The following is a 55,520-nucleotide window of genomic DNA, read 5'->3' as shown; positions in this document are numbered from 1 at the left end:
CGCCGTCCGGCCGCAGCCGGTGCGCGTGGCGATCTCCGAGGCCCAGGGGCTGCTCTGCGCCGAGGAGGTGGTCGCCGAGCACGCGCTGCCCGGGTTCGACCAGGCCGCGATCGACGGGTACGCGGTGCGCAGCGTCGACGTCCGCGCCGCCGGGCAGGAGCCGGTGCAGCTGCCGGTCGTCGGGGAGATCGCGGCGGGGTCGCGCCAGCCGCGGCGGCTCCAGCCCGGCCAGGCCGTGCGGGTCGACACCGGCGCGCCGCTGCCGACGCTGGCCGACGCGGTCGTGCCGCTCGCCTACACCGACGGGCACCAGGCCAAGGTCACGGTGCACCGCTCGGTGCCGTCGGCGGGGTACGTGCGGCGGGCGGGCGAGGACGTCCAGATCGGGGACGTCGCGGTACGCCGCGGCGACACGATCGGCTCGGCGCAGGTCGGCCTGCTGGCCGCGGTCGGCCGGGCGAAGGTCCTCGTCTACCCGCGGCCGCGGGTGTCGATCGTGTCCGTCGGCGACGAGCTCGTCGACGTCGACCGGACGCCGTCGGTCGGGCAGGTCTACGACGTCAACTCCTACGCGCTGGCCGCCGCCGCCCGGGACGCGGGCGCCGAGGTCAGCCGGGTCGGCATCGTGCCGAGCGAGCCGAAACGGCTGCGAGAGGTCGTCGAGGGCCGGCTGCTGATGTCGGAGATCGTCGTGGTCGCGGGCGGCGCCGGGGGCGCCACCGGCGACGAGGTCCACGCCGCGCTGTCCGACCTCGGCCGGATCGACATGACGCGGGTGGCGATGCACCCCGGCTCGGTGCAGGGGTTCGGCAGGCTCGGCCCCGACTCGGTGCCGACGTTCCTCATCCCGGGCAACCCGATGAGCGCACTGGTGGTGTTCGAGGTGCTGGTGCGGCCGCTGATCCGGGCGGCGCGCGGGACCCGCAACCCGCACCGGCGGATCGTCGGCGCGCGGCTGCTGTCGCCGATCACCTCGACCGAGGGCAGGCGCGGCTTCCTCCGCGGCCAGCTGCTGCGTGACGAGGCCAACGGCGAGTACCTGGTCCATCCGCTCGGCCAGTCCGGGGCGCACCTGCTCGCGTCGCTGGCCGAAGCGAACTGCCTGATCAACGTGCCGGAAGAACTGACCGAGGTGGCCGCGGGCGAGCAGGTCCAGGTCACCTTCCTGGCGCAACGGGCCTGATGAACGCCGTGTCGGGCGTGTCCTATCCGGTCGAAAGCCGGCACCCGGGCTGGCCGGCTCGGCTCGGCCCGCTGCGGGTGCCCGCGGGCGAGATCGCGATCCGGCCGGTCCGGCTGCGCGACGCCGGCGAGTGGAGCCGGATCCGGCTCCGGGACCGCGCGCACCTCGAAATGTGGGAGCCCACCGGCGTCGGCCCGTGGCCGGAACGCAACGCCTTCTGGTCGTGGCCGTCGCAGTGGGCGGCGTTGCGGTCGCTCGCTCGGCGTGGTCAGTGTCTGCCGTTCACGATCACCCTGGACGGTCGCCTCGCGGGGCAGATCACTGTGGGTAACGTCATCCGCGCGTCGCTGCGGTCGGCCTGGATCGGCTACTGGGTGTCGTCCGAGGTGGTCCGCGGCGGGGTGGCGACGGCCGCCGTCGCGCTCGTCACCGACCACGCCTTCGGCCCGGCCGGGCTGCACCGGCTCGAGGCGACCGTGCGACCGGAAAATGCCGCCAGCCTGCGGGTTCTCGCCAAGGCGGGCTACCGGCGGGAGGGGTTGTTCGAGCGATACCTCGACGTCGCGGGCGCCTGGCGGGACCACTACTGCTACGCCGTCACGCGCGAGGAGACCGGGTCCGGCCTGGTCTCGCGCCTCGTCGCCGCGGGCCGCGCCCAGTACGCCTGAACGTGATTACCCACCCGGGTCAGTAGCTGCGTTACCACATGCTGTGAGTTTCACCTAATCCGGTGAGGCTTTTCCGTGATCGAACCCGGCGAGTCTCCGCCCGATCTGTTACTCCTGTGACTAACGTGATTTCTGGTGGAAGGATCGGGGGAGGTGACGGGAGATGCCCAGCTCCGTGATCATCGTCGCGCTCGCCGCGGCATGGCTCGTCGTACTCGTGCCCATGGTCGCGCGACGGCGGCAGCAGGTCGCGAGAACGGCCGACTCGGCGCTCGCGGCCAGGGTCGTGCGCAGTGGACGCAACGAGGACCGGGAGGAATTCGCCATGTCCGACGATCCCGGGAAGACCCGGCCTTCGGTGGAGGACGACCTCGCCGAGCTGGAGGCCGAGCTCGAACTCGACGACGAGGACGAACCGGAACCCGACCCGGAGCCGCTGCCCCAGCCGGCCCGCGACCGCCGGGCCGAACGCGACCGGCCCGGCTACCGGCCCGGCCGAGGCGGCTTCGACCCCGAAGCCGCCGAGATGGCGGCCCGCGCGAAGTACGGCTTCCGGCAGCGCGTCGTCGTCATCCTGCTCGTGATCGCGGTGATCACCGCCGGTGTCGCCGGCTTCGTCTTTCCGATGGCCTGGTGGGGTCACGGTGTGATCGACGTCGTGCTCGTCGGGTACCTCGTGTACCTGCGTCGCCAGGTGCGCATCGAGGAAGAGATCCGGCAGCGCCGGCTCGCCCGCTTCAACAGCACCCGTGCACCTCGCCGCCCGTCGGCCTCGCCTTCCGTTCCGGCTCCTCCTCCGGCTTCGATCGAGGACGAGGACCACGCGGAGGCCGAGGACGTCGACGTCGTCGAGACGGCCCGCCGCGAGGTGGTCGAGCGCCGCCCGTCCCCGACCTCCCGCGTCCGCCGCAGCGCGGTCGTCGTCGACCTCGACGACGAGGACCCGGCGTTCGAAGAGCTCGACGAGCCCGGGACTGGCCCCTACCGACGCGCGGTCGGGGAGTGACCCCCCTGCGCGAGGTGCTCGTAGGGCACTGCTAAGCTCTACGAGCACAACCAAGGGGCTGTAGCGCAGTTGGTAGCGCGTCTCGTTCGCATCGAGAAGGTCAGGGGTTCGATTCCCCTCAGCTCCACGCTTTGGTGGCCCGTGCCCGCGGAGGGCGCGGGCCTTTTTGCGTGGAGCTTCAGTGTCTTGTGGGGGTGCAACCCCCACGCCCCGCCCGGGGCGCGCCCCCGGACCCCCGTCTGGGTCGCTTTGGCGAGTGAGCATTCCGTTGGGTTGCAACAACGCTCCTTCGTCGCGGCGCAGCGGCGTCTGTTACTGGTTGGTAACTTATCCTTGGTGTATTGAAAAGTGCATACGTGGTGGTAACGCTGCTCTGTCTTGAATGGGGGCATGGCCCACAGCGAACCAGTACTGACAGGGGCCCGCCGCTTGAGTGTGGGGATCACCGTCTATGGGTGTGAGCAGGATGAGGCTCTTCTTTTTCGGGAGATGGCTCCTCGGTTTGGGGTAACGCCGATCATTGCGGACGCGGCGGTATCCGAGGGCAATGTTGAACTGGCGGTCGGCAACCGGTGCGTCAGTGTTGGCCACAAAACTCCGGTCGGCCGCTCCGCTCTTCTTGCGCTCAGCCGGGGTGGTGTAAGGTATGTCTCCACTCGGAGCGTCGGATACGACCACATCGATGTCGAATACGCGGAAAGTGTTGGCATTTCTGTTGGAAATGTCGCCTATTCGCCGGACAGTGTTGCCGACTACGCGCTGATGCTGATGTTGATGATGGTCCGAGATGCCCAGTCCGTCCTCCTTCGCGTGAGTGAGCACGACTATCGGCTGAACGATGTGCGCGGGAAAGAGCTGCGCGACCTGACCGTCGGTGTGATCGGTACGGGACGCATCGGCGCCGCCGTCGTCGGCAGGCTGCGCGGCTTCGGCTCTCGCGTGGTGGCCTACGACAGTCGTCCCCATGCTGATGTCGACTACGTCTCTCTTGACGAACTGCTTCAGGTGAGCGACATCGTCACGCTCCATACGCCGCTCGACGCGGGCACGCATCATCTCTTGGATGGTCGGCGGATCGAGCGGATGAAGCGCGGAGCCTTCGTCGTCAATACCGGACGCGGTCCCCTCCTCGACACCGATGCTCTCGTCTCCGCCTTGGAAAGCGGCAGGCTGGGCGGTGCCGCGCTCGACGTCCTCGAAGGCGAGGAAGGCATCTTCTACGCCGACTGCCGGGACAGGTCCGTCGAGAGCGAACTTTTGGTGCGGTTGCAGAAACTTCCGAATGTGCTCATCAGTCCGCACACCGCCTACTACACGGACCGCGCGCTGCGGGACACCGTCGAAAACTCCATCGTCAATTGCCTGAAATTCCAGAGCGGGGAGCGGTATGCCTAGGATCAAGATCGGGATCGTCTTCGGGGGATGTTCCGAAGAGCACCCCGTCTCCGTGAAATCCGCGCGAGAAATAGAAAACCACCTCGATGCCGGGAAGTACGAACCGTACTGGGTCGGGATCACGAGGAGCGGTGCCTGGAAGCTCTGTGACGGCCCCGACGGGAACTGGGAAACCGGCCGCCCGGTCGTTCTGTCGCCGGACAGGGGCATTCCCGGCTTGCTGGTCCTGGAGGACGGGAAGTACGAAACGATCGCCCTGGACCTGGTGCTGCCCGTGCTGCACGGCAAGCTCGGCGAAGACGGGGCGATGCAGGGCTTGCTGGAGCTCTCCGGCATCCCCTACGCAGGCTGTGACGTCCAAAGTTCTGCCCTGTGCATGGACAAATCCCTCGCTTACGTCGTCGCCGGGAGCGCGGGCATCGCCACGCCGGAGTTCTGGACCGTCAGGGCGAACGAGGATGTCGATCCCGACCGGTTCAGCTATCCCGTCTTCGTGAAACCGGCTCGCTCGGGTTCGTCCTTCGGGGTCAGCAAGGTGTCCCGCCGAGAAGAACTGCCGGCTGCCATCGAAACGGCTGCGCAGTACGACTCGAAGGTGCTGATCGAACAGGCCGTCGCCGGCAGTGAGGTCGGGTGCGCCGTCCTGGGGAACGATCCGGAGCTGTTCGCCGGCGAGGTGGACCGGATCGCTCTTTCGCACGGGTTCTTCCGGATCCACCAGGAAGACGAACCGGAAAGCGGTTCCGAGAACTCGACGCCGATCGTTCCCGCCGACATTTCGGCCGACTCACGCGGGCGCGTGCAGGAGACGGCGAAGGCCATCTACCGCGCCCTGGGGTGCCGGGGGCTGGCCCGGGTGGACATGTTCCTCAAGGAGGACGGAACAGTGGTCCTCAACGAGGTCAACACCTTGCCCGGACTGACCTCGTACAGCCGCTACCCGAGGATGATGGCCGCCGCCGGGGTGCCGCTCGGCGAACTGATCGACCGGATCGTTTCCTTGGCGCTGACCGGAAACGCCCGATGAACGACGACTTCGCCTTCGTGGACGAAGTGGTGCCGGGCATCCGCTGGGACGCCAAATACGCCACCTGGGACAACTTCACCGGCAAGCCGGTGGACGGGTACGTCGTCAACCGGATCGTCGGCACGAAGACCCTGTGCGCCGCCCTGGCGGAGGTCCAAGAGAAGGCCGCGGCCCTCGGGTTCGGCTTGCTCCTTTGGGACGGTTACCGCCCCCAGCGCGCCGTGGACTGCTTCCTGCGCTGGGTGGACCAGCCGGAGGACGGCCGGACGAAGTTGTGGCACTACCCGAACATCGACCGGGCCGCGATGTTCGCCAAGGGCTACGTCGCGGCCAACTCGGGCCACAGCCGGGGCAGCGCCGTCGACCTGACCCTCTACGACCTGGCCACCGGTGAACTCGCTTCGATGGGTGGCGGCCACGATCTGATGGATCCCATCTCGCACCACGGCGCACGGGGTATCTCGCCGGTCGATGCCGCGAACCGCCGCCACCTCCGGTCCGTCATGGAGGACTGCGGTTTCGACTCGTACGACCGCGAGTGGTGGCACTACAGCCTGACGGACGAGCCCTACCCGGACACCTACTTTGACTTCCCCATCGCGTAGCCGCGTGGTGGTCGCCGGTGGCCATTCGGCGGGGCACATCGAGCCCGCGATGAACCTCGCCGACGCGCTGCGCCGGCTGGACCCCACCGCCGAGATCACCGCCCTCGGCACCGTCCACGGCCTGGACACCACGCTCGTCCCGGCCCGCGGCTACCCGCTCGAACTCATCCCGCCGGTGCCGCTGCCGCGCAAGCCGGGTGGCGCTCTGCTGCGGACGCCGGGCAGGCTGCGCGAGTCGGTGCTGGCGGCCGGGGCCGTGCTCGACCGCGTGCGGGCCGAGGTCGTGGTGGGCTTCGGCGGGTACGTCGCCATGCCCGCGTACCTCGCCGCCCGCCGGCGGGGCCTGCCGATCGTCGTCCACGAGGCGAACGCCCGGCCCGGCGTGGCCAACCGCGTGGCGGCCCGGATGACGACCCGCGTGTTCACCGCCGCACCGGGTGTCCGGCTGGCGCACGCCACCGCCATCGGAATCCCGCTGCGGCCGGCCATCACCGGGCTCGACCGGGCCGCGCTGCGCGACGCCGCCCGGGAGCAGTTCGGCCTGCGCCCCGACGCGCCGGTCCTGATGGTCACCGGCGGTTCGCAGGGCGCCCGGACGATCAACGCCGCGGTGTCCGGCGCGGCCGCGGCGTTGCGGGCGGCCGGTGTGCAGGTGCTGCACATCACCGGGCCGCAGCACGCGGTCGAGGTCCCGGACGGCGACCTGCCCTACGTCGTCGTGCCCTACGTCGACGAGATGCAGTACGCCTACGCCGCGGCCGACTTCGCGATCTGCCGCTCGGGGGCGATGACGTGCGCCGAACTGGCCGCTGTCGGCCTGCCGGCCGCGTACGTGCCGCTGCCGCTGCGCGGCGGTGAGCAGCGGCTGAACGCCGAGCCGGTCGTCGCGGCCGGCGGGGCACTGCTCGTCGACGACGCCGGCCTCGACCCGGCCTGGGTCGGGACCGCCCTGCTCCCGGTGCTCACCGACCCCGGGCGGATCGCGGCGATGTCGGCTCGTGCGTCGGCGGCCGGCGCACCTGACGCGGACGTCGTCCTGGCCCGGCACGTGCTCAACGCGGTCGCCGAAGGACGGAGGTGGCGGGCAGCCGGACGGTGACGCGGAGGCCGCCGGCGGGCCGGGGCGTGAGGGTGAGGGTTCCGTCGTGGGCGTGGGTGATGCTTTTGACGATGGCCAGGCCGAGACCGACACCCGCGTGGTGGGTGCGGATGCGCTCGGTGCCGCGCTGAAACGGTTCGGCAAGCGTGGAAACCAAGGGCTGAGCGAGGATTTCGCCGGTGTTTTCGACGGTGAGCACCACGGTCCCGGGCTGAACGCCGGTCGTGACCCACACCGTGCCCCGATCGGCGAGGTTGTGGACGATCGCGTTGTGCACGAGGTTCGTCGTCAGCTGCAGCAGGAGCGCGGGGGAGCCGGTGGTGGGGGCGGCGTCGCCGGACGTCTCGAGGATCACACCCTGCTTCTCGGCGAGAGGCAGGAGCGCTTCGGCGGCTTCTTCCGCGATCAGGGACAGGTCGACGTGGTCCCGGCTGAAGGACCGTTGTTCGGCGCGGCTGAGCAGCAGCAGGGCTTCGGTGAGTTCGATCGCGCGGGCGTTGACGACGCGCAGGCGTTCGTCGAGTTCGCCGGTGGCGCGCTCCGGGTCGTTGCGGGCGACGTCGAGCAGGCTCTGCGTGATCGCGAGCGGCGTGCGCAGTTCGTGCGAGGCGTTGGCGGCGAACCTCCGCTGCTCGGCGACGTGCGCTTCGAGCCGCGCGAGCATGGTGTCGAACGCGTCGGCGAGTTCGCGGAACTCGTCGGTGCGGCCCGGCAGCCGGATGCGGTGGGAGAGCGAGCCGTTCGCGGCGATGCGGGTGGCGTCGGTGATGTGCGTCAGCGGGGCGAGCATCCGGCCGGCCAGCACCCAGCCGCCCAGGAGCCCGAAGACGACCAGGAAGACCAGCACGACGGCCATGAACGGAGCGAAGGCGCGGACCAGGACCCGGCGGTTGATCCAGAAGTTGCCGTCGGTGGTGAGCCAGCCGTTGGGCAGGAAGTACAGGTAGAAGGCCAGCACGGCCACCAGCAGCAAGGTGCCCGCGAGCGTGACGAAGCCGGCGTAGCTGAGGGTGAGTTTGAGGCGGGCGCTCAACCCGGGTTCCCTATCCACGGTCCTCGCCCCCGGTGTCGATGCGGTAGCCGACGCCGGGCACGGTCGCGATGATCCCGGGTTCGCCGAGGCGCTTGCGCAGCACCGAAACCGTGATGCGCACGGCGTTGGTGAACGGATCCGCGTTCTCGTCCCAGGCCCGCTCCAGCAGCTCTTCGGCGCTGATCACCCCGCCTTCGGCCGCGACGAGGACTTCGAGCACGGCGAACTGCTTCCTCGTCAGCGCCACGTACCGGCCGTCGCGGTAGACCTCGCGGCGGAACGGATCCAGCCGCAGGCCGGCGATCTCGTGCACGGGTGGCCGGTTGTGGGCGCGCCTGCGGTCCAGGGCCCGGAGCCGGAGCACGAGCTCCCGGAGTTCGAACGGCTTGGTGAGGTAGTCGTCGGCGCCGAGCCCGAACCCGGTGGCCTTGTCGTCGAGCCGGTCGGCCGCGGTGAGCATGAGGATCGGCATGCCGCTGCCGGAGGCGACGATGCGCCGGGCGATCTCGTCGCCGGACGGGCCGGGGATGTCGCGGTCGAGGACGGCGATGTCGTAGGTGTTGACGCTCAGCAGTGCCAGCGCGGTGTCGCCGTCGCCGGCGGTGTCCGCCGCGATCGCTTCCAGCCGCAGGCCATCGCGGATGGCGTCGGCCAGGTAGGGCTCGTCCTCGACGATCAAGACACGCACCGTTCCGATGCTACGAGCTGGTGCATATCGGCTGCATATCGGAAACGACGTACGTGCCGGCAACACCGCGCTGCCTTGACTGCCGGTATGACCTCCAGCCACAGCACGTCCCGGCGCGTCCTCGGCAAGGAACACGGCGCCGTCCCGCACGGCCTGTCGGTCTTCGACGGAGCTCCGGCCGTGGCCAACCTCGATCCCGAGCTGCTCGTCGCCCTGCGCCGGGCCGCGACGGACGCCGCGGCCGACGGCGTCGAGTTCGTCGTCAACGGTGGCTGGCGTTCCTGGGCGTACCAGGAACGACTGCGCCGCGAGGCGGTGGCGAAGTACGGCTCCGAACGGGAAGCGGCCCGGTGGGTGACCACGCCGGAGACGTCCGCTCACGTGCGGGGGCAGGCGGTCGACGTCGGGCCCGCCGAGGCGCGGGCGTGGCTTTCCGAGCACGGCGCCCGGTACGGGCTTTGCCGGATCTACCGCAACGAACCCTGGCACTACGAGCTTCGTCCCGAAGCCGTCGAACACGGGTGCCCGCCGATGTACGACGATCCGTCGCAAGATCCGAGGATGCGGCGGTGACCGGGCCGGTCACCGCGCCAGGTGCTTTCTGACGTCGTCGGCCACCGCGGCCCGCCCGCTCATCCGGTACTTCGCCAGGATGTTGCGGACGTGGGTCTTCACCGTGTGCAGGCTGATGTCCAGCTCGCGCGCGATCTGATCGTTCGGCAGGTCGCTGCCGAGGAGGACCGCGATGCCCTGTTCGGCGGCGGTGAGGGACCTGAACCGTTCCTCCGGGCCGTTGTCGATGTTGAGGGTGAGTTCCACGAGATCGGACTGGAGCTGCTGGCAGTCGGTGACGATCCGCTGCAGGACTTCGCGCATCGAGTCCGGATCGGGTGTGGCCAGTGCGTGCTGGGCCCGCTGCCGTACGTCCGCCACGCGCGAGGAAAGGAATTCGACGATGTGATCGGCCGTCACCAGCTGCGGTGAGTCGCCGACGCCGGCCGGCAGCCGGCGGAGTGCGTCGAGGTCTTCGGCCTCCTTCGTCAGCACGCGGGCGACCAGGTCGGCCAGCCACTCGAAGGCCCGCACGGAGTTGTCGTCGAACGTGTCCGGCCGGTAGCTCTGCATCGACATGATGCCGAACACCGTCGGCTCGCCGGTGCGGTCGCGGCGGAACAGCGGGGCGGTGACCGCGTCGGCGGACGCCCGGCTGGTGTCCCCGGACGCGACTCCGGCGTTGAGCGCGGCACCGTTGTCGTACTGCATCCGATAGGTCTGGCGGTGCTTCAAGAGCCAGGCGGCCTGGCCGTGCGGACCGTAGATGTGCGAAGCCGGATCGGAGTACATACCGCTGTCGTAGCCGTAGGGGTAGCGGACCCGGTTGGCGCCGTGGAAGAAACCGATGTAGAAGTGGTCCAGCGGCACGATCTTGCTCATCACCGCGCGGGCGTAGTCGTAGAGGCCGTAGTGGTCGTTGCGGTAGTTCGCGTCGATCTTGTGGAAGGCCTCCCGGAGGATCAGCGTCGTCTCGGCGTCGACCCGAAGCCGGGAGGGCTTCCCTGACTCGTCTGAAGGCATCCTCCCATCATCCTCCGACGCCCTGGCGGCCTCGGCCGGCTCGCTCCACGAGCGATGGAGCCACCCGGCCCCGGCTGCCACCGTTGACGTGCGGGAAGCGCCGCGACGAGGCGAGGGGGCGGCCATGGAGACCCACTAGAGTCCTGTCACGACATCGTTTTCAGCCAGTTGCTCACGACGGAGAAGTACGTCGGGGCGTTCGGGGCGTAGTTGATGGCGTGGCCGTAGCCGTTGAGGATGTACGTTCGCAATGACGGCGTTCCGAAGAACGGGGTTTCCGACGCGCGCAACGCTTCCGGGGACGAGCAGTCGCTGCCCAGCGTGCCGCAGAAGTGGGGGTCGTTGCCCACCACCAGCAGCACCGGGGCCGTGATCTGCTGGGACGCCGGGGTGATCACCGTCGTCAGCGTCAGGCTGTCGACCGCTTCCGTGGCCGCGAACACGTCCTTTGTGGACTCGTCGTACGCGATCGCGCCCGCGTCGAGCGGACCCGGGGTGTGGAAGGCCGTGTAGCGGGTTCCCGCACCCGTGGTCAGGTACCCCGCGTCGAGGCCGCGGGCGGACAGGGCCGGGTCCAGCGGGGCCGGGATCATGTTGGCCAGCACCGGGATCACCGTCACCAGGTTCATCCGGTGCGTCATGCCCGTGACCAGCACGCCGTCGACGTCGCGGTAGCGGCCCGCCTCGATCATCGCCATGGCCGCGCCGATCGAGTGGCCGCCGACGACCACCTTCGCGAAGCGGGGGCGGATCGCCTGGATCACCTGGTGGGCCGCCACCGCTTGGGCGGACGCGCTCAGCAACGTGCTCAGCGGCTTCGAACTCCCGCCCGTGCCGAGGCGGTCCAGGGCCAGCGTCGCGACGCCGGCCTGGTTCATCGCCAGGCGGAACGAGCGGATCTCCGGTGTGTAGCCGATGTCCCAATAGGACGCGTTGTACGTGCCGCCGGGGATCAGGACCACGACCTTCGACGCCCCGGGCGGGGCGCACAGGCGGCCGTGCACCGTCTGCGGGAGCAGGGCCACCGTGACCGGGACGGCCAGGTCCTCGCAAGTCGTGGCCGCGGCGGCCGGAGCGGGCGTGAAGAGCGCTGCCATTAACAGAAAAACGGCAGCACAAAGACGAAGACGTGACACGGAGAAGGACCTCCAGCTAACGGGGGACTGCCGTCATCGGCAGGCTGTCGGGGTAGGCGGCGGAGGTGAACTTCACGCGCACCGGCCGGCCCGGCACGGGGACCAGCCGCCACCGCGCGGCCACCGTGGCCACCGTGATGACGATTTCGTTCTGGGCGAAGCGGTTTCCGATGCACTGCCGGGTGCCCGCCCCGAACGGGACGAACGCGCCCTTCGGCACCGCGGCGGCCCGCTCCGGCGCCCAGCGGCCGGGATCGAACCGGTTTGGGTCGCCGAACGACGCGGGATCGTGGTGGAGCGCGTGCGGGCTGACGATCACCTCGGCGCCTTCCGGCAACCGCACGCCACCGAGGTCGACCTCGGTGAGGGTCCGGCGCATCAGCATCCAGAGCGGGTACTGCCGCAGCACCTCGTCGACCACCTGGCGGACGTAGGTCAGCCGGGCGAGGTCGTCGACCGTGACCGGACGGCCGTCCAGCACCTCGTCGACTTCCGCGTGCACCCGCGCCTCGATCTCGGGGTTCCGGCCGAGCTCGTGGAACGTCCAGGCCAGCGCCAGCGCGGTCGTCTCGATGCCGGCGGTGAGCAGGGTGAGCACCTCGTCCCTGGCCTGCTCGTCGGTCATGCCGGCCAGCAGCAACGTCGAAAGCAGGTCACCGCGGTCGGTGCTTTCGCGCCGCCAGTCGCGGATCACCTCGATGACGATCGCCTGCATCCGGGCGATGGCCTCGTCGAACCTCCGGTTCCCGGGCACCGGGAGCTTTTCGACGAACTTCGGCGACAACGCGCGAATCATTCCCTGCTGGATGATCACGTAAATCGACCGGCGGGCTTCGGCGATCGCTTCTTTTCCCAGCTCGGTGGAAAACAGGGCGTCGCCGACGATCGTCACCGCGAGCCCTTGCATGTCCTCGTCGATCTTCCGCACTTCACCGGCTCGCCACGTGCCGCTCAGATCCGCCGCCGCGCGTTGCATGATCCCCGCGTAGGCGGCCAGGCGGTCGCGGTGGAACGCCGGCTGCATGAGCCGCCGCTGCCGCAGGTGGAAGTCTCCGTTCGAAAGCACCAAGCCATTGCCGACGAACGGCCGGAACTTGTCGAACATGGCGCCCTTGCGGAACTTCGGACCCTCCGTGACCAGCACTTCGTGCACCAATCGCGGACTCGCGACGAAGTAGACGGGTGCCGGGCCGAGATAGAGTTTCACGATCTCGCCGTGCCCGGGCAATGTGTCGGTGAATGCGCAGCGTTGCCGCAGCAGGGCCGGTGTGTGCCCGAGAAAAGGCCACCGGCCCGGTGCGACCGGAACGCTCATGCGGACTCCTCGTTTGCGCCATTGTGTGGATTTCGCAAGGAGACGGCCCACAGTAGGCGCGTCCGGGCGAACGGGACAGTGCCCGATCGGGTGGTACGGGCTCACGCTGATGGCCCAGTAGCCGAACCACGGGGAATCGCTAAGCTCTTTCCGGTCCGACAGAGTCAAGTGGCGGTCGTCGGCTGAACAAGCCTCACTGAGAAGGTGTTCCTCGTGACACGATCACCGGAATGGATTCCGCCGGGTGTCGATATTTCCGTGCCGAGCATTGCTCGCACTTACGACTTCATGCTCGGCGGCGGACACAACTTCGCCGTCGATCGCGCGGTCGGTGCGGAGATCGAACGCGTGATGCCCGGTCTGCGCGACTCCGCGCGCGTGAATCGCGCGTTTCTCGGGCGGGCGGTGCGGTACCTGGCCGGCCAGGGCATCCGGCAGTTCCTCGACATCGGCTCCGGCATCCCGACGGTGGCGAACGTCCACGAGGTCGCGCAGGCCCAGGACCCGGACTGCCGGGTGGTGTACGTCGATCGCGATCCGGTGGCGGTCGCCCACAGCGAACTGATGCTCGCGGGCAACGACCGCGCGGCCGTCGTGCACGCCGACATGCGGGATCCGGAGGAGATCCTCGATTCGCCGCAGGTGCGCGGGTTGCTCGACCTCGACGAGCCGGTGGGCCTGCTGATGCTGCTGATGCTGCACTGGATCCCGGACGACTCGGCGCCGCTCGAGCTCGTCGGGCGTTATCGTGCGGCGCTGGCGCCCGGCAGTTTCCTGGCGCTCACCCACGTCACCGGTGACCACCAGGGCGAAAAGCTGGAAGAAGCGACCGATGTGATCAAGGAAAGCCGGAGCCCCGATCAGGTGACTCTGCGGACGCACGCCGAGGTGTCCGCCCTTTTCGCCGGCTTCGAAATGATCGATCCCGGTTTGGTCGGCTGCGGCGAATGGCGCCCGTCGGGGCCGGCGGACATCGCCGATGCCGCCATGAACATGCTCGTTTACGCCGGAATCGGCCGCAAGAACTGATGCGGACCCCCGAATGCCGATGATCGACGCCCAGCCGGACCGGCCCGCCGCACCCGACGCGGATCGCGGGCGGACCGTGCTCGCCCGGAAATGGGCCTACCTGCTCAGCGGGGTGACCGTCGTGTCGCTGAGCCGGGAGGAGCTCGACGTGGAGCTCCGCGGTTTGCTCGACACGCTCTGCGAGTCCCTGTCCTGCCTGTCCCCGGACACGACCGCGGCCGAGCGGATCGGCGCGCGGCTGGTCGCGCTCGGCTACGTCGGCGAGCCCGGGCTGCGGTGCACGCTCGACGTTCTCGGGAAGGGCCTGCCCGCGCTGCCCGAACTCCAGGCTGTAAACGGCGCCGCCGAGCGGGTCGTCGCGGCGCTGGGCGCGCTGTCCTGCGGCTTCCTGCTCGCGCACGAGCGCAGTGTCCTCGACCAGCAGGAGATCATGCACCTGTCCCTGCTCAAGGCGGTGCGGGACGCCCAGTGGAACCTCCGGCAGAGCGAAGCGCGCTTCGAAGAGGTGGTGACGTCGTCGGCGAGCGGCATCGCGGTCACCGCTCTCGACGGCCGGATCGTGCGGGCTAACGCGGCGCTGGCCGAAATGCTCGGGCACCCGTCCGGCGAGCTGTCCGGCTCGGTGCTGTACGACGTCGTCGACCCCGGATCCGTCGAAGGCCTCCGTGCCGCGATGACGGCGCTGCTGGACGGCGGCAAGGAGCGGATCCGGCAGTCACAGCGGCTGCTGCGCAAGGACGGCGACGTCGTCCGCATCTCGCTCACCGCGTCGCTGCTGCGCGACGCCGAAGACCGGCCCGCCCACTTCGTCGTCGTGATCGAGGACGGCACCGAGCTGATGCTGCTGCAGAGCGAGCTGAGCCGCCAGGCCCTGCACGACGTGCTCACCGGGCTGCCGAACCGCCAGTACTTCGGCACCCACCTGGAGACGGCCCTGCGGCGCGCCGACCCGGTGTACGGCGTCACGCTGCTGCACGTCGACCTCGACGCCTTCGGCATGGTCTGCAACAGCCTCGGCCGCCGGGTCGGCGAGCAGCTGCTGGTGCACTTCGCGCAGCGGCTGAAGGTGGTGATGGCCCGCGAGAACGCCATGATCGCGCGCTTCCACAGCGACGAGTTCGGCATCCTGGTCGAGAACACGGCGTCGACGCCCGACATCGGCACCATCGTGCGCGCGATCAACGACGAGCTCGCCGAGCCGTTCTTCGTCGACGGGCACGGGCTCGCGCTCTCGGCCAGCGCCGGGGTGGTGCACCGGCCGGCGAAGGGCATCGAACCGCTGGAACTGCTGCGTCAGGCGGACCAGACGCTGCGGCGCGCCAAGGAACGGCGGCGCGGCCAGTGGCAGATGTTCGACCGGGAGGCCGACGCCCACGACCGGCAGACGCAGGCGCGGGCCGTCGGCATGGCCGGGGCCTGGGAACACGGCGAGATCGGCGTGCGGTACCGGCCGGTGGCGCGGCTGGCGGACGGCGAAGTCGCCGGTGTCGAGGCCCGCCTGCACTGGGACCGGCCGGACGACACGGCGCTTTCGCACGAGTGCTGCGTCGAACTCGCCGAGTCGACCGGGCTCATGCTGCCGCTCGGGGACTGGCTGCTGCGCGCGGCGGGCCGGCAGGGCGAATGGTGGCGGCAGCGCGCGGGCTTCGGCCTCCCGATGGTCGCCGGCCTGACCGGGCACCAGGTGGCGGACGACGCGCTCGGCACGCGCGTGACGCGGCTGCTGCGAGACACCGGCCTGCCGCCCGAACAGCTGATGCTCGGCGTCCCGGCCGGGGCGCTCCCGGTGTCCGGCGTCATGGAGAACGTCACCGCGCTGGCCGACCTCGGCGTCCACGTCATGCTCGACGAGTTCGGGCTGGGGCCCGACGACCTGCGGGCGATCGAGGACCTGCCGGTGGACATCGTGCGGGTCGACCGCCGGCTCGCGGAGTGGCAGGCGTGGTCGGACTCGACGTTCCTCGGTGCCCTGGTGCCGCTGGTCCGGGAGGTCGGTGCGAGGCTCGTCGTCGACGGGATCCACACCGAGGACCAGGCGAACTGGTGGCGCACGGCCGGTGCCGAGCTGGCGACGGGCGACTACTTCGGGGTCGCCAGGCCGCCGGCCGAGCTCGCCGCGCAGTTCGCCGGCACCTGAGGCTGCCACCGGGTCAGGCCGACCGCGACCAGCACGACCGCCATGCCGCCGACGACCCGCGGGGTCAGCGGTTCGCCGAGGAACAGCGCGCCGAGCGCGACCGACACCACGGGCAGCAGGTAGCCGACGGTCGCGGCGGCGGTCGGGCCTTCGTCGGTGAGCAGCCGGTAGTTGAGGTAGAACGTGATCCCGGTCCCGAAGACGCCGAGGATCGCCACCGCGACGACGGCGGTGAGCGTCAGGTGCGGCGCCGTGGACGCGACCGGCAGCGCGAGGGCGGTCAGCGCGGTGGCGGTCATCAGCTGCGCGGCCGAGAGTGCAAGCGGAGCGCCGTCCGGGGGCAGTTTCCTTGCCATGTAAGCGAACGCGATCGCGTAGCTGAGGCCGGCGCCGAGCAGGGCCAGTGCGCCCGCGCTCAGCAGTCCTGACTGCTGCCACGGCGCGAAGATCACCAGGATCCCGGCGAAGCCGAGGACCAGCCCGAGCAGCCGCGCGGGGTTGAGCCGCCGTTCCGTGCCGAGTGCGACGCCGATCAGGAGCGACCACAGCGGGGTGGTCGCGTTCATGACACCGGCGACCCCGGAGTCGACCGTGCGTTCCCCGAAGCTGAACAGAGCGAACGGCAGCGCGTTGCAGAAGAACGCGGCGACGATCAGCCGGGCCCAGGTCGCGCGGCCCCGCGGGAGCCGCTGCCGGGCCGCGAACGCCAGGCCGAGCAGCGTCAGCGCACCGAGGGCGCAGCGGACGAGGGTGAGGTGGACGGGGCTCAGCCCGGTCAGGGCCAGTTTGATCCACAGGAAGCCCGACCCCCACAGCAGGGCCAGAACCACCATGCGCGCCAGGGCGCCCCGTCCACCGTTCATGAGATCAACAGTGCTGGAGAAGATCCGTCAGGACAAGTGAAAAGTACTGGACGGACCTTTAAGCGTTGCTACCGCTTGCGCCGGCCAAAGACGATCACCGAACAGCGCCAGTGCGGCGGGCAGCAGCACGCCCCGGACGATCGTCGCGTCGAGCAGGATCGCGAACGCCATGCCGAGGCCGAGCATTTTGTACTCGATCGCGGCGAGGCTGTGGAAGACGCTGAACACCCCGGTCATGATCAGCGCGGCGCTCGTCACCACACCGGAACTGCTCGCGGTGCCTTCGACGATCGCCTGCCGGGCCGGCACCCCCGGCCGCCGCCGTTCGCGGATCCGGCTGAGGATGAACACGTGGTAGTCGGTGCTCAGCCCGAACAACAGCACGAACAGGAACACCGGCAGCCAGCCGAGCACCCCGCCGTAGGGCGTGAAACCCAGCAGCGGCGCCAGAAAGCCGTCCTGGAACACGAGGGTGAGCACGCCGTAGGCCGCGCCGGCCGAGAGCAGGTTGAGCAGGATCGACACCACCGGTACCGCGACCGACCGGAACACCACGAGCAGCAGCACGAACGCGAGCAGCAGGATGAACCCGAAGGTGTACGGCGCGCGGGCGAGCACCTGCGTGGTGAAGTCGTGGGCTTCGGCGGTCCGGCCCGCCACCGCGTACCCGACTCCGTCGATCCGCCCGGCTGTTCGCGGCAGCAGGCTTTCGCGCAACGTCGTGAGCGTGCGGCTCGCCGCTTCGTCGTTGCCGGTGCCGCCGAGCGGGATCCGGACGACGAGCGCCTGGTCCACCGGGACGACGACGGCCGGTTGCGGTACTTCCGCGGTGAGTTCGCCGATCGCCCGCCGCAGCGCCGGGGTGTCGACCGGGCCGCCGCGGGTGTTCCACAGCACGACGTGCGCGGGCATCGTGACGCCGGGAAACGCTTCCTGGACGCGCACGGCCGCGTCGATCACCGGGATGCTGCGCGGCAGGCTTTCGGTCGGCGCCGGGTCCTGCAGCCGCATTCCCAGCGCGGGCAGGGCGAGCAGCACCAGCAGCGCGGTGGCGAGCCCGCTCCAGAGCGCGGGCCGCCGGGTGACGGTGTTCGCCACGGCCGCCCAGAACGCCGACCGCGTCCGGCGCCGGCCCAGCCACGGGATCCGGCCGCGGTCGACGCGGTGGCCGAGCACCGAAAGCGTCGCGGGCAGCACCGTCACCGCGGCCAGGACGGCCAGGCCGACGACCAGGATCGTGCCCACGGTCAAGCCGCGCAGGTTGTCGAGGCCGGTGAACAGCAGGCCGGTCACGCACAGCACGACGGTCAGCCCCGACACGACGATCACGTGCCCCGACGTCCGCGCGGCGATCCGGATCGACTCGTCGACGCCGTGGGCGCGTTCCTCCCGGACCCGGCGCAGGAAGAACAGCGAGTAGTCGACGCCGACCGCCATCCCGATCAGGAGCGTGATCGCGGAAGTCGCGCTGTTGACCGGGATCCAGTTGTCCACAACGGACAGGAAGCCGAACGTGGCGAACACCGCGGTGCCCGCCAGCAGGACCGGGACCGCGGCCGCGACCAGCGAGCCGAACACGACCAGCAGGATCAGCACGGTGATCGGGAGCGAGCGGGCTTCCGAGCGCCCGATGTCCTCCTTGATGCTCTTGTCGACCGCGCCGGACACGCTGAGGTCGCCTGCCTGGGCCAGCCGGACGTCCGCGTGCCGGGCGGCGACTGCCTCGACCGCCGCGGTCGCCGTCGCCAGACGCGACCGGATTTCGGCGCCGGTGCCGGTGATGCGGAAGGTGACCAGCCCCGACCGGCCATCGGCGGACACCTGGGCCGGATCCTCGAGCGGGGAACGGATGTCCGCCGCCGCGCCCGACGTCGTCAAGGTGGTCACGAGGTCGGTTGTGGCCGCTCGGGACAGGGGCTGGACGAGGACGTTCTCCCAGAAGGGCTCGCGGGTGGCCTGGCGGTCGAGGACGGCTTGGCCGGTCCCGGCGTCGCCGGCGGGGCTCGACCGCGCGTCGGTGCCGGGGGCGAACGTGTCGACGGCCCAGGCCAGCGCGACGAGCGCCAGCCAGCCGAGGATCGCGGCGGCGCGGTGCCGCAGCGACCAGTTCGTGACGCGTTCGACCACCGGCCCCCGCCGATGAGCCGGGGTGCCTGCAGGCAGCATGAACTAAAGTCCTTCCGTGAAGGAGTGATCCGATGAGAACTCGCCTTCGGGCGAGGTGGTTGCTTCTTCCTCCTGGGGCGCCGAGTTGCCGCTCGGCGGCCCAGGGCCTCAGCTGCGTTTCGGGGGTTCCGGGTGGCGGAGCCCCCGGCTCGGGGCGGAGCCCCGGTTGTTACAGCTGCGTTTCGGGGGTTCCGGGTGGCGGAGCCCCCGGCTCGGGGCGGAGCCCCGGTTGTTACAGCTGTGTTTCGGGGGTTCCGGGTGGCGGAGCCCCCGGCTCGGGGCGGAGCCCCGGTCGTTACAGCTCAGTCGACCTCCTTGAGCACTCGTTCGATGGACCGCAGGCGGTCCTGGACGTCCCGCAGCTGCCGTTCGGTTTCTTCCTGCGTCCGGACGGCTTGCTCGGCCAGTGAGCGGTATTCGTGCTCCCGCGCCAGTTTCGCCTTGGCGCGCCAGGTCGAGGCCAGCTGCACGATCGCGATCGACAGCACGACGGTGATCAGGACGAAGACCCCGGTCACGCCGATGATCTCCTGCCACTGGTGCCAGTTGCCAAGCTGGCTCAAAGTAGGCCGACCCGCGCGCGGCACGTAACCGTGGCTACGAAGCCATTCGGCCGTGGCTGTAGTCGGATTGGCAACGATCGGCACAGTCATGGGCGTCCCTCCTTGCCGTCCGCGTTCCCTTGGACGGAATCCGGTGTGGTCAGCGTCGGCACGGCGGCCGCGATGGCTTGCGGCGTCAGCACGACGGAGAACGGGGTGAGCTCGTAGAACCGCAGCGTCTTGCCGTCCTCGCCGATCTCGAAGCTGGCGGTGACCAGGCCCGCGGCTTCCAGCTTGCGCAGGTGGACCTGCAGCAGCGCGCGGCTGATCCGCAGCTCGCGGGCCAGCTTGCTGACGTAGGTGCGCTCGGCGAGCAGGGCCGCGACGATCCGCAGCCGGTGCGGGTTGCCGAGGGCGCCCAGCTGCCGCAGGAGCTGGTCCCCGGTCGGCTCGGTCACGGCGTCGTCCACATGCAAAGGAAAGTTAGCAGGTGGTGGGCCGCGGAGCCATCAGGGTGATCCCTGAGATCACCTCGGGGCGGTCAGCGCAGGGCTTTCGTGCGGCGGGTCAGCGCGGACGGGTCGAGGTTCGCCCTGGTGCCGGCGTCGTGGCCGTCGAGGTAGCCGCTGCCGGACAGCCGCCGGGGCGAGGCGGCGCGCAGGTCGCCGTATTCGGAGTCGAACGCGTGCTGCACCAGCTGCGCGCGGTCGCGGACCACCAGCTCCGCCGACCGCGCGCCGGGCGCCGCCGTGCGGACCGCGTCCCGTTCGGCCTGGGAAAGCCGTTCGTGCACCGCGCGGGCGAAGCCGTGCAACCACGTGCGCCGGTACGCGGCCAGTGACTCGCCGGGGAAGAAACCACCCGGCCGGACGCGGGTCAGCTGCGTGCTCGCCTGCAGCAGCAGGCTGGTGAACAGCAGTTCCACCCGGCCGAGGTCGGACTGGAAACCGAACACCGTGACGCTTTCGACCTTCTGGCCGAGGCGGTGCAACAGGGTGCGGCAGCGCAGTGGGTATGCGACCGAGGTCAGCAGGCTCGCCTTCTCGCGGCTGTACGGGTCGTTCATCGGGATCTTCAGCGTGCCGATCTCGTCGGCACTCGCACCGGACTCGGCGAGCATCGCCTGGTCGATGCCGTACCGCGCGACGAGTTCGGCGGCCTTCTGGTTGTACGCCTCGGCTTCCGCCTCGGTGACCGCCGGGTCTTCGGCCTTGGCCAGCAGCTTGCGGATGCGCTCGAGCTGCGGGTCTGACTCGGTCATGCCCGAGAGGGTATTCGATCAGGTGTTCGGGCGCGTGGAGCGGGTCGGCGTGTCGAGGTAGGCGTCGAGGGTGACGGCCAGCGCCGCTTCGGGGGACGGCGCGAAGCTCGCCCCGGCCAGGCCGCCCCACAGCCACAGCTGGGCCAGGCCGTGCAGCGCCGCCCACAGCGACGCGGCGACCAGCCGCGGGTCCGCGCGGTGGCCACCGGTCGCCGCGACCAGCGCGGCGAACTCGTCGAACACCGCGCTGCTGACGGCGGCGAGCGCCGGCTCGTCCGGGTCGATCAGGTCGCGGCGGAACATCAGCTCGAACATCGCCGGGTTCTGCAGCGCGAAGTCGACGTAGCTGTGGCAGGCCGCCGTGAGCCGCTCTCGTGGACCCGCTTCCGGCAGGCGCGTGCGGCGTTCCAGCAGCTCCGTGAACCCCTGCGTGGCCACTGCGGAGAGGAGCTCGGCCCGGCCGGTGAAGTGCCGCAGCGGCGCACCGTGCGAAACGCCGGCGGCCTTGGCGATGCCGCGCAGGGTGACCGCGCCGACGCCTTCCTCGGCGAGCAGCTCCGACGCCGTCGTGATCAGGCGTTGCCGGGTGCCCACGCCGCGTCCAGGGTCATCGGGAGCAGGTCCGGGCGCTTCGGGGAGAAGCCGTCGCCGGGCTGGCGGCCGATCAGCCGGTTGCGCGTGCGCGTCACCGCGACCGGCAGGACCTCCCGGAGCAGCCAGTGCAGGTCGGCGCGCCGGCTGCCGGGAGCCGCGGTGCCGGGCAGCGGTGCGAGCCAGGCGGGATCGTGGCCGAGGCCGAGCCGGGCGAGGACGTGGGCGGCGAGCCTGCGGTGGCCGTGGGCGGACAGGTGGAGCCGGTCGGGGCCGAAGTAGCGCGCATCGGTGACGGCCTGGTCCGGCCACAGGTCGATGAGCAGCGCGCCGTAGCTGACGGCCGCTTCGCGGATGGCCTCGTTGAGGGCGACGATCCGCGGCCGCATCCGGCTGCCGAGGGGCATGCGGCGGGAGACGTCGCTGAGCGTGAAAGTGACGACCACGGGCGAGATGTCGGTGCAGGCGCGGATGGCGGCGTCGACCCGGCGGGCGACGGTGCGTGCGTCCCAGCCGCGGCTCATGACGTCGTTGCCGCCGCCGAAGAGGGCCAGCAGGTCGGGGTCCAAGCGGCCGGCGGCCGGCACCTGCTCGGGCACGATCTGGTCGAGCCGCCGTCCGCGGACGGCGAGGTTGGCGTAGCGGAAGCCCGGTTCGTCCTCCGCCAGCCGCGCGGCGACGAAGTCGGCCCAGCCGCGGTAGTGGCGCTGATCCGGGTACGGGTCGTCGAGGCCTTCGGCGCAGCTGTCGCCGAGGACGACGAAACGGTGGTGGCTCATCCCGATCTCCGTAACCCGTGGTTCACCTGGTGGACACTGTCTATCAAACTGATGTAGACGGTGTCTACTTCGGGCTCACCCGAGCCAGGGACGGAGCTTGTCGGGGTTCCGGACGGCCCAGATGTGCGTGATCCGGTCGTCCGCGACGGCGAACGCGTACACGGCGGCGAGCTCGTCTCCGCGGCGGAGCACCAGGCCGGGCCGGCCGTTGACCGCGCGCTCCTCGATCGTCAGCTCGCCGTGGGACCGGCCGGCGAGGTCGGCCACGTACCGCGCGACGACTTCGCCGCCTTCGATCGGCGCCAAAGCGGCGCGGACCCGGCCACCGCCGTCGGCGGTCAAGGTGGCGCCGGGGTCGAGGAGCCCGATCAGTGCGTCGATGTCCCCGGCCGCCCAGGCCTGCTTGAAGTCCCGCACCAGTGCGGCCTGCCGGGCGGGCGGGGCCGCGGGCCGGGCGGCGCGGATCCGGCGGCGGGCCGCGGAGGCCAGTTCTCGGCACGCCGCCGGCGTCCGGCCGGTGATCCCGGCGACTTCGGCGAACGCGTAACCGAAGACGTCGTGCAGCACGAGCGCGACCCGCTGCGCCGGGGTCATCGCTTCGAGCGCGACGAGGAAGGCCATGCTGACCGACTCGTCCAGGGTGATCCGGTCGGCCGGGTCGGTCTGGTCGGGCAGCGGCTCGGGCAGCCATTCACCCACGTACCGCTCGCGCCGCACCCGCGCCGAGCCGAGCACGTCCAGGCAGATGCGGCCGGCCACCGTCGTCAGCCAGGCGCCGGGCGAAGAGATCGCGTCCTGCTGCGCCGGGGTCAGGGCGTACCAGCGGGCGTAGGTCTCCTGGACGGCGTCCTCGGCCTCGGACAGCGAGCCGAGCAGCCGGTAGGCGAGGTTGACCAGGTGACGTCGTTCGGCGACGACCGGTTCCGATGGCGTTGTCATGACTCCTCCGACGACACAGCGTCCCCGATGGTCAGGCCTGACATTCCGGCGGACCACTTCGTCGTACTGGCCGGAGCAACCGACCGAACAGGGGAGAACCATGACCAAGATCGGCATCGTGCTCGGCAGCACCCGTCCCGGCCGGGTGGGAGACCAGGTGGCCCGGTGGGTCCACGAGCGTGCGGGCCGGCGCGCCGACGCCGCGTTCGAGCTGGTCGACCTGCGCGACCACCCGCTGCCCCACCTCGAGGAGCCACCGGGCTTTTCGGGCCGGTACGCCGACGAACGCACCCGGGCCTGGGCCGCGGTCGTCGCGTCGTGCGACGGGTTCGTGCTGGTGACGCCGGAGTACAACCACTCCGTTCCCGGCGTGCTCAAGAACGCCATGGACCACGTCCACGTGGAGTGGAACACCAAGGCGGCGGGGTTCGTCTCCTACGGCGGGGTGGGCGGCGCCCGCTCGGTCGAGCAGCTGCGGCTGGTCTGCGGAGCACTGCAGGTGGCCGACGTGGCCCCGCAGGTCACGCTGCCCCTGGCGACCGAGTTCGAGAACCACACGGTCTTCCGGCCGGGGGACTACCAGCTCGCCGCCCTGGACACGCTCCTCGACCACGTCGTCGCCTGGAGCACCGCGCTCGCCCCGCTCCGGCGCGGGGACGCGGAAGCGGCGATCAGGAGCCGGCTCGACGACGTCATCGAAGCGCTCCGGGCCAAGGACCTCGAGGCGCTGCGGCGGGTGTACGCGCCGGACGTCGTGTCCTTCGACGTCGAACCGCCGCTGCAGCACGTCGGGGTCGAAGCGAAGCTGACGAACTGGGCGAAGGTGTTCACGTTCTTCGAGAAGGTGGATTACGAGCTGCGCGACCTGACCATCGCCGTGAGCGGTGACCTCGCCGTCGGGCACGGCTTCGGCCGGGTCAGCGGCACCTTGAAGAACGGGGTGGTGGCGGACGGCATGTGGGTCCGGGCCACGTTCGTCTTCCGGAACGCCGGCGACGGCTGGGTGATCGTCCACGACCAGGCGTCCGTGCCGTTCGACATCGCGACCGGCCGGGGGGTGGCCGACCTCGAGCCCTGAGCGCTCAGGCGCCACCGGGCAGGTCCGCCGGGAGCGCGGAACCGAGCGCGTCGAACAGCGCCGTGGCGAGCACCAGCCCTTCCCGGGCGACCGGGGCAAGCAGGTGCTCGTCCGGTGCGTGCTGCCGGCAGCCCGGATAGGAGTGCGGCAGCCACAACGTCGCCAGCCCGAGGACGTCGGTGAACACGTGGTTCGGCAGGCCGCCGCCGAAGTTGGGCAGCAGCGCGACCGGCCGGTCCGCGACGTCGTTCAACGCGGCCAAAGCCCAGCTCACCCAGGGGTTGCCGACCGGCGTGCGGCTGGCCGGGAAGCCGGCTTCCGTGGTCACGCGGACCATCGGAAACCCTTGGGCGGCAAGGTGTTTCCCGATGACGTCGGCGATCCCGCCGACGTCGGTGCCCGCGACGTACCGCAGCTGCAGCACCGCGCGGGCCCGGCCGGGGATCGCGTTGACCGGGCGGTCGGTGTCGCCCGCGTCGAGCGCCAGTACTTCGAGGGTGTTCCAGCCGTAGAGCCGTTCGGCCGGAGTCAGCCGCCGGTCGCCCCAGGTCTCGTCGAGCACCGGGTCGCCGGGGGTGTTCCCGACGACGACGCCGGCCAGCGCCGCGCGCACGGACTCCGGCAGCTCGGGCGGGAGCAGCTCCGGCACCCGGATGCGGCCGTGGCCGTCGACCAGGCTCGCGATCGCGCCGGCCAGCGTCGTGGCCGGGTTGCGCAGGATGCCGCCCCAGTTGCCGGAGTGGTGCGAGCCCGGGCGCAGGTCGACGTCCAGGTCGATCCGGACGCCGCCGCGCGCGCCGAGGAACAGCGTCGGTGTCGCGGCGTCGAGGCGCGGTCCGTCGGACGCGATCAGGACGTCGGCACGCAGCAGCTCCGGTTCCCGGGCGGCGAACTCGGTCAGCCCCGGTGAGCCGATCTCCTCGCCGGTCTCGAACAGGAACTTCAGGTTGAAGCCGAGCGATCCGCGTTCGGCCAGCACGAGCCGCAACGCCGTGAGGTTGACGAGGTGCTGGCCCTTGTTGTCGGCGGTGCCGCGGCCGTACCAGCGGTCGCCGTCCGCGGTCAGCGTCCACGGATCCCGGCCTTCGCCCCACGGCCCGGCTTCCCCGACGACGTCGGCGTGGCCGTAGCAGAGCAGCGTCGGCAGCTCGGCCGATTCGACGCGGACGCCGACGAGGAACGGGCCGCCCGCCGGATCGGGATTGGCGTGCTGGGTGACTTCGCAGCCGAGGGCGGTCAACGCGGGCGTCAGGACCTCGTCGAGGTAGGCCTGGATCGCGCCGCGGCCTTCGGGGGTGTCGCTGACCGTGCGGTAGGCGACCAGCCCGGCCAGTTCGGCGAAGAGGGCGCCGGAGTCGACGTGGGCGCGGGCCTTGCCGAGCAGTTCCATGACCGCCAGCCTAAAGGCGCTGAACTATACGAACGATCGTGCTACGTTCGGCCCATGAACGTCGAGGGCGTCTACGTGGGAGAACCGAGCGTGCTGGGCTACCGCCGCGAGCGGCCGGTGCTGAGCGGGATCACGAAAGCGCTGGTCACGGCGCCGGAGCTGACCCTGACCGAGCTGAATCTCGCCGGTGACCGGCAGGCCGACCTCACCGTGCACGGCGGGGTCGACAAAGCGGTTTACGTCTACCCGGCCGAGCACTACCCGGCCTGGGCGGCCGACGGCCTCGAGGCCGAGCCCGGCGGCTTCGGCGAAAACGTCTCGCTGACCGGGATCACCGAGGACGACGTCCGGATCGGGGACGTCTGGGCCTGGGGTGACGCGCTGGTGCAGGTCTCGCAGCCGCGGCAGCCGTGCTTCAAGCTGGCCATGAAGACCGGCCGCAAGGACGTCGTGCCGGCGATGATCGACTCGGGGCGCAGCGGCTGGTACCTGCGTGTGCTGCGGCCCGGCACGGTGCCGACGGCCGGCCCGATCGAGGCGGCCGAGCGCGCGGACGGACCGACGATCACCGAGGTGAACCTGATCTCGTTCGCCAACTACGGGCAGCTGCCGCCGGACCGGGTCGAAGCGGCTTTGGACCTCGCCGACCGTTTGCTGGCCACGCCCGCGCTTTCGGCGTCCTACCGGGACGGTGCCCAGTCCACTGTGGACCGATGGCGGGCGCGGCGTGCCGGTTGACGGCCGGATCGCCCGCGGCGACGCGAGCCGGCGCCTGGTGCTGCGCCGGGCGGTGGACGTCGCGTCGGTCGACGGCCTGGCGGGGCTGTCCCTCGGCAGGCTGGCCACCGAGCTGGAGCTGAGCAAGAGCGGGGTGTTCGCGCTGTTCGGCTCCAAGGAGGAGCTGCAGCTCGCGACGATCGACGCCGCTCTGGAGATCTTCCGTTCGCACGTCGTGACCCCGTCGCGGGAGGCGGCACCGGGGCTGCCGCGGCTGCGGGCGGTCTGCGAGAACTGGCTGGCCTACTCGGAAAAGCGTGTTTTCCCCGGCGGGTGCTTCTTCTTCAACGTCGGCGCGGAGTTCGACGCGCGCCCGGGCCGGGTGCACGACGCGGTGGCGGCGGCGAGCGGCTCGTTCGCCGCCTTCATCCGCGAGACGGCGGAGGAAGCGGTCACGCTCGGCCACGTCGACGCGGACGCCGAGCTGCTGGCGTTCGAGCTGCACGCCCTGGGCCGCGCGGCCAACGCGGACGCCGTCCTCAACGGGGGGACCCGGGCGTACGCGCTGGCCAGGCGGGCGATCCGGGCGCGCCTGGCTTCCGTCAGCGGTGCGCCGGGGTCCGGTACGGCCGCAGCGTCGCCGCGGCGATCCGGTCGAGCAGGCGATCGGGAAGGATCCGCGTGAGGCGGGTCAGGAAGGCCGCGTCGCGCCCGACGGTGTAGCGCGTGCGGGGCCGGCGTGCGGTGGCCGCCTCGGCGACGATGGCGCCGGCTTCGTCCGCCGGCATGCCGCGTCCGGTGAACTTCAACGAATGGGTGACGACGGCGTCGACCAGGTCGCCGTACCGCTCCCGGTGGCCGGCGTTCATCTTCCCGGCGAGGTCGTGGGCGGTGGCGGCGCCTCGTCGGCCCATCTCGGTTTTCACGGCACCGGGCTCGACCACGACGACCTGCACCCCGTGCGGGGCGAGTTCACGGCGGAGCGCGTCGCTGACCGCTTCGAGGGCGAATTTCGTTCCGGCGTAAGGACCGTACGTCGCCATGGCGATCTTCCCGCCGACCGAGCTGATGTTCACGATCCGGCCCCGGCTCCGGTGGAGGAACGGCAGCAGTGCCTGGGTGACGGCGACCTGCCCGAACAGGTTGACGTCGAACAGCCGCCGCCACTCGGCCAGCGGGAGGGTTTCGACCGGCGCGTTGACCGAGATGCCCGCGTTGTTGACGAGGACGCGCAGCGGGCGGCGGCCCGGGTCGCCGGCGATGCGGTCGGCGAGGGCCTGGACGTGCTCGGGGCGCGTGATGTCGAGGATCACCGGCTCGATGCCGCCGGCCCGGATCGCGTCTCCGTCGCTTTCCCGGCGGACGCCGGCGAGGACGTGGTGGCCGCGCGAGGCGAGCTGACGGGCTGTTGCGGCGCCCAGACCCGTCGAGGCACCGGTGACGACCACGAGCCCGAGTTCATGTGACAGTGTCATATCAACCAGTGTGGCGAGCTCATGTGACACTGTCAACTACGATCGGCGGCATGGTGACGCGAGCCGAAGCGGCAGCAGCGACCCGGAGCGCCCTGGTGCGGGCCGCGTCCGAGCTGCTCGACGAAGGAGGGCCGGACGCGGTGACGCTCCGCGCGGTGGGCGCCCGTGCGGGAGTCTCGCGGGGCGCGCCCTACGGGCACTTCGAGGACAAGGCGCACCTGCTGACCGAGCTCGCCGTGAACGCCTGGAACTCGGTGGCGGACGAAGTGGAGCGGGTGCGGGCCGACCCGGAGGCCACCGCGGGCGGACGGCTCGAGTGCGGCCTGTTGGCGCTCATCGAGCTCGGCCGGCGGCAACCGCACCGGTACGCGCTGATGTTCAGCACCCCGGTCGCCGGCGACCCGGAGGCCGCCGCGGCCGCGAGCCGCTTGGAGAACCAGTACCTCGCCCTGGTCGCCGACCTGGTCGGCGAAGCCGACGCCCGGCGCTACGGCGCCCTGCTGATGTCGAGCGCGCACGGGATCGCCGGCCTGGAGCTCAGCGGTCACCTGGCGAAGGAGAAGTGGGAGGTCGGCGGCGAGCAGCTCGTCCGCATGCTGGTCGACGCGATCCGCGCCGGCGCCGCCGAAAAGCCGTGAAGGCCGCCTGGCGGAACCGCCAGGCGGCCTGCACGGATCAGGACTACTTCCAGTCGACCTGCGGGGAGCGGTAGAAGTCGATGTCCTGCGCGGTCCAGCGCGGGGCCTGCTTCGCCAGCCGCGCCCGGTAGGCGTCCCAGTTGTGCGACGCCCTGGGTGACCAGCCGATCTCCGCGATCCCCAGCAGCCGGGGGAACGCCATGTATTCGATGTCGTCGGAGGTCCGGATCGTCTCGGTCCACAGCGGAGCCTCGACGCCTGCCACCTGGTTCTCGCCGACGCCCTCGACGAGCGTCGCCGGGTCCCAGTCGTACGCGTCGCGCACCTCGACCAGCGCCGCCCAGTCCTGGCCCAGCGGCGTCGACTCGTTGTACTTCATGTCCAGGTACGCGTAGTTCGCCGGCGACATGAGGATCTTGTTGCCGCGCGCCGCCGCGGCCGCGACGTCCGGTGCGGCACCACCGAAGTCCCAGTACTGCGGGACCGCCGACACCGGCGGGTTCGACTTGGCGATCTCGTGCCAGCCGGTGACCTTTTTGCCGTACTCGGCGACGATCGGCTGCACCTTCCGCTCGAAGGTCAGGTAGTCCGCGGGCGGCGTCGAGTGCGCTTCGTCGCCCCCGATGTGCAGGTACGGGCCGGGCGTGATCGCCGCCAGCTCGCGGACGACGTCCTCGACGAACTTGTACGTGATCGGCGAGGAGATGCACAGCGAGCTGTAGCCGACCTCGGTGTCCGTACGCACCGGGACGGCCTTCCCGTCGCAGTTCAGTTCCGCGTACGTCGACTGCGCCGCGTTCGTGTGGCCCGGCATGTCGATCTCCGGGATCACCGTGATGTGCCGCGAAGCCGCGTACGCGACGATGTCCTTGTACTGCTTCTGCGTGTAGTAGCCGCCCGGATCGCCATCGACCGCGGTCTTGCCGCCGACCGTCGCCAGCTTCGGCCAGCTCTTGATTTCGATGCGCCAGCCCTGGTCGTCGGCCAGGTGCAGGTGCAGCGTGTTGACCTTGTACTGGGCGATCTGGTCGATGTACAGCTTGACCTGGTCCGGCCGGAAGAAGTGCCGGGCGACGTCGAGCATCGCGCCGCGCTCGGCGAACCGCGGGTAGTCGAGGATGGTGCCGCCGGCGACGGTCCACGTCCGGTGCTGCACGCGCTTCGCCTCGATCGCCGACGGCAGCAGCTGCCGCAGCGACTGCACGCCTTCGAAGAGCCCGTCGGCGGTGTTGGCGCGCAGGGTGACGCCGTCGCGTGCGACCTTCAGCTCGTAACCCTCGGTGCCGAGGCGGGGATCGTGGCCCAGCTTCAGCGAGATCGCGGGCAGGACATGAGCGTGCGGCACGACCGGCAGCGGGTAGCCGGTGGCCGGGCGGAGCAGGCCGCGCAGGTAGTCCGCCACCTGGCCCGCGCCGCGGTCGGCGCTGATCACGGTGAACGGCGTCAGCTTGAAGTCGCCGCGAGGATCGGCCTTCGCCGAGACGGGCGCCGGGACGACGTCGGTCACGCTCCGTTCGGGAGTGGCCGTCGCGGCGGCCGCGGAGGCGGGCAGGCCGACCGCCGTGAGACTCACGACAGCCGCGGTCAGGACGGCTCTGGACAAGCGCATCGGGCACCTCCGGTCGGGGACTTCCTCAAAGGTATAGACCAGCCCGAGCATTCGGCACAATACTTAACGAAGGCTCGCCTTCAGTTGCGCAGGGCGGAGCGGATGGCGTCCAGCACGCTCGGGTCCTCGATCGTGGAGGGCACCGCCTCGTCGCGGCCGTCCGCGATCGCGCGCATCGTCTTGCGGAGGATCTTGCCCGACCGCGTCTTCGGCAGTGCGTCCACAATGGACACGTCGCGGAACGCGGCGACCGGGCCGATGTCCCGGCGGACCATGGCCACGAGCTCGTCGCGCAGCTCCTCCGCGGCGACGTCCGCGCCCGCCTTCAGCACCACGAACCCGCGTGGCAGCTGGCCCTTGAGCTGGTCGGCCACGCCGATCACGGCGCACTCGGCGACCGCCGGGTGCGCGGCGAGCACGGCCTCCATCGACCCGGTGGACAGCCGGTGCCCGGCGACGTTGATGACGTCGTCGGTCCGGCCCATGACGAACAGGTAGCCGTCTTCGTCGAAGTAGCCGGAGTCGCCGGTCAGGTAGTGGCCCTCGTAGCGGGAGAGGTAGGCCTCGCGGTACCGCTCGTCGTCGCCCCAGAGCGTCGGCAGCGATCCCGGCGGCAGCGGCAGCTTCACCGTGATGGCGCCTTCGCGCCCGGCCGGCAGATCCTCGCCCTCCTGGCCGAGGATCCGGACGTCCCAGCCGGGGACCGGCTTGGTCGCCGACCCGGCCTTGACGTCCATCGGCTCCAGGCCGCGCGGGTTGGCCGCGATCGGCCAGCCGGTCTCGGTCTGCCACCAGTGGTCGACCACCGGCACGCCGAGCTTCTCGTGCGCCCAGTGGTAGGTCTCCGGGTCGAGCCGCTCGCCGGCCATGAACAGCGTCCGGAACTGTTTGAGCTCGTACTTCTCCAGCTCACGGGCGTCCGGGTCGACCTTCTTGACGGCCCGCAGCGCGGTCGGCGCGGTGAACAGCGCTCGGACGCCGTGCTCGGCGATGACGCGCCAGAACGCGCCCGCGTCAGGCGTGCCGACGGGCTTGCCCTCGTACATGACCGTCGTCGCGCCGACCAGCAGCGGCGCGTACACGATGTAGGAGTGCCCGACGACCCAGCCGACGTCGGACGCGGTCCACCAGACGTCGCCGGCGTGGACGTCGTAGACCGCCTCCATCGAATAGGCGAGCGCGACGGCGTGGCCGCCGGTGTCGCGGACAACGCCCTTCGGCTTCCCGGTCGTCCCGGACGTGTAGAGGATGTACAGCGGATCGGTGGCCGCGACCGGCACCGGGTCGGCGGGGTCCGCGCCCACCGCGAGCTCCCGCCAGTCGAGGTCGCGCCCGCTCAGCACGGCCGGCGCCTGCTCGCGCTGCAGCACGACGACGTGGTCCGGCTGGTGCTCGGTCAGCGCGAGCGCGGCTTCGATAATCGGCTGGTACTCGACCACCCGCGTCGGCTCGATGCCGCAGGAGGCCGCGAGGATCACCTTCGGCTTCGCGTCCTCGATCCGCGCGGCCAGTTCCTTCGGCGCGAAACCGCCGAAGACCACCGAGTGCACGGCGCCGATCCGCGCGCAGGCCAGCATCGCGATCGCGGCCTCCGGCACCATCGGCAGGTAGACGATCACCCGGTCGCCCTTCGTGACCCCCAGCGAGCTCAGCGCTCCGGCGAAGCGCGCAACCGTGTCCCGCAGCTCCTCGTAGGTGTAGGTGCGTTGCCGTCCGGTCACGGGAGAGTCCCAGATCAGCGCGGCCTGGCCGCCGCGTCCGGCCTCGACGTGGCGGTCCAGTGCGTTGTAGGAGGTGTTCAGCTCGGCGTCCGGGAACCAGCGGTAGAAGGGCGCGTTCGAGTCGTCCAAGGCCCGCCGCGGGGCCTTCGTCCAGCTGATCGACTCGGCCGCGGCCAGCCAGAACGCGTCCGGTTCGGCCAGGCTGCGCCGGTAGGCTTCGGAGTACGCGCCCATGCCCCGCTCCTTCACGTCGAACATCCCGCCTGATCCCCATCATGGCCCGGTGACCGCGGCCGTGCCGGATACCCGGCCGGGGAGACCCGGCAACCTCGGCGGCCCCGGGAGCGTCCTAAGCTGGACCGCGGGGAAATGCCGCGTGACGGTACGAAGTGAACACGGACAGTGAGGGGAGCCCGGCGGTGAACGGACTCGCGAGCGCGTTGCTCTCGCTAGCCCATTCCTTGTTCGGCCCGGGTTTCTGCCCCGGCGAATGGGTCTGGGCCACGAGTGCGGCCGGCGCGCTCGTCGCGCTGCTTCCGCCGATCGGCGCGGTCGCCGTGTCGATCATCCGGAAGGGCACCGGCAACCGCTACGACGCGACGACGCTGGGTGTCTTCGGCGCGATCGGCCTGTTCAGCGCGCTGGTGCTGCCGTGGCTGCTGTCGAACGGCGTGTCGGGGGTCTACCGGGCGGCGTTTCGCGGCGACGAGACCGGCCTGAGCCGGACGGAACTGGACTCGCTCGGCAGTGACGGCGGCTGCTGGGTGGGCAGCCAGAGGAAGTACCTGGGCGGCGGCCAGACGGTCTACGACGTGCTGTTCGCCAAGAACGGCAGTGACCTCCCGTACTTCGTGTACCTGCTGGCCTTCGTCGTGCTGGGCGCCGGCTCGCTGTTCTTCGTCATGCTGCAGGGCCGCACGGCCTTCCGCCGCGGCCCGAAGTGGCCGTCGCGGTTCTTCTGGATTCCGTTCGCCGCGATGCTGGTGTTCAGCGTCGGCATGGAGGCGAACACCGCGCTGCACTTCTTCCTCGGCTTCCTGCCGTTCAGCGTGCTGGGCCTGATCCCGGTGGCGATGGTCGGGCCGCCGCCGTGGTCGGTGATCAACCGGTCGGACCGGTCGGACGAGCCGCCACGCCGCCAGGAGCCGCAGGGGCCGCCGCCGTCGCAGGTCCAGCCGCGCCCCACCCCGCCGCCTCCGCCGCCGCCGCCGATCAACCGGCCGTACCCGAAGACCGCGCTGGCCTCCGCGCCCGAGCCGCCGTCCCCGCCGATGGGCGCGCTGGCCGCGGCGCCGGGCCCGATCCCGCCGCCGCCCGGCTCCCGCAACGCCGGCGGCAGCCGCTACCGCCGGGTCAAGCAGCTCGGCGCGGGCGGGTTCGGCACGGTCTGGCAGGCCGTCGACACCCAGCTGAACCGCACGGTCGCGCTGAAGATCGCGCACGCGCCGGACCGCGACACGGCCGAGCGCATGCAGCGCGAGGCCCGCGCGCTGGCCGTGGTCAGCCACCCGAACTGCGTCAAGGTGTACGACCTGGCCGAGGAGCCGGACGGCCTGGCGCTGGTGATGGAGTTCCTCGAAGGCCGTCCGCTGGCCGAGCTCGTCGACGGGCAGGGCCCGCTCGACGACGTCGCCGCGGGCCGGCTGTGGGCGACGATGGCGGGCGCGCTCGCCGCGGCGCACGAGAAGGGCGTCCTGCACCGCGACATCAAGCCGTCGAACATCGTCCTCGACCCGAGCGGCTTGGCCCACCTGATCGACTTCGGCATCGCCCGCAGTCAGGGCGACTCCAAGATGACGGCCACCGGGATGATGATCGGCACGCCCGACTTCGTCGCCCCGGAGCAGGCGATGGGGGCGACGGCGTCGCCGGCGTCGGACGCCTGGCAGCTGGCCGCAACGATCAGCTACGCGCTGTCCGGCCAGCCGCCGCGCGGCACTCGCGAGACGCCGATGGCCGCGCTGATGGCCGCGGCCCGCGCCGAACCGGTCTCCCGGCTGCCGCAGCGCAGCGCGCACGCCCGGCTGCTGGCGGCGTCCCTGGACCCCGAGCCGCGCCGGCGGCCGACGCTGACCGCGGTGCGCCGCGAGGTCGAGGGCTGGCTGTCGCGGGCGGGCAAGTCCGCGGACGGCCCGGTGACCCGGGTGGTGCCCCGCCAGCACCACCGCTAGCCGGGCTTGACGGCCGAGAAGTCCACCCGCTCCTTCGGCCGCGCCTTCACCTTCACCTGCTCGAAGCCGGCCTCGGCGAGGCGGCCGGGCAGGCTGACGGCGTCGATCACGTTCATCGTGTCGCCGATGTGCAGCAGCCGGAAGCGGAAGCTGAGCTGGCTGTCGGTGCCGCAGAACTTCCCGCCCGGACGCAGCACGCGGGCGGCTTCGGCGAAGATCGCGTCCTGCAGCACAGGTGTCGGGACGTGGTGCAGCATCGTGAAGCAGACGACGGCGGAGAAGCGCCCGGCGTCGAACGGCATTTCCGCGCCGCTGCCCTCGTGGACGTCGGCGCGGTCGCCGAACTTCGCCCGCAGCAGCTCGGTCGACGCCGGATCGATCTCCAGGACGGTCAGCTTCGGCACGACGTCGAGCAGCACCTTCGTGGTGGCGCCGAAGCCGGGGCCGATCTCGAGGACGTCGTCGCCGAGGTCGTGCCGGGCCAGCCACGGCTTCAGGCGTTCTTCGACGGTGTCCGCCCACTTGGCGGAGCTGCAGATCTTGCGGTGGATCAGGTTCATCGGCATGGCTTCGACGCTAGGGAGCCGCTCCGGTGACCGGTAGCCGATACGCTGTCAACCGATGTCGCCAAACGGCCAATCCGGGGCCATGCTGCTCGGCGCGTTCGACCTGCCCGCCGGCACGTGGTTCCCGTGGCACGAGCACCCGGCGCACCAGCTGGTCTGGTCGGCCCGCGGGGTCGTCGCGGTCAAGGCGGGGGACGCGGCCTGGGTGCTGCCGCCGACGCGCGCCCTCTGGGTGCCGGCCGGCGTCCGGCACCGCACGGGCGCGCTCGGGCGGGCGGCGCTGCGCGGCATCTACGCCGACCCGGCGCGGTCCCCGGTGTCGTGGCCGCGGCCGCGGATGGTCGCCGTCCGGCCGTTGCTGCGGGAGCTGCTGGAGTACCTGACCGGTGACAGCGTCGCGCCACCGGCCCGGCTGCGCGCCGAAGCCGTGGCCTTCGACCTGCTCGAACCGCTGGACGTGGTGCCGATCGTGGTGCCCTCACCCGTCGATCCGCGCGCCCACGACGTGGCGGCGGCGGTGCTCGCGAACCCGGCGGACCCCCGGACCCTCGCGGAGTTCGGCCGTGACGTCGGTGCCGCGGATCGCACGCTGGCGCGGATCTTCGTCCGCGAGTGCCGGATGCCGTTCGGGACGTGGCGCACGCAGGTACGGCTGCGTGCGTCGCTGCCGCTGCTGGCCCAGGGCGCGCCGCTGGAGACGGTGGCCTACCGCGTCGGGTACAGCTCGGCGAGCGCGTTCGTCGCGGCCTTCCGGCGGGCCGTCGGCGTCACGCCGGGTGCGTACTTCGCGGGCTGACTCCGCTTACCGCCAGGAGGGCAGCCAGCGCTCGGCTTCCCACTGGCCGTTCGTGATCGCGATGCCGTTCAGGATCGGCCACAGCCAGGCGAAGTTCGCCACCACCAGCCCGACGTACAGCGACACGACGAGCAGGCCCGTGCCGCGTCTCTCGAAGCCGCGCCGGGCGCTGCCGAGGATCTGGCCGAGGCACAACGTCAGCCCGAGCGCCAGGAACGCCGCCAGCGGGGTCGCGTAGAAGAAGTACATCTGGCGGTCGATGTTGGTGAACCAGAAGACGTACCCGCCGAGGTAGCCGACCAGCACGGCCGCGTAGCGCCAGTCCGCGCGGAAGATCGAGCGCCACGCCGCCCAGCCGAGCATCGGGATGGCCAGCCACCACATCGCCGGGGTGCCGACCAGCATCGTCGCACTGATGCAGCGGGCCTCGCCGCAGCCGGTGACCTCGCCGTTGTAGCTGTACAGCATCGGGCGCAGCCCCATCGGCCACGTCCACGGCTTCGACTCCCACGGGTGCGGGTTGTCCTTGGGCGTGACCAGCGTTTCGTGGAAGTGCAGGACGTTGCCCATGTAGTCGCCGAGCGAACGCAGCGCCGGCGGCATCCACGACCAGAAGCCCGGGTCGATGTCCTTGATCTCGGTGTAGTGCCGGTCGGTGGCGGTTTCGCTGGCGAACCAGGCCCAGTACGCGGCGAAGTACATCAGGAACGGAATGACCAGGATCGCCCACAGCGCCGGCAGCACGTCCCGGCGGATGGTGCCCAGCCAGGGCCGTTCGACGCCGGCCGCGCGCCGCGCCGCGACGTCGAAGCCGACGCAGAGCAGCCCGAACGCGACGATGTAGTACAGCGCCGACCACTTGACGCCGAAGGTGAGCCCGATCATCAGCCCGGTCGCGAACCGCCACCAGCGGAACCCGAGCTTGGGGCCCCACACCGACTCGTTGACCCAGCCTTCGCGGACCGCCGTCGCGAGCCGTTCGCGGACCTGGTCGCGGTCGGCGAGCAGGCAGGCGAACGCGGCGAGCACGAACAGCGCGATGAAGATGTCGAGCATGCCCATGCGCGACTGCAGGTGGAGTACACCGTCGCTGATCACCAGGATGCCGGCGATGCCGCCGAGCAGCGTCGAGCGGGTCAGGCGGCGGGCGATGCGGATGGTCAGCAGCACCATCAGCGTGCCGGCCAGCGCGGGCATGATGCGCCAGCCCCAGCCGTTGTAGCCGAACAGCCACTCGCCGATCGCGATCAGCTGCTTCGCCAGCGGCGGGTGGACGACCAGTTCGTAGCCGTAGTTGTCCTCGTAGCCGCCGTTGCGCAGCACCTGCCAGGCCTGCGGCACGTAGTGCTTCTCGTCGAAGACCGGGCTGCCCTTGTCGGTCGGGTCGCCGAGGTTCTGCAGGCGGACGATGCCGCCGATCACGGTCAGCACGATGGTGACGACCCAGCCGCGCAGCCGGTCGGCCGGCATGCCGCGGCCGAGCAGGGTCAGCTCGCGGTCGGAGGGCGGCCGGAGCGCCTCGACCGGGTCCGGCCGGACGCTTTCGTCGTCGGGACGGGTCAGCACGGCGGTCACGGGGCGATCCTACGGGCGAGGCGGGGCATGCGTCGTCCGGATCCGCTGATCAGCCTAGGCTGGCCGGGTGAGCTCACCGGTGACAACGGGCCGTCTGGTCCTGGCCGCTACCCCGCTCGGCGACGTCCGCGACGCCTCGCCGCGCCTGGCTTCGGCCCTGGCGGACGCGGATGTGGTCGCCGCCGAGGACACGCGCCGGTTCCGGTCGCTGGCGACGGCGCTGGGCGTCACCCCGCGCGGCCGGGTGGTGAGCTTCTACGAAGACGTCGAGTCGGCGCGCCTGCCCAAGCTGCTCGAAGCGCTGCACGCGGGCGAGACGGTGGTGCTGGTGACCGACGCCGGCATGCCGAGCGTGTCCGACCCGGGCTTCCGCCTGGTCGCGGCGTGCGTCGCGGAGGAGGTGCCGGTCACCTGCCTGCCGGGGCCGTCCGCGGTGACGACGGCGCTCGCGTTGTCCGGTTTGCCGTGCGACCGGTTCTGTTTCGAGGGGTTCGCGCCACGCAAGCCGGGCGAGCGGTCCAAGTGGCTGGCGGCGTTGCGCGACGAGCCGCGGACGGCGGTGTTCTTCGAGTCCCCGCACCGGCTGGGATCGCTGCTGGCGGACGCGGTGTCCGTGCTGGGTGGTTCGCGGCAGGCTGCGGTGTGCCGGGAGCTGACGAAGACGTACGAAGAGGTGAAGCGGGGGCATCTTTCGGAGCTGGCTTCGTGGGCTTCGGAGGGCGTGCGCGGGGAGATCACGGTGGTGCTGTCCGGCGCGCCGCCGCGGGCGGTGTCGGTGGCGGACCTGGTCGAAGAGGTCTCGGCCCGGGTGGCCGCCGGCGAACGGCTGAAGAGCGTGGCGGCGGAGGTCGCGGAGGCGGCCGGGGTGTCCAAAAAGGAGCTTTACGACGCGGTGCTGACCGCGCGGGTCAAGTGAGCAGCGCGGTCACCGCGGCGTGCGCCTTCGCGGCGTCCGGGGCGTCACCGGTGATCACGTCCGTGTACACGAACGACTCGCCGATCCGCACCAGCAGGTAGGCCAGGTCCGGTACCGGCAGCGGCGGCACCAGCCGTCCCGCGGCGACCTCGGCGTCCAGCAGCGCCGCCAGCTTCTCCGTGGTCCGCTTCTGGCAGACACTCGCGCGAGTCGTCAGCAGCCGCAGCGCTCGCTCCGGCTCGCGGCGCAGGAAGTCGCGGAACGGCGGTGAGTCGTTCGCGAACCGGACGTAGCCGCTCACGAAGTCCGCGATCCCCGCCGCGCCCCGGCCCGCGCACGCCGGCCACAGCCGGGCGATCGAGACCTCCGAGAGCGACCACAGGATCTCGCCCAGGAGCCGGTCGCGGCTGCCGATCCGGCGGTGCAGCGTCGCCCGGCTGATCGACAGCTCCTGCGCCAGTTCGCCCATGTCCACCCGGCGGCCGGTGAGGAACCAGTCGCGGGCGACGGCGAACGCATCCGAGTGAGACATATGCCAGAATGTCTCACATCGAGCAGCGGACAGCGAGAGGGAACACGACATGCGCGCAGTGCAGGTGACCGAGTTCGGCGGACCCGAGGTGCTCACGCCGGTCGAGCTGCCCGACCCGGTGGCCGGGCCCGGGGAGGTCCTCATCGACGTCGAGCGCATCGGCGTCAACTACGCCGACACCCACCAGGCCGAGAACAGCTACCTCGCGCCGTCGAAGCTGCCGCTCGTCCCCGGTGGCGAGGTCGTGGGGCGCACTCAAGAAGGCCGGCGCGTCGTCGCCCTGCTCAACGGCGGTGGCGGGTACGCCGAGAAGGCCGTCGCGCCCGAAGCCACGACCTTCCCCGTGCCCGACGGCATCGACGACCTCACCGCGCTGTCCATGCTGGTCCAGGGCACGACCGCCTGGGTGCTGCTCCGGCGCAACGCGCACCTGGCCGAAGGCGAGTCGGTCGTCGTGCACGCCGCCGCCGGTGGGGTGGGGACCGTCGCCGTGCAGCTCGCCAAGGCCTGGGGGGCCGGCCGCGTCATCGCCACCGCGAGCAGCGACGAGAAGCGCGCGCTCGCCCTCGAGCTGGGTGCCGACGTCGCCATCGACTCCCGCGCCGAGGACATGACCGAGGCCCTCCTCGACGCCAACGGCCGCCGCGTCGACATCGTGCTCGACATGGTCGGCGGGACGACGACCGACCAGAGCATCGCCGCGCTCGCCCCGTTCGGACGGCTGGCCTTCTACGGCATGGCCGGGCGTGAGAACCCGAAGCCGGTCGAGCTGCGCAACGTCCTCGGTCACAGCACCACGATCAGCGGCATGTGGCTGCCGCACGTCTTCCGCCTGCCGGGCAACGTCTTCGGCACGGCGCTGAACGAGCTGTTCGACCTCGTGCTGGCCGGCAAGCTCAAGGCGATCCCGGGCGGCGAGTACGCGCTGTCGGACGCGCGGGGCGCGCACGAGGCCCTGCGTTCCCGCCGGACGGTCGGCAAGCTACTGCTCGACCCGGCCAAGTAGCGGGTTCGCCAGGAGGTGTTCCAGGGGTGCCGCCTTGTGGAGGCACTCCTGCCACTCCGCCTCCGGGTCCGAGTCCGCCGTGATGCCGCCGCCGACGCCGAGCGCGATCGCGCCGGCGGCGATCTCGAACGTCCGGATCGCGACGTTCAGCTCCAGGCCCGCCACCGGCGACACCAGGCCGATCGCGCCCGTGTACACCCCCCGGCCGCAGTTCTCCAGTGACGCGATCAGCTCCAGCGCCCGGATCTTCGGCGCGCCGGTCACCGACCCCGGAGGGAACGTCGCCTCCAAAAGGGAAGCGTCCGAAACCGACGGGCGCAGCACCCCGGTCACCGTGGAATCCAGGTGCCAGACCCCCGGCGCCGGCCGGACCTCCAGCAGCGACGGCACCGTCACCGACCCCACCTCGCACACCCGGCCGAGGTCGTTGCGCACCAGGTCGGTGATCATCACGTTCTCCGCGACGTCCTTGGCGGACTGACGCAGCAGCCGGGCGTTCCCGTCGTCCTCCGGCCCGCGGCGGGGGAGCGTCCCCTTGATCGGCGTCGACCGCACCGCACGTCCGTGGCGCGCCAGGAACAGCTCCGGCGAGAACGAAACCACCGCACCCCACGGGCCGGACAGGAACGCCGCGCGCCGCGGCGCCAGCCGGGACACACCAGCCGCGAACAGGGCCGCGGGCGAGCCGGTGAACGACCCGGTGAACCGGCAGCAGATGTTCGCCTGGAACAGTTCGCCCGCTTCGATCGCGTGCACGCACGCCTTCACCGCGTCCCGGTGTTCCGACGGCAGCGGACGCCGCAGTGGCCCGGCCCGCCAGGAAAGGTCCGGAACCCCGGCCGCCAGCAGGCTTTCCATTGTGGACACCGAGGGGCCGCCGCCGTCGAGGGACTCCAGGTGGCAGGCGCCCGAGGCGTCCCAGCGCAGCACGTGATCGGCCCAGCCCCACGCCGTCGCGGGCAGGGCGCCGGTCCGGCCCGACGGGTCCGCCGAGTCGTAGGACAGGTAGCCGAACCAGCCGCCGCCGATCACCCCGGGCGCGGCCTCCACCGGCTGCGGGAAGGAAGGCGCGGCCGGGGCCAGGTGAAGCGATGGCGCGATCACCGCTCGCGAGGAAAACCAGTCACCCGACAGCATGGCGGGCGGCGGCCGGCCGCGAGAAGCCGCGTGCGCGGCCAGCACCAGCAGTGCGCGCGACGGCGTCAGGTCCGTCCGGAGTGGCCTGCTCGTCACGCGCATGGCGACATTGTCGCCGGTCCTACAGCAAAAGGTCGCCCAATGTGAACGGGTACACGACGGCGTTCTGCTCCACCGGCCCGGCGATGCCGGGGACGTCCGGGGCGCACGCGTGCTGGTGCACCCCGAGCCGCGAGTGGAACCAGCCCGGCCGCCCGGGGATGCCGTTGTGCCGGATCAGCCACAGCACGACCTCGCTGTCGGCCCAGCGGTCCGGGTGCAGCCGGTGCGCCCAGGCGTCGTGGTCGGCGTAGACCAGCACCCGCTCGATGCGCGCCGCGTGCCGGACGTGCTTGATCCACGCCTTGACGAACCGGTCGTCGACGCTCGGTGCCGCCACTTCGAGGGCCGGCGCCAGCGACCCGGGGGCGAACGCGCCGAGCCTGCTCGCCGTCCGCACGAAGAAGTCCGCCTGGTCGTGCACCGCGCCGGGCCGGGCGTAGTGCCGGCCACCGGCGTGCAGCCCGGCCTCCTGCGCGCCGGCCAGGTTGCGCTCCGCGGCGGAACTGCTCCAGTTGACGTTCTCGCTGATCGTCACCGACACGAACCGGGTCTGCGCGGCGCGCACGGCCTGCCAGTCGGCCACGCGTTCGCGGTGCGACAGCGAGATGCCGAGCTCGCTCTCCGGCTCCGTCACAATCCGCCCCCGGCACGTCGGTGGAGAGCACACCATACGTCGCCGGGAGCGGACCCGCAGTGACAAACGCGCCGTTGATCAGGCGTTCTCTTTTTGGAAGGTACGGGTGCCCCACCACACCGACAACACGGCCATCAGCAGCACCACGACGCTGCCCGTGAACAGCGCGTCCATCGTGAAGTCGCCGCGGAAGGTGTTCCGCTCGACGTCCACCACGTGGCGGAACGGGTTGATCTGGGAAATCCGGTACAGCCACTCCGGCGCGGCCCCGGACGTGATCGGCAGGAGGATCCCCGAGAGCAGCAGCAGCGGGATCAGCACCGCGTTGAGCAGGGCCGGGAACGTCTCCTCGCTCTTCAGCGTCAGGGCCAGCGCGTAGGAGCACGACGCCAGCGACACCGCCAGCAGGAACACGATGACCAGGCTCAGCAGCACGCCACCGACGGGGGCGTCCAGGTCGAACGCCAGGTAGGCCAGCGCGATGATCAGCAGGGCCTGGACCACGGCCTGCAGCGCGTTGGCCAGCACCTTGCCCAGCAGCAGCGCCGCCCGGCTGACCGGCGTCACCCGGAACCGCTCGACGACGCCGGAGCGGTAGTCGGCCAGCAGCCCGAACCCGACGAACGAGCTGCCGAACAGCGCCAGCTGGGCGATGAGCGCCGGGGTGAGCAGCATCCAGCCGTCCACTTCGGACATGCCTTGGGCCTGCACGGCCTTCACCATCAACGGCCCGAACAGGAACAGGTACAGCAGCGGCTGCATGATCCCGATCAGCACCCAGGTCGGGTTGCGCAGCGCCGCCGTCATGTCGCGGCGGAAGATCAGCCAGGTGTCACGCAGCACGGCCGGCCTCCTCCGCTTCCCGCAGCGAACGCCCGGTCAGCGTCAGGAAGACGTCGTCGAGCGTCGGCCGGTGGACCTGCACCGAGAGCATCGCGATGCCCTTGGCGTCCAGTGCGCGCAGCAGCTCCGGCAGCGCGACGTCGCCGCGCGGCACCCGGAACCGGACCTCCCCGTCGGAGACGGACAGCTCCTCCGCGCCCGCGAGCCGCCCGGCGATCTCGGCGGCGTCCGTGGCCTGGCCCGGCTCGACCCCCACCTCGACGCGGTCGCCGTTGACCCGCGCCTTCAGCGCGTCCGGCGTCCCTTCGGCGACGATCCGGCCGTCGTCGATGACGATCAACCGGTCCGACAGCGCGTCCGCCTCGTCGAGGTAATGGGTCGTGAGGAAGACCGTGACGCCCTGTTCGGCGCGCAGCCGGCGGATGTGGTCCCACAGGTTGGCGCGGCTCTGCGGGTCGAGGCCGGTCGACGGCTCGTCGAGGAACACCAGGCCCGGCGAGTGGATCAGCCCGAGCGCGATGTCGAGCCGCCGCCGCTGCCCGCCGGAGAGCGTCTTGGTCAGCCGCTGGTCCAGGCCGGTCAGGTCGAGCTGCTCGGCGAGTTCGGCGCCGCGCGCGATCGCGTCGGCCTTGCTCATCCGGTAGAGCCGTCCCTGCAGCTCGAGCTCGTCGGCGACCTTGCTCTCCGGCGCGCTGCCGCCGCCCTGGGCGACGTAACCGATGCGCTCGCGCACCCCCAGCGGGTCGGCCAGCAGGTCGCGGCCGCCGACGGTCGCGGTGCCCGCGGTGGGCTTCAGCAGCGTGGTCAGCATGCGCAGCGTGGTCGTCTTCCCGGCGCCGTTGGGTCCGAGGAAGCCGACCAGCTCGCCCGCTTCGACGTCGAGGTCGACGCCCTTCACCGCGTGTACTTCGCCCCCATTGCGGCCCTTGCGGCGGAACCGCCGCTCGAGACCGCGTGCCGTGATCATGAGATCCCCTCTCAGGCTGTAGTCAAACTTGACTAGTTGAGGTCGACACCTTGCCCGATGCATCGTTCACTAGTCAAATTTGATTACGCGGGAGGATCGCCGAAGGCCCGGCCGGCGTCGTCGGCCATCTCGTACTCGCCTGACTCCAGCCGCGAGATCAGCGACCGGGTCCACTCCAGACCGGCGTTCGCCTGCGCCGACCACAGCCGGAACAGCTCGGCGACGTGCTCGGCCTGTTCCCAGTGCGCGGTGTCCTTGATCATCAGGCTGGCGCTGCGCTCCTCGGACTCGAGGATGACGAGCCGGTGTTCGAGGAGGCTGATCGCGCGCTGCCGGGGCAGCGCGGTCAGGAACGAGACGCCGGCGGCCACCTCCGCCGCGGCGGAGGTGGGTTCGGACAGCGCCTTCGCCAGCAGCAGGTGGAACTCCTGGTCGCCCACCGCCGTGATGCGGTAGGCCACCCGGTCGGGCCCGCCCTCGCCCGGCTCGACGTCGACCTGCTCCAGCAGGTCCTCGGCGGTCATCTTCTTCAGCGCGTGGTAGATCGACCCGGGCTGGACGTTGGCCCACTTGTCCGCCGACCAGGTCAGCAGCTCGCGCCGCACCTGGTAGCCGTGCGCGCGGCCGTACATCCGTACCACCCCGAGCACGAGCAGCCGTGTCGCCGACAACCGGGCCTCCCTCTCGACAAAGCGCGTGACGCCCTCCGTAGGCTAATAAGGTATGAGCACCCCTGTGTTGACCGCGGTGGCCTGGCCCTACGCCAACGGCCCCCGCCACATCGGCCACGTGTCCGGATTCGGCGTCCCGTCCGACGTCTTCTCCCGCTACCAGCGAATGGCCGGCAACCGGGTGCTCATGGTCTCCGGGACCGACGAACACGGCACCCCGATCACCGTCCAGGCGGACAAGGAGAACTCCACCCCGCAGGAGACGGCGGACAAGTACACCCGCCAGATCGGCAACGACCTGCAGGGCCTCGGCCTCTCCTACGACCTGTTCACCCGGACCACGACCGGCAACCACGCCGAGGTGACGCAGCAGATCTTCCTGGCGCTGCACCGCAACGGCTACGTCGTGCCGAAGACCACGCGCGGCGCGATCAGCCCCTCCACGGGCCGCACGCTGCCGGACCGCTACGTCGAGGGCACCTGCCCCATCTGCGGGTACGACGGCGCGCGCGGCGACCAGTGCGACAACTGCGGCAACCAGCTCGACGCCGCGGAGCTGATCAACCCGAAGTCGCGGATCAACGGCGAGACGCCGAAGTTCGTCGAGACCGAGCACTACTTCCTCGACCTGCCGGCGTTCACCAAGACCCTCGGCGACTGGCTGGGCACCAAGAACGACTGGCGCCCCAACGTCCTCAACTTCACCAAGAACCTGATCGACGACATGCGGCCGCGGCCGATCACCCGCGACCTCGACTGGGGCGTCAAGATCCCCCTCGACGGCTGGCGCGACCAGCCGCTGAAGCGGTTCTACGTCTGGTTCGACGCGGTGATCGGGTACTTCTCGGCCAGCGTCGAGTGGGCCCGGCGCTCCGGCAACTCGGACGCCTGGCAGGAGTGGTGGAACAACGCCGACGCCCGGTCGTACTACTTCATGGGCAAGGACAACATCACCTTCCACGCCCAGATCTGGCCGGCGCTGCTGTTCGGGCAGAACGGCGAAGGCGACAAGGGCGGCGAGCCCGGCAAGTACGGCCGCCTGCACCTGCCGGACGAGATCGTCTCCAGCGAGTTCCTCACCATGAGCGGCTCGAAGTTCTCGACCTCGCGCGGGCGCGTCATCTACGTCGAGGACTTCCTGCGCGACTTCGGCCCGGACACGCTGCGGTACTTCATCTCGGTCGCCGGCCCGGAGACCCAGGACACCGACTTCACCTGGGACGAGTTCGTCCGCCGGACCAACTTCGAGCTGGCCAACGAGTGGGGCAACCTGGTCAACCGGTCCATCTCGATGGCGCACAAGAACGTCGGCGCCATCCCGCGCCCGGAGGCCCCGACAGCGGCCGACGAAGACCTGAAGGCGTTGTCCCGCAAGGCCTTCGACACCGCGGGGGCGCACCTGGCCCGGTCCCGGTTCAAGCTGGCGGCGGCCGAGGCGATGAAGGTCGTCACCGCGGCGAACAAGTACATCTCCGACCAGGAGCCGTGGAAGCTCAAGGACGACCCCACGCGGCGCGACACCGTGCTGCACACCGCGCTGCAGGTGGTCTCGGACGCCAACACGCTGCTGACGCCGTTCCTGCCGCACTCGGCGCAGAAGGTCCACGAGGCCCTCGGCGGCACCGGCGTCTGGGCCGCCCAGCCGGAGCTCAAGGAGGTCGACGACCTCGACATCGACGGCCGGGTCAACCCGATCCTCACCGGCGACTACACGGCCGAGCAGGCGAAGTGGGAGTCGAAGCCGATCGAGGTCGGCAAGCCCTTGGCCAAGCCGTCGCCGCTGTTCACCAAGCTCGACCCGGCGCTCGGCGAGACCGGCCCGGAGTGGGCACCGATCGTCAAGGAGTAAGAGGTATGCATGGGTGACGAGAAGCGCGAGCTGCCGCCGGTCCCGGACCGGCTCCCGGTGTCGGTGGTGGACGCGCACACCCATCTCGACGCGTGCGGCGCGGTCACCGCGGCCGATGTCACGGCCATGGTCGACCGCGCCGAGCGCGCCGGCGTCGCCCGCGTCGTCACGGTCGCGGACGACCTCGCTTCGGCCCGCTGGGCCGCCGAGGCCACGGGCTGGGACCCCCGCGTGTTCGCCGCCGTCGCGATCCACCCCACCCGGACCAAGGGGTTCGGCGAGGCCGAGAAGGCCGAGGTGGAGCGCCTGGCGGCCGGGGACCGCGTGGTCGCCGTCGGCGAGACCGGTCTCGACTACTACTGGGACTACTCGCCGCACGACGCCCAGCAGGAGGCGTTCCGCTGGCACATCGGCCTCGCGAAGCGGCTGGGCAAGCCGCTGATGATCCACGACCGCGAAGCCCACGACGACGTGCTGCGCATCCTGGCCGAAGAGGGTGCGCCGAATGCCGTAATTTTCCATTGTTTTTCCGGAGACGCGGAAATGGCCCGCAAGTGCGTCGACGCGGGGTATGTCCTTTCCTTCGCGGGCACCGTGACGTTCAAAAACGCGAGAGGCCTCCACGAGGCGGCTCGGCTCTGCCCGGCGGGGCAGTACCTCGTCGAGACCGACGCGCCGTTTCTGACCCCCCACCCGTTCCGTGGGCGGCCGAACGAGCCGTTCGGCGCCGCCTACACCGTCCGTCACCTGGCGGCGCTCAGGGGCGAAGCTGTCCACGAAGTCGCCGAATCGGTCCGGACCACCGCCGAGCGGATCTACCGACTCCCCAGCGTCACAACGGGTTGAACGCATTGCGACATCAGGGTTCCGGACTCCTCCACCTGAGGAGTGACCCGGATCACGACACTCCGGGGGGTGTTTGCGCAACCCGCCAGGACCCGTTACTGTCCCGTGATCGTGCCGGTCGGTACTGCGCACTGCAGTTGCCGACTGCTACGCCCACAGTCACGTCAGTGCACGTCGGGGAAGCGGAACCAGGAGCGGTACGGCCTGGAACCGTGACGATGGCGCCGGCTGCGGGCCCAGACGTAAAGACGTCGCCCCGAACGATGTCTTGGGAAAGGGAACGACCCGGTGACAGGTAGCAGACAGGCTGGAGCGCGCTCCGCGGCCGTCCTCGAGCGCGATTTCGAAGACACTGCGTACGGCCAGCTCGACTTCTCCGATGACCCGAACATCACGCAGCAGGACATCCTCGCCGCACTAGGCCCGGACGCCGACGCGATGATGGCGTCGATCGACGTCGACGTCGACGAGCTGATCCGGCTCATCAACGCCGAGACGACGTACCTGCCGCCGATCGTCATCCCGGACGAGACCGAGGCGGATCGCACCGCTTCCCCGGCCGCCCGCAAGGCCGTGCTGGACGAGGGTCTCCGCGAGACGACCAAGGTCTGGAAGCGCCGGTTCCTCAAGGGTGCCGTCCTCAGCGTCATGATCAGCGTCGCCGGTGGCGGTGCGGCCGCGCTGGCGATGAACAAGAGCGTCACCGTCGACGTCGACGGGCACCAGCAGACCGTGCACTCGTTCGGCGACACCGTCGGCGAGGTGCTCGAGGACGCGGGCCTGTCCGTCGGCGCGCACGACTCGCTCTCCCCGTCCCCGCAGGCGGAGGTCGGCGACGGCGGGGTCATCAAGCTGGAGCGCGGCCGTCAGCTGAAGCTGATCGTCGACGGCGCGGAGCACACGTCCTGGGTCCGCGCGACCCACCTGGGTGACGCGCTCGGCCAGCTCGGCATGGCCGGCATGGACAAGCCCGGCACGTGGATGTCGATGCCGAAGGACGGTGAGCTGCCCCTCGAGGGCGCGACCGTCGTGGTCAAGACCCTGAAGAACATCACGCTGTTCGACGGCGCCAACGCGCCGAAGCAGGTGAAGACGACGGCCGTCACCACGAAGGAGTTCCTGGGCGAGTACAAGCTCGCACTGGGCCCGGAGGACGCCGCCGAAGGTGGTCTGGACGTCAAGCTGACCGACGGCGCCGAGGTGCACATCAGCCGCACCGGCGTCTCGACGGTCGAGCAGAAGGAGACCATCGCCCCGCCCGAGCAGCGCGTCGACGACCCGGACCTGGATAAGGGCAAGACCAAGGTCGAGGACCCCGGCACGCCCGGCGAGAAGATGGTGACCTACAAGGTCACGCAGAAGAACGGCAAAGAGGTCGGGCGGGAGACCGTCTCCGAGCAGGTCATCACCCAGCCGAAGCCGAAGATCGTGCACGTCGGGTCGAAGAAGGCCCCGAACCCGGAAATCGGCGACGGTTCCGCGTGGGACCGCATCGCGCAGTGCGAGTCGGGCGGCAACTGGGCCACCAACACCGGCAACGGCTACTACGGCGGCCTGCAGTTCGACAAGCAGACGTGGAACGCCTACGGCGGCTCGCAGTACGCGGCGCTGCCGAACCAGGCTTCGCGCGAACAGCAGATCGCGGTGGCGGAGAAGGTCCGCGACGCCCGCGGCGGCTACGGCGCCTGGCCGGTCTGCGGCAAGAAGGCCTGACGCTTTCATCCGGAAAGGCCCCCGTCCTCCGTGGACGGGGGCCTTTCCGCGTGACGCTCCCAGTCACGCGAGATACGTCTTCAATCACGTGAGTTCCGCCGCTGATCACGCGAGTTACGCGTTCAAGTAGGCTCGCCCGGTGGTTGAACTGTTGGGACCTGCCGAGATCCGCGGGCTGGCGGCCGAGCTGGACGTGCGGCCGACCAAGAAGCTCGGGCAGAACTTCGTGCACGACCCCAACACCGTCCGCCGGATCGTCGAGCTCGCCAAGGTGGGGCCGGACGACGTCGTCCTCGAGGTCGGCCCCGGGCTCGGGTCGCTGACCCTGGGGCTGCTCGCCACCGGTGCGCGGGTGGTGGCCGTCGAGATCGATCCCAAGCTCGCCGAGCGGCTGCCCGAGACCGTCGCCGAGCGGGGGCCCGAGGCCGCGGGGAACCTCACCGTCGTCGGGGCCGACGCCATGCGCGTCACCCGGGAGGAACTGGGCGAGCCGACCGCCCTCGTCGCCAACCTGCCGTACAACGTCGCCGTCCCCGTCGTGCTGCACCTGCTGGCCGAGGTGCCCTCGCTGAAGTCCGGTCTCGTCATGGTGCAGACCGAGGTCGCCGACCGGATGGCCGCCGGCCCCGGCAGCCGGATCTACGGCGTGCCGAGCGTCAAGCTCGCCTGGTACGGCAGCGCACGCAAGGTCGCCGCCGTGCCACGCTCGGTGTTCTGGCCCGTGCCGAACGTCGATTCCGCGCTCGTCGCGTTCGAACGCGGCGACGAGACGGCGTCCGAAGACCGGGAACTGCTCTTCGGGCTGGTGGACGCCGCCTTCTCACAACGCAGGAAGACGCTCCGCGCCGCGCTCGCGGGCTGGGCGGGCTCGGCCGAGCGCGCCGGCGAGCTGCTGACGGCCGCCGGGATCGACCCCAGGACCCGCGGTGAGCAGCTGGACGTGCACGACTTCGCCCGGATCGCCGCCGCGCGTTAGCCTCCCGCGCCGCCTTCCTGCGTCGGTTCCACAGTGGAAGCGGCGAAAATACGCCTCTTGGCGTGCGATCTCGCGATCCGGACGCCGCCACTCGTGTGATCTGGGCCGACAGGCTTGCTTTCGCTCCTCGGGATCGGTTTTACTCATTACGTCCATCCCGAGCGACTGAGAGACCTGGCTCGCCGAAGTCGCAGCAACCACCCTCCACAGGGCAGGTGCTACCGCCAGGACCGATGGAGGCCGTTTTCGATGAAGAGGGTAGCTCGCCCCCTGCTGCTGACCAAGCGTCGCGTTGTCGACGAAGGCCGCCGCTCCGTGACCGCATGTCGACGCTCCCGTTGAGCTAGTCCGAGCCGTCTCACCCTTCTTCACGCACCGTCCATAGCGGACGGACATTCGCTTGCGGCCGGGCGCGCCCACGTGTGGCGGCGCCCTGTTTTCTGGAGCTTTCGTGATCACCGTCGAAAATCTGTCCAAGTCCTTTGCTGCCAACGGAAACTCGGTCCTCGCCCTGCGGGACGTGAGCGTCGACGTCCAGGCCGGCTCGCTGTTCGGCGTGGTCGGTCCCGCCGGGTCCGGCAAGTCCGTCCTCGCCCGTTGCATCGCGCTGCAGGAGCGCCCCGACCGCGGCGTCGTCCGCCTCGACGGCCTCAACACCGGCACCCTCGACGGCCGTCGCCTCCGCGAAATCCGCCGTCAGCTCGGGGTCGTCTCCACGAAGCCGGAGCTGATCGCCGAGCGCACCATCGCCGGCAACATCGCTTCCCCGCTCGAGCAGCTCGGCGTCGACGGCCCGCAGCGCCGCAGCCGGGTCGGCTCGCTGCTCGACCTCGTCGGCCTGACCCAGCGCGCCACGCAGCGTCCCGGCGAGCTGTCCGCCGGTCAGCTCCGCCGCGTCGCGGTCGCGAAGGCGCTGGCGGCGGCCCCCGCCGTGCTGCTCGCCGACGACCCGACCGCCGGCATCGACCCGGAGGAGGCCGGCGCGGTGCTCGCCGTCCTCGACCGGGCCCGGTCCGAGCTGGGCGTCACCGTCGTCGTCACGACGCCGGACGCGGGCGTGGTCCGCCGGATCTGCGACGACGTCGCGGTGCTGGAGGACGGCACGGTCGTCGAGCGCGGCACGGTGCTCGACCTGATCTCCGACCCGGCCAGCCGCACCGCGCAGGCGCTGCTGCCGGCCATCGAGACCACCCGCTCGCAGGTGGCGCGCTACGACCGCTCCGCCGACGTCGTGCTGGTCGGCTTCGCGTCGGTGGGCGCGCTGCTGCCCGAGGCCGCGGGCCGCTTCGACGTCGAGTTCGCCACCATCGGCGGCGGCCTGACCCGCATCGGCGACACCCCGGTCGGCCGGTTCCGCCTCGGCGTCCGCGGCGAGCGGGCCGACGCCGCCCTGGCGTGGGTCGCCGAGCGCGGTGGCCACGTCACCTACACCGCCCGCGGCCCGCAGGGTGTCGCGGCCGCCTGACCTGGCCCGAACGTCCGTGAATGCCACCTTGAGGGACGCTGAGTCCCTCGAGGTGGCATTCACGGCTGGCGGGGAGCGGGGCGGCGGGGACACGTAGGCTGGTCGGGTGCTCGCCGTAGTTCCGCCCCCAGTCACCGTCCGGGTCCCGGCCAAGGTCAACCTCCACCTTTCGGTCGACGACCTGCGCGAAGACGGTTACCACGAGCTGGTGACCGTGTTCCAGGCGCTGTCGCTGACCGACGAGGTGACCGTCGCGGTCACCGAAGAGCCCGGCATCGAGGTCTACGGCGAGGGGGAGGGTGCGGTCCCGACCGGTCCCGAAAACCTGGCCTGGCGGGCCGTCGAGGCGCTGGCCGCGCACGTCGGCCGCACCGGTGAGCCGAAGGTCCGGGTGGTGCTGCGCAAAGGCATCCCGGTCGCCGGCGGCATGGCGGGCGGCAGCGCCGACGCGGCGGCGACGCTGGTCGGGCTGGCGAGCCTGTGGAACCTCGACGTCACCCGCGACGAGCTGGCCGAGATCGCCGCCGGGCTGGGCAGCGACGTCCCGTTCGCGCTCTACGGCGGCACCGCGCTGGGCACCGGGCGCGGCGAGCAGCTCGTCCCGGTGCTGTCGCGGCACACGTTCCACTGGGTGCTGGCCTTCGACGCCGAAGGGCTGTCGACGCCGAAGGTGTTCAAGGAGCTCGATCGCCTGCGTGCGGCGGGCAACCCGCCCCGGATCGGCTCGCACACGCCGGTCGTCGAGGCGCTGGCCTCGGGCGACCCGCGTCAGCTGGCCCTCCTGCTGGGCAACGACCTCCAGGCGGCGGCGGTCTCGCTGCGGCCCGACCTGCGCCGCACGCTCCGGGCGGGCGTCAACGCGGGCGCGCTCGCGGGCACGGTGTCCGGCTCCGGCCCGACGTGCGCGTTCCTCTGCGAAGACGCGCAGTCGGCGGTGGAGGTCGCCGCGGAGCTGTCGGGCGCCGGCGTGTGCCGGACGGTCCGCGTGGCCCACGGCCCGGTCCCCGGCGCCCGCGTCGTCGGCGGGGACGACGCGCCGCGCCCGGCAACGCCGCGGGTGCACGCGTGAAGCGCGCCGAGTTCGCGTTCCCCGGCCCGCTGCGCGACCAGCTGGTCGCGGCGATCCTGCGCGGGGACAAGACTTCGACCACCGGCCTGGTCGCCGAATACGAGAAGCACGGCGAAGAGCTGCCCGTCGTCGGCGAGCGCGAGCTGATGATCGACTCGGCGGGCGAAGGGGTCGCGGTGCTCGAGACCACCGAGGTCCGCGTCCTGCCACTGTCCGAAGTGGATCTGCAGCACGCGCTCGACGAGGGCGAGGGCTTCACGAGCGTCGCCGAATGGCGCGCCGACCACACGGAGTACTGGCAGAGCGCCGAAATGCGCGCCGCGCTGGAAGATCCGGAATTCACCGTGGACGACACGACGCAGGTCGTGGCGACGCGGTTCGTCATCGTGGCAGTGTCTCCCAAAGAGAGGATCGGCTGAACGGATGGCCAACCTGGTCAATCTCGAGTCGGTGAGCAAGTCCTACGGGGTGAAGCCACTGCTGGACGGCGTCTCCCTCGGCGTCGCGGCCGGGCAGCGCATCGGCGTCGTCGGCCTCAATGGTGGCGGCAAGACCACCCTGCTGGAAGTCCTTTCCGGACTCGCCGAGCCGGATTCCGGGCGGGTCAGCCACGTTGGCGGCCTGCGGATGGCGGTGGTCACCCAGCGCACGGAACTGCCGGACGGCAGCACGGTCGGCGACTTCGTGCTCGAACGCTACGGCGCCGAGCACGAATGGGCCGCCGACGCCCGCGTCAGGTCCATTGTGGACGGGCTGGGGATCACCGCGATCGGGCTCGACACGCCCACCACCAACCTCTCCGGTGGCGAGCGGCGCCGGGTCGCGCTGGCCGCTGCGCTGACCGGCGAGCTCGACCTCGTCGTGCTGGACGAGCCGACCAACCACCTGGACGTCGAAGGTGTCCGCTGGCTCGCCGACCACCTGCTCGCGCGCCGGATCGCCGTCGTGGTCGTCACCCACGACCGGTGGTTCCTCGACACCGTCGCGACCGTGACGTGGGAGGTCGCGAACGGCCGCGTCGAGCAGTACGAAGGCGGTTACGCCGACTGGATCTTCGCGCGCGCCGAGCGTGCGCGGCTGTCGGCGACGGCCGAGGAGAAGCGGCAGAACCTGGCCCGCAAGGAGCTGGCGTGGCTGCGCCGCGGCCCGCAGGCCCGGTCGTCGAAGCCGCGCTACCGGATCGAAGCGGCCGAAGCGCTGATCGCCGACGTTCCGCCGCCACGCGACTCCGTCGAACTGCAGGCGTTCGCGAAGCGGCGGCTCGGCAAGTCCGTGCTGGAGCTGGAAGACACGACGTACGCGGTGGGCGAGCGGACGCTGCTCGACCACGTCACCTGGCGGATCGGCCCGGGCGACCGGATCGGCCTGGTCGGCGTCAACGGCTCCGGCAAGACGTCGCTGCTGAAGCTGCTCGGCGGCGACGTCGAGGGCACGACCGGCCGCCGCGTCGAGGGCAAGACGGTCGCGCTCGCGCACCTGCGCCAGGAGCTCGACGACCTGCCCGGCGACCTGCGCGTGCTGCAGGCGATCGAGCAGGTGGCCGGGCGCGTGGTGTTCGGCAAGCAGGAGATGACGGCCTCGCAGCTCGGCGAGAAGCTCGGCTTCCCCGCGGCCCGGCAGTGGACGCCGGTCGAGGACCTCTCCGGCGGCGAGCGGCGCCGGCTGCAGCTGTGCCGCCTGCTGATGGCCGAACCGAACGTGCTGCTGCTCGACGAGCCGACGAACGACCTGGACATCGACACCCTGCAGCAGCTGGAGGACCTCCTCGACGGCTGGCCGGGCACGATGGTCGTCGTCTCCCACGACCGCTACCTGGTCGAACGCGTCTGCGACACGATCGTCGCGCTCTTCGGCGACGGCCGGATCACCCACCTCCCGGGCGGTATCGAGGAGTACCTGAACCGCCGCGCGCTCGCGAAGGAACCGGCGGCCGCGACGGCCCCGACGGCGGCCAAGACCGAGGCGAAGAAGTCGGCGGCGGACCTGCGGGCGGCGCAGAAGGAGCTCGGCCGGCTGGAGCGCAAGCTCGACCAGCTGCACGCCAAGGAGGAGAAGCTCCACGCGTCGCTCTTGGCGGCCGCGACGGACCCGGCGAAGCTGATGGAGCTCAACGCCGAGCTGAAGGGCGTCCGGGGTGAGATCGAGGACGTCGAGGGCCGGTGGCTGGAGGCGTCCGAACTGCTGGAGTGACAGCTGTTCCCGCGTTGCCACGCGGCGGGTGCCGGGGTCCCAGTAATGTTTGCGCCATGAGCAGGTTCGTGGACACGCTCGTCGCCACCGCGACGAAGCGGGGACAGCAGCGCGGCATGGTCACCGGGGAGCCGAAGGAGCCGGTCCGGCGGACCTGGGCCGAGGTGCACACCGAAGCGCGGCGGATCGCCGGTGGTCTGGTCGCCGGCGGGTTCGAGCGCGGGGGTGCCGTCGCGGTGCTGGCCGCGGCGCCGGTGCTGATCGCGCCGACCGTGCAGGCCGTGTGGCTGGCCGGCGGCAGCGTCACCATGCTGCACCAGCCGACCCCGCGCACCGATCTCGCCGAGTGGGCCGAGGACACCGTGCGGGTGCTCGGGATGATCGGTTCCGACCTCGTGCTGCTGGGCGAGCCGTTCGACCAGCTCGCGCCGGTGCTGGAGCAGAAGGGCATCGGGTTCAAGCTCATCACCGAGCTGGCTGCCGCCGAACCGCTGGCGGACGTCGTCGCGACCGACGAGGGCGACACCGCGCTGCTGCAGCTGACGAGCGGCTCGACCGCCGACCCGAAGGCCGTGCGGATCACCTACGGGAACCTGTACTCCAACGTCAAGGCCATGGTCGAGCGCGCGGAGTTCGACTTCGACGTCGACGTGATGGTCTCGTGGCTGCCGACGTTCCACGACATGGGGATGGTCGGCTTCCTGACCGTGCCGATGACCTTCGGCGTCGAGCTGGTCAAGATCACGCCGGTCGAGTTCCTCTCGGGGCCGCTGATCTGGCCGGAGCTGATCACGAAGTACCACGGCACCACGACGGCGGCGCCGAACTTCGCGTACGCGATCGTCGGGCGCCGGATGGCCCGCGTCGACTCCGGCGACGCGTACGACCTCTCGAAGCTGCGCATCGCGCTGAACGGCGCCGAGCCCATCGACGAGACCGCCGTCCAGACCTTTGTGGACGCCGGTGCCCGGTTCAAGATGCCGGCGGAGTGCGTCTTCCCGGCCTACGGCATGGCGGAAGCGACGCTGGCGGTGTCGTTCGCGCCGCTGTTCACCGGCCTCACCCTGGACGTCGTCGAGGCCGACGCGCTGGAGGCGGAAAACCGCGCGGTGCCGGTCCCCGAGGGCGACCCGCGGCGCGGCACCGACAGCGTCCGGTCGTTCGCGCTGCTCGGCCGCCCGCTGGACGGGCTGGAAGCGGAGATCGTCAACGAGGCGGGCGAGCGGGTCGGCGAGCGCGAGGTCGGCGAGATCCGGCTGCGCGGCGAGGCCGTGACGCCCGGCTACCTGACCATGGAGGGGCCGGTCGCGACGCAGGACGCGGACGGCTGGCTCGGCACCGGCGACCTCGGGTACCTGGTGGACGGCCAGATCGTCATCTGCGGCCGCCGCAAGGACGTCATCATCATGGGCGGCCGCAACCTGTACCCGACCGACATCGAGCGCGCGGCCACCTCGGTCGAAGGGGTGCGCGCGGGCAACGCGGTGGCGGTCCGGCTGGACGCGGGCAGCCGTCGCGAGCGGTTCGCGGTGGTCCTGGAGTCGAAGCTGGCGGGTGACGCCGAGGCCGAGAAGAACTTGATGAAGCAGGTGTCGGCCCGGGTCCGCGACGCCGTCGACATGCGGCCGTACGCGGTGGTGGTGCTGCCGGCGGGCAGCCTCCCGAAGACCCCGTCGGGCAAGGTCAAGCGCGCGGCGACGGCCCAGCAGTTCGCCGACCGGATCAAGAAGAACGCCGACGCCTGACAGAGATGATGTTGGGGAGCACCTCCCGGCGGGGTCTGACCCGACGCCTGACTGACTCCGGGTCCTTACCGGGATATGTCGGCCTC

At 71.1% G+C, this 55,520-nt stretch carries 52 protein-coding genes, 1 tRNA gene and 1 riboswitch (1 of these 54 running past the window's edge); of the genes, 28 read left to right on the top strand and 25 right to left on the bottom strand.

The features are described from left to right. From glp to AB0M80_RS23870, 8 genes are all read left to right on the top strand, one after another. On the top strand, positions 1-1,183 hold the 3' portion of the coding sequence (gene glp / locus AB0M80_RS23905) for a gephyrin-like molybdotransferase Glp (RefSeq protein WP_364568731.1). The gene continues 95 nt to the left of window position 1, outside the view; 1,183 of the gene's 1,278 nt are visible here — the last part of the coding sequence; the start codon falls outside the window, past its left edge; the stop codon is at positions 1,181-1,183. Next, positions 1,183-1,851 carry a GNAT family protein gene (locus AB0M80_RS23900; protein ID WP_364568728.1) on the top strand — a complete coding sequence of 223 codons (669 nt, stop codon included), beginning with the start codon at positions 1,183-1,185 and terminating at the stop codon, positions 1,849-1,851. The genes glp and AB0M80_RS23900 overlap by 1 nt, the downstream gene beginning before the upstream one ends. Positions 1,852-2,014: 163 nt before the next feature. Continuing rightward, on the top strand, positions 2,015-2,857 hold the full coding sequence (gene glpR, locus AB0M80_RS23895) for a gephyrin-like molybdotransferase receptor GlpR (protein WP_364568725.1): 843 nt from the start codon (positions 2,015-2,017) through the stop codon (positions 2,855-2,857). 54 nt (positions 2,858-2,911) lie between these two features. Further along, a tRNA-Ala gene (locus AB0M80_RS23890) sits at positions 2,912-2,984 on the top strand. A 263-nt stretch (positions 2,985-3,247) separates the two neighbouring features. Continuing rightward, positions 3,248-4,252, top strand: a complete 1,005-nt coding sequence (locus tag AB0M80_RS23885) for a D-isomer specific 2-hydroxyacid dehydrogenase family protein (protein ID WP_364568722.1) — start codon at positions 3,248-3,250, stop codon at positions 4,250-4,252. Then, a complete protein-coding gene (gene vanA, locus AB0M80_RS23880; RefSeq protein ID WP_364568719.1) occupies positions 4,245-5,279 on the top strand; it encodes a D-alanine--(R)-lactate ligase in 1,035 nt (344 codons plus the stop codon). The genes AB0M80_RS23885 and vanA overlap by 8 nt, the downstream gene beginning before the upstream one ends. After that, positions 5,276-5,884, top strand: coding sequence for a D-Ala-D-Ala dipeptidase VanX (gene vanX, locus AB0M80_RS23875; RefSeq protein ID WP_364568716.1), 609 nt, complete (start codon positions 5,276-5,278; stop codon positions 5,882-5,884). The genes vanA and vanX overlap by 4 nt, the downstream gene beginning before the upstream one ends. Before the next feature lie 49 nt (positions 5,885-5,933). After that, positions 5,934-6,983, top strand: coding sequence for a UDP-N-acetylglucosamine--N-acetylmuramyl-(pentapeptide) pyrophosphoryl-undecaprenol N-acetylglucosamine transferase (locus tag AB0M80_RS23870; RefSeq protein ID WP_364569420.1), 1,050 nt, complete (start codon positions 5,934-5,936; stop codon positions 6,981-6,983). Here AB0M80_RS23870 and AB0M80_RS23865 read toward each other — a convergent pair. Continuing rightward, positions 6,937-8,016 carry a HAMP domain-containing sensor histidine kinase gene (locus AB0M80_RS23865; protein WP_364568713.1) on the bottom strand — a complete coding sequence of 360 codons (1,080 nt, stop codon included), beginning with the start codon at positions 8,014-8,016 and terminating at the stop codon, positions 6,937-6,939. The genes AB0M80_RS23870 and AB0M80_RS23865 overlap by 47 nt on opposite strands. Before the next feature lie 10 nt (positions 8,017-8,026). Beyond that, entirely contained in the window at positions 8,027-8,704 is a 678-nt protein-coding gene (gene vanR-Sc, locus AB0M80_RS23860) for a VanSc-type vancomycin resistance response regulator transcription factor VanR (RefSeq protein WP_364568710.1), read from the bottom strand. An 87-nt stretch (positions 8,705-8,791) separates the two neighbouring features. Between vanR-Sc and AB0M80_RS23855 the strand changes: the two genes are divergently transcribed. Beyond that, a complete protein-coding gene (locus AB0M80_RS23855; RefSeq protein WP_364568707.1) occupies positions 8,792-9,277 on the top strand; it encodes a M15 family metallopeptidase in 486 nt (161 codons plus the stop codon). Between the two features lie 9 nt (positions 9,278-9,286). Here AB0M80_RS23855 and AB0M80_RS23850 read toward each other — a convergent pair whose 3' ends face one another. The 3 genes from AB0M80_RS23850 to AB0M80_RS23840 form a co-directional block, all read right to left on the bottom strand. Then, on the bottom strand, positions 9,287-10,279 hold the full coding sequence (locus AB0M80_RS23850) for a LuxR C-terminal-related transcriptional regulator (RefSeq protein ID WP_364568704.1): 993 nt from the start codon (positions 10,277-10,279) through the stop codon (positions 9,287-9,289). A 146-nt stretch (positions 10,280-10,425) separates the two neighbouring features. Beyond that, positions 10,426-11,376 carry an alpha/beta hydrolase gene (locus AB0M80_RS23845; RefSeq protein WP_364568702.1) on the bottom strand — a complete coding sequence of 317 codons (951 nt, stop codon included), beginning with the start codon at positions 11,374-11,376 and terminating at the stop codon, positions 10,426-10,428. 55 nt (positions 11,377-11,431) lie between these two features. Next, the gene (locus AB0M80_RS23840) at positions 11,432-12,730 is read right to left on the bottom strand and encodes a cytochrome P450 (protein ID WP_364568699.1); all 1,299 of its coding nucleotides are present in this window, start codon (positions 12,728-12,730) and stop codon (positions 11,432-11,434) included. Positions 12,731-13,018: 288 nt separating this feature from the next. Here AB0M80_RS23840 and AB0M80_RS23835 point away from each other — a divergent pair, with 288 nt between their 5' ends. Together AB0M80_RS23835 and AB0M80_RS23830 are read left to right on the top strand one after the other, a co-directional pair. After that, positions 13,019-13,759 (top strand): SAM-dependent methyltransferase, encoded by a 741-nt coding sequence (locus tag AB0M80_RS23835; RefSeq protein WP_364569417.1) that lies wholly within the window; start codon positions 13,019-13,021, stop codon positions 13,757-13,759. A 13-nt stretch (positions 13,760-13,772) separates the two neighbouring features. After that, positions 13,773-15,896 (top strand): EAL domain-containing protein, encoded by a 2,124-nt coding sequence (locus tag AB0M80_RS23830; protein WP_364568696.1) that lies wholly within the window; start codon positions 13,773-13,775, stop codon positions 15,894-15,896. Here the strand turns inward: AB0M80_RS23830 and AB0M80_RS23825 are convergent. The 8 genes from AB0M80_RS23825 to sigJ all read right to left on the bottom strand — a co-directional run bounded on the left by AB0M80_RS23825 (position 15,839) and on the right by sigJ (position 23,037). Next, entirely contained in the window at positions 15,839-16,759 is a 921-nt protein-coding gene (locus tag AB0M80_RS23825; protein ID WP_364568693.1) for a DMT family transporter, read from the bottom strand. The two genes, AB0M80_RS23830 and AB0M80_RS23825, sit on opposite strands and share 58 nt — an antisense overlap. A gap of 27 nt (positions 16,760-16,786) precedes the next feature. Continuing rightward, positions 16,787-18,925, bottom strand: a complete 2,139-nt coding sequence (locus tag AB0M80_RS23820) for an MMPL family transporter (RefSeq protein WP_364568690.1) — start codon at positions 18,923-18,925, stop codon at positions 16,787-16,789. Between the two features lie 302 nt (positions 18,926-19,227). Next, positions 19,228-19,488, bottom strand: a complete 261-nt coding sequence (locus AB0M80_RS23815; RefSeq protein ID WP_364568688.1) for a hypothetical protein — start codon at positions 19,486-19,488, stop codon at positions 19,228-19,230. 86 nt (positions 19,489-19,574) lie between these two features. Further along, positions 19,575-19,925: a winged helix-turn-helix domain-containing protein gene (locus tag AB0M80_RS23810; RefSeq protein WP_364568685.1), complete on the bottom strand. Its 351-nt coding sequence runs from the start codon at positions 19,923-19,925 to the stop codon at positions 19,575-19,577. Between the two features lie 83 nt (positions 19,926-20,008). Continuing rightward, on the bottom strand, positions 20,009-20,728 hold the full coding sequence (locus AB0M80_RS23805; RefSeq protein ID WP_364568683.1) for a DUF2786 domain-containing protein: 720 nt from the start codon (positions 20,726-20,728) through the stop codon (positions 20,009-20,011). Positions 20,729-20,746: 18 nt separating this feature from the next. Beyond that, positions 20,747-21,322, bottom strand: a complete 576-nt coding sequence (locus tag AB0M80_RS23800; protein WP_364568680.1) for a TetR/AcrR family transcriptional regulator — start codon at positions 21,320-21,322, stop codon at positions 20,747-20,749. Then, positions 21,301-22,098 carry an SGNH/GDSL hydrolase family protein gene (locus AB0M80_RS23795; RefSeq protein WP_364568677.1) on the bottom strand — a complete coding sequence of 266 codons (798 nt, stop codon included), beginning with the start codon at positions 22,096-22,098 and terminating at the stop codon, positions 21,301-21,303. Before AB0M80_RS23795 ends, AB0M80_RS23800 begins: the two co-directional genes overlap by 22 nt. A gap of 75 nt (positions 22,099-22,173) precedes the next feature. After that, positions 22,174-23,037: an RNA polymerase sigma factor SigJ gene (sigJ, locus tag AB0M80_RS23790; RefSeq protein ID WP_364568674.1), complete on the bottom strand. Its 864-nt coding sequence runs from the start codon at positions 23,035-23,037 to the stop codon at positions 22,174-22,176. Positions 23,038-23,137: 100 nt separating this feature from the next. Here sigJ and AB0M80_RS23785 point away from each other — a divergent pair, with 100 nt between their 5' ends. Then, positions 23,138-24,115 carry an NAD(P)H-dependent oxidoreductase gene (locus AB0M80_RS23785; RefSeq protein ID WP_364568671.1) on the top strand — a complete coding sequence of 326 codons (978 nt, stop codon included), beginning with the start codon at positions 23,138-23,140 and terminating at the stop codon, positions 24,113-24,115. A 4-nt stretch (positions 24,116-24,119) separates the two neighbouring features. Here the strand turns inward: AB0M80_RS23785 and AB0M80_RS23780 are convergent, their stop codons facing one another. Continuing rightward, complete coding sequence (locus AB0M80_RS23780; protein ID WP_364568668.1) at positions 24,120-25,505, bottom strand: M20 family metallopeptidase; 1,386 nt, start codon at positions 25,503-25,505, stop codon at positions 24,120-24,122. A 54-nt stretch (positions 25,506-25,559) separates the two neighbouring features. Here AB0M80_RS23780 and AB0M80_RS23775 point away from each other — a divergent pair, with 54 nt between their 5' ends. Continuing rightward, positions 25,560-26,243 (top strand): MOSC domain-containing protein, encoded by a 684-nt coding sequence (locus AB0M80_RS23775; RefSeq protein WP_364568665.1) that lies wholly within the window; start codon positions 25,560-25,562, stop codon positions 26,241-26,243. Then, positions 26,233-26,907 (top strand): TetR/AcrR family transcriptional regulator, encoded by a 675-nt coding sequence (locus tag AB0M80_RS23770; protein ID WP_364568663.1) that lies wholly within the window; start codon positions 26,233-26,235, stop codon positions 26,905-26,907. The genes AB0M80_RS23775 and AB0M80_RS23770 overlap by 11 nt, the downstream gene beginning before the upstream one ends. Here the strand turns inward: AB0M80_RS23770 and AB0M80_RS23765 are convergent. After that, a complete protein-coding gene (locus tag AB0M80_RS23765; RefSeq protein WP_364568660.1) occupies positions 26,825-27,697 on the bottom strand; it encodes an SDR family NAD(P)-dependent oxidoreductase in 873 nt (290 codons plus the stop codon). The genes AB0M80_RS23770 and AB0M80_RS23765 overlap by 83 nt on opposite strands. A gap of 50 nt (positions 27,698-27,747) precedes the next feature. On the opposite strand from AB0M80_RS23765, the gene AB0M80_RS23760 reads away from it, so the two are divergent. Continuing rightward, positions 27,748-28,335: a TetR/AcrR family transcriptional regulator gene (locus tag AB0M80_RS23760; RefSeq protein WP_364568658.1), complete on the top strand. Its 588-nt coding sequence runs from the start codon at positions 27,748-27,750 to the stop codon at positions 28,333-28,335. Between the two features lie 43 nt (positions 28,336-28,378). On the opposite strand, the gene AB0M80_RS23755 is transcribed toward AB0M80_RS23760, so the two are convergent. Both AB0M80_RS23755 and AB0M80_RS23750 read right to left on the bottom strand, forming a co-directional pair. Beyond that, positions 28,379-29,944: a beta-N-acetylhexosaminidase gene (locus AB0M80_RS23755; RefSeq protein WP_364568655.1), complete on the bottom strand. Its 1,566-nt coding sequence runs from the start codon at positions 29,942-29,944 to the stop codon at positions 28,379-28,381. An 80-nt stretch (positions 29,945-30,024) separates the two neighbouring features. After that, the gene (locus tag AB0M80_RS23750) at positions 30,025-31,899 is read right to left on the bottom strand and encodes a propionyl-CoA synthetase (RefSeq protein ID WP_364569414.1); all 1,875 of its coding nucleotides are present in this window, start codon (positions 31,897-31,899) and stop codon (positions 30,025-30,027) included. 185 nt (positions 31,900-32,084) lie between these two features. Here AB0M80_RS23750 and AB0M80_RS23745 point away from each other — a divergent pair, with 185 nt between their 5' ends. Next, positions 32,085-33,836 (top strand): serine/threonine-protein kinase, encoded by a 1,752-nt coding sequence (locus AB0M80_RS23745; protein WP_364568652.1) that lies wholly within the window; start codon positions 32,085-32,087, stop codon positions 33,834-33,836. On the opposite strand, the gene AB0M80_RS23740 is transcribed toward AB0M80_RS23745, so the two are convergent. After that, positions 33,833-34,402 (bottom strand): class I SAM-dependent methyltransferase, encoded by a 570-nt coding sequence (locus AB0M80_RS23740; RefSeq protein WP_364568649.1) that lies wholly within the window; start codon positions 34,400-34,402, stop codon positions 33,833-33,835. The two genes, AB0M80_RS23745 and AB0M80_RS23740, sit on opposite strands and share 4 nt — an antisense overlap. Before the next feature lie 82 nt (positions 34,403-34,484). On the opposite strand from AB0M80_RS23740, the gene AB0M80_RS23735 reads away from it, so the two are divergent. Then, the gene (locus tag AB0M80_RS23735; protein WP_364569411.1) at positions 34,485-35,198 is read left to right on the top strand and encodes a helix-turn-helix transcriptional regulator; all 714 of its coding nucleotides are present in this window, start codon (positions 34,485-34,487) and stop codon (positions 35,196-35,198) included. Between the two features lie 6 nt (positions 35,199-35,204). On the opposite strand, the gene AB0M80_RS23730 is transcribed toward AB0M80_RS23735, so the two are convergent. After that, complete coding sequence (locus tag AB0M80_RS23730; protein WP_364568646.1) at positions 35,205-36,773, bottom strand: phospholipid carrier-dependent glycosyltransferase; 1,569 nt, start codon at positions 36,771-36,773, stop codon at positions 35,205-35,207. A gap of 79 nt (positions 36,774-36,852) precedes the next feature. Here AB0M80_RS23730 and rsmI point away from each other — a divergent pair, with 79 nt between their 5' ends. After that, a complete protein-coding gene (rsmI, locus tag AB0M80_RS23725; protein ID WP_364569409.1) occupies positions 36,853-37,689 on the top strand; it encodes a 16S rRNA (cytidine(1402)-2'-O)-methyltransferase in 837 nt (278 codons plus the stop codon). Here the strand turns inward: rsmI and AB0M80_RS23720 are convergent. Next, positions 37,682-38,221: a QsdR family transcriptional regulator gene (locus AB0M80_RS23720; protein WP_364568645.1), complete on the bottom strand. Its 540-nt coding sequence runs from the start codon at positions 38,219-38,221 to the stop codon at positions 37,682-37,684. The two genes, rsmI and AB0M80_RS23720, sit on opposite strands and share 8 nt — an antisense overlap. Before the next feature lie 49 nt (positions 38,222-38,270). Here AB0M80_RS23720 and AB0M80_RS23715 point away from each other — a divergent pair, with 49 nt between their 5' ends. After that, complete coding sequence (locus AB0M80_RS23715; protein WP_364568643.1) at positions 38,271-39,227, top strand: NADPH:quinone oxidoreductase family protein; 957 nt, start codon at positions 38,271-38,273, stop codon at positions 39,225-39,227. Here the strand turns inward: AB0M80_RS23715 and AB0M80_RS23710 are convergent. The 5 genes from AB0M80_RS23710 to AB0M80_RS23690 all read right to left on the bottom strand — a co-directional run bounded on the left by AB0M80_RS23710 (position 39,204) and on the right by AB0M80_RS23690 (position 43,581). Beyond that, positions 39,204-40,466: an aminodeoxychorismate synthase component I gene (locus AB0M80_RS23710; RefSeq protein WP_364568641.1), complete on the bottom strand. Its 1,263-nt coding sequence runs from the start codon at positions 40,464-40,466 to the stop codon at positions 39,204-39,206. The genes AB0M80_RS23715 and AB0M80_RS23710 overlap by 24 nt on opposite strands. A 19-nt stretch (positions 40,467-40,485) precedes the next feature. Further along, positions 40,486-41,100 (bottom strand): GH25 family lysozyme, encoded by a 615-nt coding sequence (locus tag AB0M80_RS23705; RefSeq protein ID WP_364568639.1) that lies wholly within the window; start codon positions 41,098-41,100, stop codon positions 40,486-40,488. A 78-nt stretch (positions 41,101-41,178) separates the two neighbouring features. Continuing rightward, entirely contained in the window at positions 41,179-41,943 is a 765-nt protein-coding gene (locus AB0M80_RS23700; protein ID WP_364568637.1) for an ABC transporter permease, read from the bottom strand. Further along, positions 41,933-42,910 (bottom strand): ATP-binding cassette domain-containing protein, encoded by a 978-nt coding sequence (locus AB0M80_RS23695; protein ID WP_364568634.1) that lies wholly within the window; start codon positions 42,908-42,910, stop codon positions 41,933-41,935. Before AB0M80_RS23695 ends, AB0M80_RS23700 begins: the two co-directional genes overlap by 11 nt. An 83-nt stretch (positions 42,911-42,993) precedes the next feature. Continuing rightward, positions 42,994-43,581 (bottom strand): PadR family transcriptional regulator, encoded by a 588-nt coding sequence (locus AB0M80_RS23690; RefSeq protein ID WP_364568631.1) that lies wholly within the window; start codon positions 43,579-43,581, stop codon positions 42,994-42,996. Positions 43,582-43,633: 52 nt separating this feature from the next. Between AB0M80_RS23690 and metG the strand changes: the two genes are divergently transcribed. The 9 genes from metG (at position 43,634) to AB0M80_RS23645 (ending at position 55,434) form a co-directional block, all read left to right on the top strand. Beyond that, the gene (gene metG / locus AB0M80_RS23685) at positions 43,634-45,430 is read left to right on the top strand and encodes a methionine--tRNA ligase (RefSeq protein WP_364568628.1); all 1,797 of its coding nucleotides are present in this window, start codon (positions 43,634-43,636) and stop codon (positions 45,428-45,430) included. A 9-nt stretch (positions 45,431-45,439) separates the two neighbouring features. Beyond that, positions 45,440-46,276 carry a TatD family hydrolase gene (locus tag AB0M80_RS23680; protein ID WP_364568625.1) on the top strand — a complete coding sequence of 279 codons (837 nt, stop codon included), beginning with the start codon at positions 45,440-45,442 and terminating at the stop codon, positions 46,274-46,276. A gap of 288 nt (positions 46,277-46,564) precedes the next feature. Next, positions 46,565-47,989, top strand: coding sequence for a transglycosylase family protein (locus AB0M80_RS23675; protein WP_364568622.1), 1,425 nt, complete (start codon positions 46,565-46,567; stop codon positions 47,987-47,989). Positions 47,990-48,128: 139 nt separating this feature from the next. Further along, complete coding sequence (gene rsmA, locus AB0M80_RS23670; protein WP_364568620.1) at positions 48,129-48,965, top strand: 16S rRNA (adenine(1518)-N(6)/adenine(1519)-N(6))-dimethyltransferase RsmA; 837 nt, start codon at positions 48,129-48,131, stop codon at positions 48,963-48,965. A 149-nt stretch (positions 48,966-49,114) separates the two neighbouring features. Beyond that, a riboswitch (SAM riboswitch) is annotated at positions 49,115-49,205 on the top strand. Between the two features lie 211 nt (positions 49,206-49,416). Beyond that, positions 49,417-50,430 carry an ATP-binding cassette domain-containing protein gene (locus AB0M80_RS23665; protein ID WP_364568617.1) on the top strand — a complete coding sequence of 338 codons (1,014 nt, stop codon included), beginning with the start codon at positions 49,417-49,419 and terminating at the stop codon, positions 50,428-50,430. 106 nt (positions 50,431-50,536) lie between these two features. Beyond that, complete coding sequence (locus AB0M80_RS23660; protein ID WP_364568614.1) at positions 50,537-51,499, top strand: 4-(cytidine 5'-diphospho)-2-C-methyl-D-erythritol kinase; 963 nt, start codon at positions 50,537-50,539, stop codon at positions 51,497-51,499. Continuing rightward, positions 51,496-51,918 (top strand): ASCH domain-containing protein, encoded by a 423-nt coding sequence (locus AB0M80_RS23655; protein ID WP_364568612.1) that lies wholly within the window; start codon positions 51,496-51,498, stop codon positions 51,916-51,918. Before AB0M80_RS23660 ends, AB0M80_RS23655 begins: the two co-directional genes overlap by 4 nt. A 4-nt stretch (positions 51,919-51,922) precedes the next feature. Beyond that, positions 51,923-53,689, top strand: coding sequence for an ABC-F family ATP-binding cassette domain-containing protein (locus AB0M80_RS23650; RefSeq protein WP_364568609.1), 1,767 nt, complete (start codon positions 51,923-51,925; stop codon positions 53,687-53,689). Positions 53,690-53,745: 56 nt separating this feature from the next. Continuing rightward, complete coding sequence (locus tag AB0M80_RS23645) at positions 53,746-55,434, top strand: fatty acyl-AMP ligase (RefSeq protein ID WP_364568606.1); 1,689 nt, start codon at positions 53,746-53,748, stop codon at positions 55,432-55,434. Positions 55,435-55,520 lie beyond the last annotated feature (86 nt).

The sequence above is a fragment of the Amycolatopsis sp. NPDC051045 genome (assembly GCF_040682955.1).
Taxonomy (GTDB): Bacteria; Actinomycetota; Actinomycetes; order Mycobacteriales; family Pseudonocardiaceae; genus Amycolatopsis.
Note: the sequence above shows the minus strand (reverse complement) of the source record. Positions and strands in the feature narration are given on the sequence as shown.

What these genes read in the sequence shown, in the direction of transcription:
- AB0M80_RS23900 (WP_364568728.1), top strand. Translation starts at nt 1,183, where the DNA reads ATGAACGCCGTGTCGGGCGTGTCCTATCCGGTCGAAAGCCGGCACCCG.
- glpR (WP_364568725.1), top strand. Translation starts at nt 2,015, where the DNA reads ATGCCCAGCTCCGTGATCATCGTCGCGCTCGCCGCGGCATGGCTCGTC.
- AB0M80_RS23885 (WP_364568722.1), top strand. Translation starts at nt 3,248, where the DNA reads ATGGCCCACAGCGAACCAGTACTGACAGGGGCCCGCCGCTTGAGTGTG.
- vanA (WP_364568719.1), top strand. Translation starts at nt 4,245, where the DNA reads ATGCCTAGGATCAAGATCGGGATCGTCTTCGGGGGATGTTCCGAAGAG.
- vanX (WP_364568716.1), top strand. Translation starts at nt 5,276, where the DNA reads ATGAACGACGACTTCGCCTTCGTGGACGAAGTGGTGCCGGGCATCCGC.
- AB0M80_RS23870 (WP_364569420.1), top strand. Translation starts at nt 5,934, where the DNA reads ATGAACCTCGCCGACGCGCTGCGCCGGCTGGACCCCACCGCCGAGATC.
- AB0M80_RS23855 (WP_364568707.1), top strand. Translation starts at nt 8,792, where the DNA reads ATGACCTCCAGCCACAGCACGTCCCGGCGCGTCCTCGGCAAGGAACAC.
- AB0M80_RS23850 (WP_364568704.1), bottom strand. Translation starts at nt 10,279, where the DNA reads ATGCCTTCAGACGAGTCAGGGAAGCCCTCCCGGCTTCGGGTCGACGCC.
- AB0M80_RS23845 (WP_364568702.1), bottom strand. Translation starts at nt 11,376, where the DNA reads ATGGCAGCGCTCTTCACGCCCGCTCCGGCCGCCGCGGCCACGACTTGC.
- AB0M80_RS23840 (WP_364568699.1), bottom strand. Translation starts at nt 12,730, where the DNA reads ATGAGCGTTCCGGTCGCACCGGGCCGGTGGCCTTTTCTCGGGCACACA.
- AB0M80_RS23835 (WP_364569417.1), top strand. Translation starts at nt 13,019, where the DNA reads ATGCTCGGCGGCGGACACAACTTCGCCGTCGATCGCGCGGTCGGTGCG.
- AB0M80_RS23830 (WP_364568696.1), top strand. Translation starts at nt 13,773, where the DNA reads ATGCCGATGATCGACGCCCAGCCGGACCGGCCCGCCGCACCCGACGCG.
- AB0M80_RS23825 (WP_364568693.1), bottom strand. Translation starts at nt 16,759, where the DNA reads ATGAACGGTGGACGGGGCGCCCTGGCGCGCATGGTGGTTCTGGCCCTG.
- AB0M80_RS23820 (WP_364568690.1), bottom strand. Translation starts at nt 18,925, where the DNA reads ATGCTGCCTGCAGGCACCCCGGCTCATCGGCGGGGGCCGGTGGTCGAA.
- AB0M80_RS23805 (WP_364568683.1), bottom strand. Translation starts at nt 20,728, where the DNA reads ATGACCGAGTCAGACCCGCAGCTCGAGCGCATCCGCAAGCTGCTGGCC.
- AB0M80_RS23795 (WP_364568677.1), bottom strand. Translation starts at nt 22,098, where the DNA reads ATGAGCCACCACCGTTTCGTCGTCCTCGGCGACAGCTGCGCCGAAGGC.
- sigJ (WP_364568674.1), bottom strand. Translation starts at nt 23,037, where the DNA reads ATGACAACGCCATCGGAACCGGTCGTCGCCGAACGACGTCACCTGGTC.
- AB0M80_RS23785 (WP_364568671.1), top strand. Translation starts at nt 23,138, where the DNA reads ATGACCAAGATCGGCATCGTGCTCGGCAGCACCCGTCCCGGCCGGGTG.
- AB0M80_RS23780 (WP_364568668.1), bottom strand. Translation starts at nt 25,505, where the DNA reads ATGGAACTGCTCGGCAAGGCCCGCGCCCACGTCGACTCCGGCGCCCTC.
- AB0M80_RS23775 (WP_364568665.1), top strand. Translation starts at nt 25,560, where the DNA reads ATGAACGTCGAGGGCGTCTACGTGGGAGAACCGAGCGTGCTGGGCTAC.
- AB0M80_RS23765 (WP_364568660.1), bottom strand. Translation starts at nt 27,697, where the DNA reads ATGACACTGTCACATGAACTCGGGCTCGTGGTCGTCACCGGTGCCTCG.
- AB0M80_RS23760 (WP_364568658.1), top strand. Translation starts at nt 27,748, where the DNA reads ATGGTGACGCGAGCCGAAGCGGCAGCAGCGACCCGGAGCGCCCTGGTG.
- AB0M80_RS23755 (WP_364568655.1), bottom strand. Translation starts at nt 29,944, where the DNA reads ATGCGCTTGTCCAGAGCCGTCCTGACCGCGGCTGTCGTGAGTCTCACG.
- AB0M80_RS23750 (WP_364569414.1), bottom strand. Translation starts at nt 31,899, where the DNA reads ATGGGCGCGTACTCCGAAGCCTACCGGCGCAGCCTGGCCGAACCGGAC.
- AB0M80_RS23740 (WP_364568649.1), bottom strand. Translation starts at nt 34,402, where the DNA reads ATGCCGATGAACCTGATCCACCGCAAGATCTGCAGCTCCGCCAAGTGG.
- AB0M80_RS23735 (WP_364569411.1), top strand. Translation starts at nt 34,485, where the DNA reads ATGCTGCTCGGCGCGTTCGACCTGCCCGCCGGCACGTGGTTCCCGTGG.
- AB0M80_RS23720 (WP_364568645.1), bottom strand. Translation starts at nt 38,221, where the DNA reads ATGTCTCACTCGGATGCGTTCGCCGTCGCCCGCGACTGGTTCCTCACC.
- AB0M80_RS23715 (WP_364568643.1), top strand. Translation starts at nt 38,271, where the DNA reads ATGCGCGCAGTGCAGGTGACCGAGTTCGGCGGACCCGAGGTGCTCACG.
- AB0M80_RS23710 (WP_364568641.1), bottom strand. Translation starts at nt 40,466, where the DNA reads ATGCGCGTGACGAGCAGGCCACTCCGGACGGACCTGACGCCGTCGCGC.
- AB0M80_RS23695 (WP_364568634.1), bottom strand. Translation starts at nt 42,910, where the DNA reads ATGATCACGGCACGCGGTCTCGAGCGGCGGTTCCGCCGCAAGGGCCGC.
- metG (WP_364568628.1), top strand. Translation starts at nt 43,634, where the DNA reads ATGAGCACCCCTGTGTTGACCGCGGTGGCCTGGCCCTACGCCAACGGC.
- AB0M80_RS23680 (WP_364568625.1), top strand. Translation starts at nt 45,440, where the DNA reads ATGGGTGACGAGAAGCGCGAGCTGCCGCCGGTCCCGGACCGGCTCCCG.
- AB0M80_RS23650 (WP_364568609.1), top strand. Translation starts at nt 51,923, where the DNA reads ATGGCCAACCTGGTCAATCTCGAGTCGGTGAGCAAGTCCTACGGGGTG.
- AB0M80_RS23645 (WP_364568606.1), top strand. Translation starts at nt 53,746, where the DNA reads ATGAGCAGGTTCGTGGACACGCTCGTCGCCACCGCGACGAAGCGGGGA.